Raw genomic sequence first — 55,492 nt, 5'->3', positions numbered from 1 at the left:
TTATTGCCGGCGGTAGCCACTGGCGGTTGCATCTGTGGGTGATGTGCAGCACCTTTGTCGTCTTCCCAGTGCTGGGCGTGTTGTTTGCCTGGTGGGCACCGGTTAACGTCGATCCGATGCTGTACACGGGTTTCCTGTATCTGTGCATTTTGCCTGCCACGGTGCAGTCGGCGATTGCCTTTACCTCGCTGGCCGGTGGTAACGTGGCCGCCGCCGTGTGCTCTGCCTCCGCCTCCAGCCTGTTGGGTATTTTTCTCTCACCGTTGTTGGTCGGTCTGGTGATGAATATGCATGGCGCAGAAGGCAGCCTTGAGCAGGTGGGTAAAATTATGCTGCAACTGCTGCTGCCGTTCGTGCTGGGGCATCTTTCACGCCCGTGGATTGGTAACTGGGTGTCACAACATAAAAAATGGATCGCTAAAACGGACCAGTCTTCGATTCTGCTGGTGGTTTATTCTGCCTTCAGCGAAGCCGTGGTGAATGGGATCTGGCACAAAGTCGGGGTAGGTTCACTGTTGTTTATCGTGGTAGTCAGCGTCGTACTGCTGGCTATTGTGATCGGGATAAATGTCTTTGTGGCGCGTAAATGCGGTTTCAATAAGGCCGATGAAATCACCATTGTATTCTGCGGGTCGAAAAAGAGCCTGGCGAACGGGATCCCCATGGCAAACATTCTGTTCCCGACGTCGGTGATCGGCATGATGGTGCTGCCGTTGATGATATTCCATCAAATCCAGCTGATGGTCTGCGCGGTGCTGGCTCGTCGCTATAAGCGACAAACTGACGCCTTGCAGGCGCAGCAGGAAGGCCGCGCCGCAAAGGCTTAAAGCGGACGTTTTAGGGGCTGTACCAGCTGCGTCAGCCCCTCAGTTTTAATCAGCAACGTAATTTGCATCAGCTCGCCCAGTTTGCCCGGTGGAAATTCATCCTTACGGGCAAACCACAGCAGATACTCTTCCGGCACATCAATCAACCGACGCCCTTTGTATTTGCCAAAGGGCATGACGGTATTAGCGATGTCAATCAGTTGCTCTTTTTCCATCTCAGGCGCCCAGTAAGCGGATCATCTCCGCTTCATCAATCACAGCGATACCCAGCTCCTGTGCTTTGGCAAGCTTGGAGCCTGCGGCTTCACCGGCAATCACCAGATCGGTTTTCTTCGACACGCTGCCCGCCACTTTCGCCCCCAGTTCGGTCAACCGGGCTTTGGCGTCATCGCGCGACATCTGGCTCAGGCTTCCCGTCAGTACCACCGTTTTCCCGGCAAACGGGCTGTCGATCTCTTCGGCGTTGATGACCACCGGCGCAGGCCAGTGAATGCCCTGTGCCAGTAGCTGGCCAATGACCTCACGGTTGCTCTCTTCGGCAAAGAAGTTAAACACGTGAGTGGCCACCACAATGCCGACGTCAGGGACTTTTTGTAGCTCCTCAATAGACGCCGCTTCCAGCGCATCCAACGTACCGAAATAGCTTGCCAGACCTGCGGCCGTGGCTTCGCCCACTTCACGGATACCCAACGCATAGAGAAAGCGGGCAAACGTGGTTTGTTTGGCTTTTTCCAGCGCGTTGACCACGTTTTGTGCCGACTTCGGCCCCATGCGATCCAGCCCCGTCAACTTACCGGCCGTTAACTGGAACAGATCGGCTGGCGTATGGACATACTCTTTCTCGACCAGCTGATCGATAATCTTATCGCCCATGCCGTCCACATCCAGCGCCCGACGCGAAACAAAATGCTTGAGGGATTCTTTACGCTGTGCACCGCAAATGAGACCACCGGTGCAGCGGGTAACGACTTCACCTTCCACACGCTCAACGTCAGAACCACACACCGGGCAATGGGTTGGGAAGACGATTTCACGCGTCTCTTCGGGGCGCTCGGAAAGCACCACGTTCACCACCTGCGGGATCACATCACCCGCGCGGCGAATCACCACCTTGTCACCAATGCGTAAACCCAGACGATCGATTTCATCGGCGTTGTGCAGCGTGGCGTTACTGACCAGCACCCCCGCTACCTGTACCGGCTCCAGGCGAGCGACGGGCGTAATCGCCCCGGTACGCCCGACCTGAAACTCAACGTCGCGCACAAAGGTCATCTGTTCCTGCGCCGGGAACTTAAACGCCACCGCCCAGCGCGGCGCACGGGCCACAAAGCCCAATTGCTCCTGCAGCGCCAGCGAGTTGACCTTAATCACCACGCCATCAATGTCGAAGCCGAGCGTTGGTCGGTCTGCTTCAACCTGATGATAGTAAGCAAGTACTTCCTCCGGAGAGTCGCACAACGTGACTCTGTCGCTGACCGGAAGTCCCCACGCTTTGAATTGCAGCAAACGGCCCAAATGGGTATCCGGCAGTTCACCCCCTTCCAGCACGCCGACGCCATAGCAGAAGAAGGTCAGCGGTCGCTTCGCCGTGATACGCGGATCGAGCTGGCGTAATGAACCGGCTGCCGCGTTACGTGGGTTAGCAAACACTTTATTGCCAGTACGACGCGCGTCTTCATTGATTTTTTCAAAACCCGCCTGCGGCAAAAAAACTTCGCCACGTACTTCCAGACGCGTTGGAATATTGTCGCCACGCAGCTTGAGCGGGATCGCGCGAATGGTACGCACATTCGAGGTAATGTCTTCACCGGTCGTGCCATCACCGCGCGTTGCCGCGCTGACCAGCACGCCGTTTTCATACAGAATGCTTACCGCCAGACCGTCCAGCTTCAGTTCACAGCACCAGGTCAGCTTATCCGTACTCTTCAGTCGGTCCTGTACGCGTTTATTGAACGCGAGAAAACTCTCTTCATCAAATACGTTGTCCAGCGACAACATCGGCACTTCATGACGTATCTGACTGAAGGACGCCAGCGGAGCCGCACCGACGCGTTGCGTCGGCGAGTCGGGCGTAATCAAATCCGGGTGCTGAGCTTCCAGTTCACGCAGTTCGCGCATCAGGCGATCATATTCCGCATCGGGAATGTCCGGTGCGTCCATCACATGGTAAAGATACTCATGATGGCGAAGCGTGGTTCGCAGTTCTGTCAGTTGTTGTTCGATTGATTCCATATCGCACCATCAATGATAAAAAACCCCCGACAGGCGGGGGTTCAGAAAGGAGATGTCACGCCAGAGGGCAATCAGGCGTGAGATTCTATAACGTCGCGGATGCGGTCCTGATACTCGCGCAGTTTCTGCGGCGTCATCATGCGACGTTGATCGTCGAGCACCACACCACCCACTTCATCGGCGATGTGCTGCGCTGACTGCAGCATCAGCTTAAAGTTTTGCAGCTCGTCCCCGTAGGACGGCACCTGCATAAAGATAGTCACGCCAGGCGTAGTGAAATCGCCGGTCATCTCAGGGTCGAATGTCCCCGGATTCACCATATTGGCCAGACTGAACAGTGACGGGCCGCTGCCATCGGGGCTCAGATGACGATGGAAAATATTCATATCGCCAAATTTAAAGCCTGCCTGCTGAATGCTGTTGAGCAGCACTTCGCCATTGAGTTCGCTGCCATGATGTGCCGCCACGTTCATAATAATGACCGTTTCTTTAGGCTGCGGTTTTTCCACAACGGGCGCTGGCTCAACGACCGGCTCTGGCTGCGGTTGCTCAACGACAGGCTCGGCTGGCTGGAAGGCCTGCGGTGCAGGCTGTGGCGCATGCTGCACCGGCTGCTGAACTTGCGGCGCGACCGGCTGGTGCTGCATCGGCTGCTGTGGTACAGGCTGATGCGACACCGGTTGTACAGGCTGCTGCACAGGCTGAACATGCGGCGGCGGTACCGGCGCTTCAGCGGGCTGCTGCGCGGGTTGACGCGGCTGAGCAGACGCATAAGGCGGCTGGTACTGGTGTTGCGGCGACTGAGGAGGAACACCATGTTCCTGACCGCTGCCGGGAGCATGATTCACACGATGTACGCGGACTTCGCCCACGCCTTCGTCTTCCTCGACGTTATCGTCGATAGAATCCTCGTCATCACGTTTAGACTTCATGCGTTTCAGTGGGCGATCGCGGAATATAGAAGACCGTTCTTTACGGCTAGTCCAGAAACCATGTACCAGTAAAGCGATTATGGCGATCGCGCCAACAATGATTAATATCAGACGCAAATCCTGCATCATTATATTCTCTGTTGTTCTAACACCTTGCCACCACGGCAAACATTTACTCACTAAGAGTATTTGCCGATTACGTCTAGTGCAAGTGTACTCTTGGCTTTCACAGCATAAAGATGAATAAAATCGTGCTTTTTGCTGTTTTTTCGAACATTTCTGAACAGCCTAACGCTCAACAACCCGGTAATATACGCGAAGTTGACCTGGACTTAGACCACAAGGAGCATGTCCCGACTATGGTTTCATCATCTGCAAGTGTACCACGCAGCGGTTTTTATTATTTTTCTCAGGGATGGAAGCTCATCAGCCAACCGGGGATCCGTCGCTTTGTTCTCCTGCCGTTGCTGGTGAACATTTTGCTGATGGGGGGCGCGTTCTGGTGGTTATTTAGCCAACTGGATAGCTGGATACCCGCTCTAATGAGTCATGTTCCGGACTGGCTACAGTGGCTCAGTTATTTGCTGTGGCCCATTGTGACATTCTCCGTGCTGCTGGTATTTGGCTATTTTTTCTCCACGCTTGCCAACTGGATCGCGGCACCGTTTAACGGCTTACTGGCTGAACAACTGGAAGCGCGACTGACCGGCGCAACGCCACCCGACACCGGCGTGCTCGGTATTATGAAAGATGTTCCGCGTATTATGAAACGTGAATGGCAAAAACTGGCCTGGTACCTTCCGCGCGCAGTCGTACTGCTGCTGCTCTATTTTATCCCCGGCATTGGACAGACCGTTGCGCCAGTACTGTGGTTCCTGTTTAGCGCGTGGATGCTGGCTATCCAATATTGTGATTACCCGTTTGATAACCACAAAGTGCCGTTCAAAGAGATGCGTACCGCCCTGCGCACGCGCAAAGTCACCAATATGCAGTTTGGCGCGCTGACCAGCCTGTTCACCCTGATCCCTGTGCTCAACATGTTCATCATGCCGGTTGCCGTTTGCGGTGCCACCGCAATGTGGGTAGATTGCTATCGTGCTAAGCACGCGTTATGGAAGTAATGCAAAAATGTGTAAATGCGGGCCGTCTTATGCCCGTTCTTATTCCATACTGCAAGGCATTATTTCTCATCAGCATATAGATATGCGATTTCCTTACTTCCCCATACTTTCTCAACAGGTATGCTGATGCGGTATCCCAATTTCATACAGTTAAGGACAGGCCATGAGTAAGATTTTTGAAGACAACTCGCTGACTATCGGTCATACGCCGCTGGTTCGACTGAACCGTATCGGTAACGGACGCATTCTGGCGAAGGTAGAATCACGCAACCCGAGCTTTAGCGTCAAATGCCGTATCGGTGCCAATATGATTTGGGATGCCGAAAAACGTGGTGTGCTGAAACCGGGTATTGAACTGGTTGAACCGACCAGCGGTAACACCGGTATTGCCCTTGCCTACGTTGCTGCCGCGCGCGGTTACAAGCTGACCCTGACGATGCCGGAAACGATGAGTATTGAGCGTCGTAAGCTGCTGAAAGCGCTGGGTGCAAATCTGGTGCTGACTGAAGGCGCAAAAGGCATGAAGGGCGCGATTCAGAAAGCAGAAGAAATTGTTGCCAGCAATCCGGAAAAATTCCTGCTGCTTCAGCAATTCAGTAACCCGGCTAACCCGGAAATTCACGAAAAAACCACCGGCCCGGAAATCTGGGAAGACACCGATGGTCAGGTGGATGTGTTTATCTCCGGCGTTGGCACCGGCGGTACGCTGACCGGCGTTTCCCGTTATATCAAAGGAACCAAAGGCAAAGCGGATTTGATCACCGTTGCCGTAGAACCGACAGATTCTCCGGTCATCGCTCAGGCGTTGGCGGGTGAAGAACTCAAGCCTGGCCCACATAAAATTCAGGGCATTGGCGCTGGTTTCATTCCGGGCAACCTCGATCTGAAACTGATTGATAAAGTGGTCGCCATCACTAACGACGAGGCTATCTCTACCGCGCGTCGCTTGATGGAAGAAGAAGGTATTCTGGCAGGTATCTCTTCAGGAGCCGCGGTTGCTGCCGCGCTTAAACTCCAGGAAGATGAAACCTTTACCAATAAGAATATAGTGGTTATTCTACCGTCATCGGGTGAGCGTTATCTGAGCACTGCACTGTTTGCCGATCTCTTTACTGAGAAAGAACTGCAACAGTAATGCCAGCATGTTAAAAACGCGTAAAAAAGCACCCTTTTGGGTGCTTTTTTGTGGCCTGCTTCAAAGTTTCGCCCCACCTGGCATTGATTCAACCCGCCGGAACTGGTATTTAACCAAACTAATTATTTTGATGCGCGAAATTAATCGTTACAGGAAAAGCGCGAGCTGAATCGATTTAATGATTTGGTTCAATTCTTCCTTTCGCGGCATAATGTTTAATGACGAAAGAAACGTCAGTGGCAAGAAGTTGCCCGCAACGGATTGCACCGAACTCCTTTTGTGTCGCGACCTGTTTAGGTCGACGCTAACAATACAGGCTAAAGTTGAGCCGCCAGGCTAGACTTTAGTTCCACAACACTAAACCTATAAGTTGGGGAAATATAATGTTCCAGCAAGAAGTTACCATTACCGCTCCGAACGGTCTGCATACTCGCCCTGCTGCTCAGTTCGTTAAAGAAGCAAAAGGCTTTACGTCTGAAATTACTGTGACTTCCAACGGCAAAAGCGCTAGCGCCAAAAGCCTGTTTAAACTGCAGACTCTGGGCCTGACTCAGGGCACCGTTGTTACCCTTTCCGCAGAAGGCGAAGACGAGCAGAAAGCAGTTGAGCATCTGGTTAAACTGATGGCTGAACTCGAGTAAGTTCAACGAGTTCTTTTCAATATCAGTCACAAGTAAGGTAGGGTTATGATTTCAGGCATTTTAGCATCCCCGGGTATCGCTTTCGGCAAAGCACTGCTGCTGAAAGAAGACGAAATCGTCATTGACCGGAAAAAAATTTCTGCCGACAAGGTTGATCAGGAAGTTGAACGTTTTCTGAGCGGTCGTGCCAAGGCATCTGCGCAACTGGAAGCGATCAAAACCAAAGCTGGTGAAACGTTCGGTGAAGAAAAAGAAGCCATCTTTGAAGGGCATATCATGCTGCTCGAAGATGAGGAGCTGGAGCAGGAAATCATAGCCCTGATTAAAGATAAGCACATGACGGCTGACGCAGCTGCGCATGAAATTATCGAAGGTCAGGCCACCGCTCTGGAAGAGCTGGATGATGAATACCTGAAAGAACGTGCGGCTGACGTACGTGACATCGGTAAACGCCTGCTGCGTAACATCCTGGGTCTGGCAATTATTGATCTGAGCGCTATTCAGGACGAAGTTATCCTGGTTGCCGCCGATCTGACACCGTCAGAAACCGCACAGCTGAACCTGAATAAGGTGCTGGGTTTCATCACTGACGCGGGTGGACGTACTTCCCATACCTCAATCATGGCGCGTTCTCTGGAACTGCCTGCCATCGTGGGTACCGGCAGCGTCACCTCTCAGGTGAAAAACGACGACTATCTGATTCTGGATGCCGTAAACAATCTGGTTTACGTCAATCCAACCAACGACGTTATTGAGCAACTGCGTGCCGTTCAGGAGCAAGTTGCTACCGAGAAAGCGGAACTCGCTAAGCTGAAAGATCTGCCAGCTATCACGCTGGACGGTCATCAGGTTGAAGTGTGCGCCAACATCGGTACCGTGCGTGACGTTGAAGGCGCTGAGCGTAATGGCGCTGAAGGCGTGGGTCTGTATCGTACCGAATTCCTGTTTATGGACCGTGACTCGCTGCCAACTGAAGAAGAACAGTTTGCTGCGTATAAAGCCGTTGCTGAAGCCTGTGGCTCGCAGGCGGTCATCGTGCGTACCATGGACATTGGCGGCGATAAAGAGCTGCCGTACATGAATTTCCCGAAAGAAGAAAACCCGTTCCTGGGCTGGCGTGCTATTCGTATCGCGCTGGATCGTAAAGAAATCCTGCGTGACCAGGTTCGCGCCATCCTGCGTGCCTCTGCTTTCGGCAAACTGCGCATCATGTTCCCGATGATCATCTCTGTTGAAGAAGTACGCGCACTGCGCAAAGAGATCGAAATCTACAAACAGGAACTGCGTGACGAAGGCAAAGCATTTGACGAAACCATTGAGATTGGCGTGATGGTGGAAACACCGGCTGCGGCAACCATTGCACGTCATTTAGCCAAAGAAGTTGACTTCTTTAGTATCGGCACCAATGATTTAACGCAGTACACCCTGGCAGTTGACCGTGGTAATGATATGATTTCCCACCTTTACCAACCGATGTCGCCATCTGTTCTGACGCTGATCAAGCAAGTTATTGATGCTTCTCATGCTGAAGGCAAATGGACCGGCATGTGTGGTGAGCTTGCAGGCGACGAACGTGCTACACTTCTGTTGCTGGGGATGGGTCTGGACGAATTCTCTATGAGCGCCATTTCTATCCCGCGCATTAAGAAGATTATCCGTAACACGAACTTCGAAGATGCGAAGGTGTTAGCAGAGCAGGCTCTTGCTCAACCGACAACGGACGAGTTAATGACGCTGGTTAACAAGTTCATTGAAGAAAAAACAATCTGCTAATCCACGAGATGCGGCCCAATTTACTGCTTAGGAGAAGATCATGGGTTTGTTCGATAAACTGAAATCTCTGGTTTCTGATGATAAGAAAGACACCGGAACTATTGAGATTATAGCTCCGCTCTCTGGCGAGATCGTCAACATCGAAGACGTGCCGGATGTAGTTTTTGCTGAAAAAATCGTTGGTGATGGCATCGCTATCAAACCAACCGGTAACAAAATGGTTGCCCCTGTAGACGGCACCATCGGCAAAATCTTTGAAACCAACCATGCGTTCTCTATCGAATCTGATAGCGGCATTGAGCTGTTCGTTCACTTCGGTATTGATACCGTTGAACTGAAAGGCGAAGGCTTCAAGCGTATTGCTGAAGAAGGTCAACGCGTTAAAGTGGGCGACCCGGTTATTGAATTCGATCTGGCACTGCTGGAAGAAAAAGCCAAGTCTACCCTGACGCCGGTTGTTATCTCCAACATGGACGAAATCAAAGAACTGATCAAACTGTCCGGTAGCGTGACCGTGGGCGAAACCCCGGTTATCCGCATCAAGAAGTAATTCTGCGTAGGCCGGATGAGGCGTTTACGCTGCCATCCGGCAATCAGGCAGCACTTTACCGGATGGCGCTGCGCTTATCCGGCCTACAAAGAAATTCGCACCGTAGGCCGGATAAGACGTTCACGCCACCATCCGGCATTAAATCTGCGAGGTCATCGGGCGGTAACACGCTTCACGCATCAAAATTTTCATCCCTTCAGGCCCGCTTTCCAGCATCCGTCTTTCTGAATCCGCCACCAGCAGTTCACAGTCATATCCGCCGGCAATACCAAACATCGCGCGCGCCACGCAGATATCTTCCAGCGCCTCGGTGCCGCTGGTTTCGAAATGCCCCACTAAACGTCCATGCTGGCGAACCACCAACCGATAACTCTTCATCGCGCCTCCCCTGCCGGTGGCAGAATTAATTCATCACACCCGCACAGGTGGGTCCAGGTCATCACTTCCAGCACACGCTGCGCAGCATCATGTGTGGCGGCGGTAAGCGCTTTTCCTGCAACGATACCGCTTATCAGTTCAGCGCAAAACAGATCGCCGGTTCCCTTGAGGTCCGTTTTCACCCGCGGGTGGGCTAACACCTCAACCGTTTCAGCCGTCACCACCGCCACGTTGATCACCTCCTCGACATCACCCGGCGCACTGGTTATTACCACCCATTTCAGCGTGTCGGTAAGCAGAGATTTTGCCGCAAAAATCGCCTCATCGAGCGTGCGACACGGTTTTCCACTCAGCATTTGCAGTTCAAACACGTTCGGCGTCACGCCCTGCGCCAGCGGGAGCAGGTGCGTGCGGTACGCCTCCGGAATCTCGGCCTTCACGTACATCCCGCTGTCGATATCACCCATCACCGGATCGACCAGAATACACAGCTCTGGATGCGCGGCGCGAACGGTTTCCAGCCACCGTGCGAGCAGCGCTATCTGCTCTGCGCTTCCCATATAGCCGGTCGTTACCGCCTTGAGTTCACGTAAGGCATCGCGCTCATGTAAAGCAGTGAGATAACCATTAAACCAGTCGCCGGGGATAATCCCGCCATAAAAGGTTTCATAATGTGGGGTGTTACTGAACAGCACCGTCGGTACCGCCGTCACCCGTAACCCATGCGCTTTAATGGCCGGCACGGCAATACTGTTGCCTACGCTGCCATACACCACCTGTGACTGGACGGCGACGATATCGGTTTGTAACGCCCGATGCTTGTCATCGAAGAGCACTGACTGTATTTCACTCTCCTGCTCCATAAACCTCTCCTCTCGCTGGACAGCGGGCTGATGCCTCACTATTATCGTCATATGCTAAAATTCATTTTGTCATAGGTCAATAATGATCGACGGAAAAACCGCTAACGAAATTTTTGACAGTATTCGTCAACATATCACTACAGGCGCACTTGTCGCAGGAGACACGCTGCCGCCGGTCAGGGATCTGGCAACGGTATTAAACGTTAATCGCAATACTGTCGCAGCGGCCTATAAACGCCTGGTCACTACCGGACTGGCACTTAGCCAGGGACGTAACGGCACGGTAATCAAGGGCGTATCCTCGCCCGTTGCGCTGGAAGGGGGGAATCCGGATACACCGCTAACCGACCTTTCCGGCGGCAATCCTGCGCCTTCACGCCTCCCCGACCTGAGTCACTATTTCGCGAAAATAAATAAACACCCCCGCTTGTATGGCGACGAGGTCGTCTCCCCTGGGCTTAAGACGTGGGCGACGCAATGGATGCAGGATGTCCTGCCCGGCCCAGGTGAAATTGATATTACCAGCGGCGCCATTGATGCCATCGAACGGCTACTGTGCGCCCATTTGCTGCCGGGTGATAGCGTCGCCGTCGAAGATCCCTGCTTTTTAAGCAGCATCAATATGCTGCGTTATGCCGGGTACTCAGCAAGCCCGGTCAGCGTGGACAGCGAAGGCATGCAGCCAGACATGCTGGAGCTGGCGCTACAGAAAGGAGCGCGGGCGGTGATCATCACCCCGCGCGCGCACAATCCAACCGGCTGTAGCCTCAGTGCTATCCGCGCCGCCCGGTTGCAGGATATCCTGTCACGCTACCCGCAAACGCTGGTGATTATCGACGATCACTTTGCCCTGCTGTCCGCATCCCCGTTGTATCCGGTGATTGCGCCGCAGACAAAACACTGGGCAGTCATCCGTTCGATGTCAAAAACATTAGGCCCGGATCTACGCCTCGCCATCGTTGCCAGCGATCCCGATACCTCGGCAAAACTGCGTCTGCGGCTCAACGCCGGCAGTCAGTGGGTCAGCCACCTGTTGCAGGATTTGGCCTGCGCCTGTCTGAGTGATGAGAACTATCAGCGCACGTTGGTGCAGACTCAGCAGTTTTACGCCTCTCAGCAACAAAAGCTAAGCCAGACCCTTCAGCAACAGGGCATTGAACTTGCCGCTGGCGATGGTCTGAATCTGTGGCTGCCGCTACAGACCCACAGCCAGTCGCTCGCTTTCGCGCTGGCGAAAGCCGGCTGGCTGGTACGAGAAGGCGAAGTATTTGGCATCAATGCGCCGTCACACGGCCTGCGCATTACGCTGTCAACATTAGACGACCACGACATTACCAGGCTGGCGGCTGATATTCATCAGGCGCTGAAGCGCTAACCGGAGAGAATACATGCGAGTTCATTTTGTTATTCATGAGTCATTTGAATCTGCTGGCGCATATCTGCCATGGGCCGAAGAACGCGGTTACGCCATCAGTTGGTCGCGCGTTTACGCCGGAGAGTCCGTTCCCGCCAGTACCGACGGTTTCGATATGCTGGTGGTCTTCGGTGGCCCGCAATCACCGCGTACCACGCTGGCAGAGTGCCCATATTTTGATGCTCAGGCTGAACAGCACCTGATCAACCAGGCGATTGCGGCGCGTAAGATTGTGGTCGGTATTTGTCTCGGTTCGCAGCTGATCGGTGAGGCTCTGGGGGCGAGAGTGTGTCAAAGCCCGGAAAAAGAGATTGGTCATTACCCCATTACGTTGACCGAGGCAGGTAAAACGCATCCGCTGATCGCCCACTTCGGTTCACCGCTGATGGTCGGGCACTGGCATAACGATATGCCGGGGTTAACCGATCAGGCCACGGTTCTTGCCACCAGCGAGGGTTGCCCACGACAAATTGTGCAGTACGGTAATTTTGTCTATGGTTTCCAGTGCCATATGGAATTCACTGCCGAAGCGGTTGAAGGACTGATCCAGCACTCAGAGCAGGAACTGGCGGATGCCAAAGGTAAACCGTTTATTCGATCCGTTACAGAAATGCGTGAATGGAACTACCAGCAGATGAACGAGAAGTTGTGGCAGTTCCTTGATTTGCTGGTAGAAAAACGTAACGATTGAACATTGCAGGCCGGATAACACGCTTTACGTCATCATCCGGCGATCGTGTCGTATGTTTGCCTGATGGCGCTACGCTTATCAGGCCTACAAATTAGATCCCTAATCCCTGGTTGAAGTGCTCTTCACCGAACACGCCGGTCGAGAGATAGCGATCGCCGCGATCGCAAACGATCGCCACCACAACCGCACCAGGATTTTGCTCTGCTATACGGCGCGCACCGGCTACCGCGCCGCCGGAACTCACACCACAAAAAATACCCTCGCGAACCGCCAGCTCACGCATGGTTTTCTCAGCGTCGTCCTGATGAATATCCAGTACTTCATCCACCAGCGAAGCGTTAAAAATCCCCGGCATATATTCCGCGGGCCAGCGACGTATCCCCGGAATACTGCTGCCCTCTTCCGGTTGTAATCCGACGATGGTCACGGGTTTATCCTGCTCGCGTAGAAAACGTGACACGCCGGTAATGGTGCCGGTGGTGCCCATACTGGAAACGAAATGAGTGATACGGCCTGACGTTTGCTGCCAGATCTCCGGCCCGGTGGTGGTGTAATGCGCATACGGATTATCGGGGTTGTTAAACTGATCGAGTAGCGTGCCCTCACCGCGCTGAGCCATCTCCAGGGCTAAGTCGCGCGCCCCTTCCATGCCCTGCTCTTTGCTAACCAGAATCAGCTCAGCACCGTAGGCGCGCATCGCGGCACGACGCTCCTGACTCATGTTGTCCGGCATCAACAGCTTCATACGATAGCCTTTCAGCGCAGCAATCATCGCCAGCGCGATCCCGGTATTGCCGCTGGTCGCCTCGATCAGCACATCACCAGGCTTAATTTCTCCACGTTTTTCCGCTTCGACAATCATCGACAACGCGGCGCGATCTTTCACCGACCCTGCCGGGTTATTGCCTTCCAGCTTGACCCAAATTTCACTGCCGTTATCCGGCGCCAGACGTTGCAGTTTTACCAGAGGCGTATTGCCAATTGTTTGTTCTAATGTGTTCACGTTTTCTGCTCAATAAAATGCCGGGTGGCGCTGCGCTTGCCCGGCCTACAGGTCATGATTTAGCCCGTAGGCCCGGTAAGCATAGCGCCACCGGGCGATAACTATGCGAATTAACCTATCAGGCGGATTGTGCCAGAGCAAGTTCGGTTTCACGCGTTTCAATCCGCTGTTCACCGTTATACAGACGCGCATTTTGCAGTCCCACAAACAGACGTTCACCGCGGCTTGGGGGGTTATCGCCCTGCATCACCACCGTCAGCGGCTCGTTATACCACCCCAGTGGCTGGACAACTAATTGGGTGTAGTGACCTTTCGGACTGGCTTCCAGCACCTGTACCGGCAGCGGCGAATCGAGGCTGGTACGGCGGCTCACATCGACTTCCCACGGACGCAGGAACAAATCGACCGGTCCCTGATACGCGGGCGTATATCCCAGCGGCCAGCGATGCGCGCCAACGTGGAACTGCCCACCGCGTACGGTGCCCTGTAGGCGGTTTACTTCGCCCATAAACTCCAGCACAAAGCGGGTGGCCGGTTCACGCCATACCTGATCCGGCGCATCGGCCTGCTCGATATGACCCTGACTCATCACCACCACGCGATCCGCCACTTCCGTCGCTTCTTCCTGATCGTGGGTAACGAACACGCTGGTGAATTTCAGTTCTTCATGCAACTGACGCAGCCAACGACGCAATTCTTTACGCACCTGGGCATCAAGCGCGCCAAATGGTTCGTCGAGCAGCAGGATCTGCGGCTCTACCGCCAGCGCACGCGCCAGCGCCACGCGCTGCTTTTGACCGCCGGAAAGCTGCGCCGGGAAGCGTTCTGCCAGATGGGCCAACTGTACCATTTCCAACAGTTTGGTGACTTTTACTTTGATCGCCGCCGCATTCGGACGCTCGCGACGCGGCAGGACCGTCAGACCAAAGGCGATATTGTCGAAGACGGTCATATGCCGGAACAGCGCGTAGTGCTGGAATACAAACCCCACCTTACGCTCGCGGGCGTGCAGACGACTGACGTCCGTACCGTGAAAGCGAATATGCCCGCTGGACTGATGCTCCAGCCCGGCAATAATGCGCAGCAGCGTAGTTTTGCCTGAGCCGGACGGCCCCAGCAGCGCGACCATCTGACCTGAAGGAATATCCAGTGAGATATCATTCAGCACCTGGGTGCGACCAAAAGACTTCTTAATATTGGCAATCTCAATGCTCATGATTTTCCTCCTGCTGCGCGCGTTTTTCCTGGTTCTCCAGACGCCATTGCAACATGCTCTTCAAAAACAGGGTAACAATCGCCATCAGCGTTAATAACGCCGCAGCGGTAAAGGAGCCGACGGTGTTGTAGTCCTGCTCCAGTAATTCAATCTGCAAAGGCAGAGACAGGGTTTCGCCGCGAATAGAGCCGGACACCACCGATACCGCGCCAAACTCGCCAATCGCGCGGGCGTTGGTCAGCACCACGCCGTACAGCAGCGCCCAGCGAATGTTTGGCAAGGTCACGCGGCGGAACATCTGCCAGCCGGATGCGCCAAGTAGAATAGCCGCCTCGTCCTCATTGCTGCCCTGGCTCAACATCACCGGTACCAGCTCACGCACCACAAACGGACAGGTGACGAAGACCGTGACCAGCACCATTCCCGGCCAGGCGAACATCACCTGCAGGTTGTGCTCATCCAGCCAGCCGCCGAGCGGGCCGTTGGAACCATAAAACAGCAGATAGACCAGACCGGCGACCACTGGCGACACGGCAAACGGGATATCCAGCAACGTCAGCAGCAACTGGCGACCGGGGAAGTTAAAGCGCGTGACCAGCCACGCCAGCAGCACGCCAAACACCAGGTTCACCGGTACCGCGATCAGCGCAATCAGCACCGTTAGCCAAATGGCGTGCAGCATGTCCGGGTCGGCCAGGTTCTGTAATACCGGCATTAATCCCTTGCTGAACGCCTGCACGAAGATATAAATCATCGGCGCCAGCAAAATGAACGCGGAGACCAGCATACCGGTGCCGATCAGAAACCATTTCCCCCAGTTGATGCGGGGCGCGCCATAGCGTTTCAATTGGGTAATCTCTGCCATCAGTGACCTACCACGCGTCGACCAAAGCGACTCTGCAGGGTGTTAATCGAAAACAGCAGCAACAGCGATGCCCCGAGGATCACCGACGCAATCGCGCTGGCGGCGGGATAGTCAAACTCCTGCAAGCGGACAAAAATCATCAGCGAAGTGACTTCCGTTTTCCAGGCGATGTTCCCGGCGATGAAGATAACCGCACCAAATTCCCCCAGGCTGCGGGTGAACGAAAGTGCGATCCCGGCAACCAGCGCCGGAGATAATTCCGGCAGCACCACTTTACGAAAGCTCTGCAAGCGCGTGGCGCCGAGCGTTTCCGCAGCTTCTTCATACTCCGGGCCTAACTCTTCCAGCACCGGCTGTACGGTACGCACTACGAACGGAATGCTGGTAAACGCCATGGCGACCGCAATACCGAGCCAGGTGTAGGTTACTTTAATATCCAGTTTCGCCAGCCACTCGCCGTAAAAACCGTTAACCGAAAACAGCGAGGCCAGCGTCAGGCCCGCCACTGCCGTAGGCAGCGCAAACGGCAGGTCCATTAACGCATCCAGCAGCGTGCGACCTGGAAAGCGATAGCGGGTTAAGATCCACGCCATCAGCAGGCCGAACACGCCGTTAAAGATCGAGGCCACAAACGCGGACAGCAGCGTTACCTTATAGGCTGCCACCACCTGCGGATTGGTAATCACTTCCCAGTATTGCGCCCAGCTCATTTGCGCCAGTTGCATCACCAGCGCACTGAGCGGCAGCAGCAATATCAGGCAGACAAACAGTAAGCTGGTGCCCAGGCTTAAGGTAAAGCCGGGCAGCACGCGTCGGGAGGAAACAGCAAACATTTACTTACGCCCCGCCGCCAACAGTTTGTCCAGCTCACCGCCGCTGACAAAGTGCGTTTTCATCACCTCAGGCCATGCGCCAAACTGATCTTCCACGCGGAACAACTCGGTCTGCGGGAATTTATCTTTCAGCTTGTCCATCACCTGCGGGTTATTCACACGGTAGTAGTAATCCGTGATGATGGTCTGCGCCTGCGGGCTGTACAGCCAGTTCAGGTAGGCTTTCGCCGCTTTCTCAGTGCCATTGGCCTGCACGTTTTTATCGATCCACGCCACCGGGAACTCGGCGAGGATATTGGTCTTAGGAATAACGACCTCGAAACCCTGCGCTTCATACTGCTTACGAATGTTGTTCACTTCTGATTCGAAGCTGATCAGCACGTCGCCCAGCCCACGTTCCGCAAAGGTGGTGGTGGCACCGCGACCGCCGGTATCAAAGACTTCAACATTTTTCAGGAACTGGGTCATGAACTGTTCGGTTTTAGCTTTATCGCCGCCGTCCGCTTTTGCCGCCGCACCCCACGCCGCTAGATAGGTATAGCGCGCGTTACCGGAGGTTTTCGGGTTTGGGAAGATCAGTTTGACGTCAGAACGCACCAGGTCATTCCAGTCATGGATATTTTTCGGGTTACCTTTGCGCACCAGGAAGCCCATTGTGGAATAGAACGGCGAGCTGTTATTTGGCAGACGGCTTTGCCAGTCGGCCGGAATCAGCTTTCCTTTGTCATGCAGAATCTGCACATCAGTGACCTGGTTATAGGTGACGACGTCGGCTTTCAGCCCCTGCAGAATCGCCAGCGCCTGTTTTGATGACCCGGCATGAGATTGTTTAATCGTCAGCTTGTCACCGCCGTTATCCTGCGCCCATTGCTGTTCAAACGACGGGTTAAGGGCGGCAAACAGCTCACGAGACACATCATAGGAACTGTTCAGCAGTTCCGTTGCCTGCGCCTGACCGACCAGCAGCAGCGCCGCCAGCGTCAGAGTTCTTTTTTTCAGTAAGTTAACGGCCATTGCGCACCCTTATAAATTTAATGACTTTCTTATGGCCATCATATTTATAACGGGAGTAAAAGGAGTAACGGTTTTATATACCGTTTGATGATTTGAAAGTTGAAAAGAGAATAAGAGGTAACTCCTCCCCTGTTCGCGGGGAGGAGACAAGCATCACTCAGACGCCGACGCTAACGCTTTCTGGCAGGGTACTGCCGCCATCGATCACGTTCTGCGTGCCGGTTAAGTAGCTGGACTCATCAGACGCCAGGAACGCCGCCAGTTCACCGACTTCAAGCGGACACGCCAGGCGACGCAGCGGAATGGCTTTTGCCATTTCAGTCAACACTGATTCCGGATCGTCCGGGTTAGACTGACGCGCGATGTTTTCCGCCATTGGCGTGCGGACATAGCCGGGGCAAATCGCATTAACGCGGATGCCGGATTGCGCGTATTCCACCGCCAGCGATTTGGTTAAGCCGATAATCGCGGCTTTTGACAGTGCATAGGCCGTTTCGCCCGGATCGGCGACCATATCGCCGGTGACGGATGACATCATCACGATGCGCCCATCCTTGCGAGCAACCATCTCCGGCAGAACGGCTTTCGTCACGTTCCAGACACCTTTGATGTTGATATCAATATGGAAGTCGCGATCTTCATCGCTCATTTCAAGGAAGCTGCCGAGACGGCATACGCCTGCGTTGTTGACCAGAATATCGATTTTGCCCTCAATGTTCTTCGCGCGTTTTACCGCCGCCGTAACAGAAGCAAAATCTCTGACGTCCGCATGAACTGCTGTACAACGGTGACCGCGTCCAACAAGCTCATCCGCCAGTTTTTTAATCTCATCGGAGATATCCAGCAAGATCAGGTTCGCACCGTGGCGGGCAAATGTTCTGGCGATCCCTTCGCCAATACCCTGAGATGCGCCCGTAATCAATGCTGTTTTGCCCGTGAGTTTTCCCATTTCAATATTCTCCTTTTGAATATGAAGCATCCGCTTCATTCACGCAGAAGATACAGCATTAACAAATCAGTGCTGCGAAATGGCTCACTAAATCAGGTTAATTTCAGGTAAAAAAAATCCCCGACGGTGCGGGGAGATGTATTTTACGCCAGCGTGTAGGCCGGAGAAGGCGTTATGCCACCATCCGGCAACGCACTCTCACAGCGCCATTAAGCGGTCCAGCGATGGCGCAAAATAATAGCCGCCGGTCACCGGCTTGGTGAAGCGCAGCATGGCGTCACGTTTACCGTCGGTGTCGCCGAACATGCTCAGCAGTTGCTGCTCAATATTGTGCAGGCGCGCGCAGTAAGCGCAGAAGTACAGACCGTGCGTACCGCTGGCGGTACCGTATGGCAGGCTCTGGCGGACAATTTTCAGCCCTTTACCATCTTCTTTCAAATCTACGCGGCTCAGGTGAGAGGTGGCCGGGCGATCGTCGCCGTCGATCTCTTCGTTGGCTTCTTTGGTGCGACCAATCATCATTTCCTGATCGTGGATGCTCATGCGGTTCAGCTGCTTCAGGTTGTGCTCCCAGCGCTGCACGAACACATAGCTACCACCCGCATCCACGCCATCTTTGATAACCGCAACGTCACGACGCGTCTCTTCCCCGGCCGGGTTTTCCGTACCATCAACGAAGCCGCTCAGATCACGCTCTTCGACCCAACGGAAACCGTGGATCTCTTCTTTCACGTCGATGCAATCACCAAAGGCGTCCATGGCCGCCTGCGCAACAGAGAAATTCACGTCATGACGCAGAGAAAGAATGTGGATCAGCACGTCATACTGCGTTGCCGGGGCCAGACCTTTACCGTAAGGGATAAAGTCCTTTAACTCTTCAGCCCCTACGCCACCGCTCAGCGTGCGCCAGGTTTTGTTACCGAAAGCCACAACCGCGCCCAGATGTGCATCCGGGAATTTTGCTTCAAAGGTCGCCAACTTATCAGCAAATGTTTTGCTGGCAGCGCGCAAAGCCTCAACGTCGCCTTTTACATTGGCTTCAATCCAAATCGCCGCACGGCAATGTTCTGGCAAAATGCCACTCTGAACCTGAGACATTGTTCCTCCTGAAAAAAAGATGCCACGACCTCGTGGCATTGATGGGCGTTATTCTACCTGTTTTTTTAGTCTGTCGATTTGTTCAGACGCAAATTAACGCCGCCAGATAATTTTGCTTACTTTCCAGTCTTTCAGCGTATCGTCAGACGGCATTATGCCTTCAGGACCGCTCCACTCACCGGAAAAAATGTAGCTAATATGCTGACTTCCCTCAGCTTTACACTCAACACCTGCACTATCATCGCCGGTCGCTTTCTGGCAATTACCGAACGCTTTGGTGTAAAGGTCACTAAACGGTGTACCGATTTCTGCACCGGACGCTGACGAAATATCGCCGTCCAATACATCAATACGGCTGATGGTCCCCCCATCGCCATTGATCACCATCGCCAACTTATCTTCTTTCATTGCTTCAAAAAAGCGCACCACATTGCCGTTGTCGGTTTTCATCCCGCTGCGCAGGCGATAATCTCCGTCCAGCGCATCGGCAATGGCTTTCTCATCCAGCGGCGTCGCAGCAGTGAGTTGTCCCACCCCCTGCTCGGTGACTTCCGTCGAAGAACCAAACCAGTTCCACGGATTTGCGGCGGACCAGTTCACCGACGAGAGCGTCGAGCAGCCAGTCAGTACCAGCGGCATCGCGCATAACATCAAACGCAGCGATTTCATCTCACATCCTTTCTTTATTAATTAACGTTGCTTGGAGTCCGGCTTCATAAAAAAGTGCCGTTATTCTTTTTCGATGGCAAAACAGGCACGTAAACGCGGGTTAGTCAGTAGCCAGACCAGGGCGACAACATCGGCTACCAGCAGCGCCAGCCCAACGCCATTGACCGGATCGCCCCCCAACCACAGCAGTGGCTGCCAGCAAAGCAACGCCAACTGGGCCAAAATCAGTAATCCGCGCAGCCAGCGCCACAGCGCAGGAAATGCAAAACGCCGCCCGCTGAGTAAAAATGCCAGCACTGCCGGAACACCTGGGAGCAATCCCAGCCAGAACGCATCGTGATCGGGGTAAAACAAATTCAGTAAGGTGTTGCCCTGCTCGCGAGAAGATCCCGCAATCACAAACAGCACCCACGTACGCGCCTGAAGCAGCAGCACGCACCAGAACAAAACAGGGAGGCGCAGACGCCCGTGACCGTCATAGTCGGCGGGATGAAACTCAGTACTCTTCATCTTCAATCAAGCGCTTGCCCAGATTGAGTACGTCAGCATGTTCATATCCCAGACGTTCATACATGCCCAGCACGATGTCATTGTCGTCACGCACCATAATTTGAATCTTCGGACATCCGCGGGCAATGAGCTTTTTCTCCAGCCGACTGAGCAGTGCATTCGCAATGCCACGAGCACGAAATTCAGGGTGTACGCCAAGATAGTACGCTGAGCCGCGATGACCGTCGTAACCCCCCATCACCGTGCCAACGACTTCACCGTTCACCTCAGCGACCAGGAACAAGCTGACGTCGTGATTCACCTTGCGCTCAATATCCATTTCCGGATCGTTCCATGGACGCAGCAGGTCGCAGCGCTCCCAGAGGGTGATAACCTCTTCGAAATCTTCCTGGCGAAATACGCGTATCTCCATGGTATTGAGACCCTTTTTAGCCCTAAAAATAGTGATTATGGCGTGAACAACTGATTAAGCCAATATCTGACGCGAAGCGGCGTAAAAAATGGCATAATAGGCAACTGTCACGTATTGAAATGAAAAGTAAAACAATTATTATCCCGATCCGTCGCAACGGACTACGCGATACGATATAACATCTGGAACTTATTTATTACAACTCAGGCCGTATGAGCACTTTTAAACCACTAAAAACTCTCACATCGCGCCGCCAGGTGCTGAAAGCCGGGCTGGCTGCCCTGACGCTGTCAGGTATGTCGCCAGCTATCGCTAAAGAAGAAGCGCTAAAAACCAGCAATGGTCACAGTAAACCGAAAGCGAAAAAATCAGGCGCAAAGCGCGTTGTGGTTCTCGATCCGGGTCACGGTGGCATTGATACCGGGGCAATTGGTCGCAACGGTTCGAAGGAAAAACACGTGGTGCTGGCGATTGCCAAAAACGTGCGTTCCATCCTGCGTAGCCAGGGGATCGATGCCCGGCTGACCCGCTCCGGCGATACCTTTATTCCGCTTTACGACCGCGTCGAGATCGCCCACAAGCACGGTGCCGACCTGTTTATGTCCATCCACGCTGACGGTTTTACTAACCCCAGCGCGGCGGGGGCGTCGGTCTTTGCTCTGTCTAACCGCGGCGCCAGTAGCGCCATGGCAAAGTATCTGTCCGATCGTGAAAACCGCGCGGATGAAGTCGCCGGGAAAAAAGCCACCGACAAAGATCATTTGTTGCAGCAAGTGCTGTTCGATCTGGTTCAGACCGACACCATTAAAAACAGCCTGACCTTAGGGTCGCACATTCTGAAGAAGATCAAGCCAGTACACCGTCTGCACAGCCGCAGTACAGAACAGGCCGCCTTCGTGGTGCTAAAATCGCCGTCCATTCCTTCGGTGCTGGTAGAAACCTCATTTATTACCAACCCGGAAGAAGAACGCCTGCTGGGCACCACGGCATTTCGGCAGAAAATTGCCACAGCCATCGCCAATGGCGTTATCAGCTATTTCCACTGGTTTGATAACCAGAAAGCCCACTCGAAGAAACGTTAATCATGAAGCCCGATGCCCAGCGCGTTAAACAGTTCCTGCTCAGCCTGCAGGATGATATTTGTCAGCAACTGTCTGCCGTAGACGGCGCTGAATTTGTTGAAGATAGCTGGCAGCGCGAAGCGGGTGGCGGCGGACGCAGCCGGGTGCTGCGTAACGGTGGGATTTTTGAACAAGCGGGCGTGAATTTCTCCCATGTCCATGGTGACGCGATGCCAGCCTCGGCGACAGCACATCGGCCAGAACTGGCCGGGCGCAGTTTTGAAGCGATGGGCGTGTCACTGGTGGTGCACCCGCTCAACCCGTACATTCCCACCAGTCATGCTAACGTGCGGTTTTTTATCGCCGAAAAACCCGGTGCCGATCCGGTCTGGTGGTTTGGCGGTGGCTTTGATTTAACGCCCTACTACGGCTTTGAAGAGGACGCCGTTCACTGGCACCGTACGGCGCTTGAGCTGTGCCAGCCGTTTGGCGATGACGTTTACCCGCGTTACAAAAAGTGGTGCGATGACTACTTTTTCCTTAAGCATAGGAACGAACAGCGCGGCATCGGCGGACTGTTTTTCGATGATTTAAATACCCCGGACTTCGACCACTGTTTCGATTTTATGCGAGCAGTTGGCACAGGCTATACCGACGCGTATCTGCCGATCGTTGAGCGGCGCAAAGCGATGAGTTGGGGTGAGCGCGAGCGCAACTTCCAGCTTTATCGTCGTGGACGCTACGTGGAATTTAACCTGGTGTGGGATCGCGGCACGCTGTTTGGTCTACAGACTGGCGGGCGTACGGAATCCATTTTGATGTCGATGCCGCCGCTGGTGCGCTGGGAGTATGACTGGCAGCCGGAAGCGAACAGCCCGGAAGCCGCCCTTAGCGAGTTTATTCAGGTGCGCGACTGGGTGTCATTGCCTGATGGCGACTAACGCCTTATCCGGCCTACAACTTCAATAATGGCACCGTCCCGTAGGTCGGATAAAACGCGAAGCGTCGCATCCGACTCAATAATCTCATCACGCCCACTGACGCATACGCTGATGCAGCGTGAGCGACGGTTTCTCGGCAAACAGCTGCTGGTAATCGGTGGCAAACTGCCCTAAATGCCAGAATCCCCACTGCATCGCGGCATCTTTTACCGTCGTACTCTGCGACCACGGGCTGATAAGCTCACGGCGGACTGCGTTCAAACGAATGCGTTTTAACCAGGCATTCGGCCCGATCCCCAGGATCGCATGGAAGGCATTTTGCAAGGTTCTTCGGCTGACATGCAGCTGATTGCACAGGTCGAGCACGGTCAGCGGCTCCGACATATTTTCCAGCACATATTCGCGCGCACGCGACAGCAACCGACGGTAACTCTGATGGCTGATACTCTCGGCGGTGATGATCGGCTGGGCTTCATCCAACATGGTACCCATCGCCAACAGCAGATTATCCCCTAACACTTTGCGCACCGCAGGCTGGCGAAGATTTTCAGGATTCTCGCTAAACGTCGCCAGCGCTTGTTGCACAAAGCCCCACAATGCGGCTTTGTGTTGTTCTTTTACTTCCAGCGCCGACTGGTTGCGCAGCATATGCAGCACCCTTTCCGGGTTGTGCAGGAAGTTAGCCTGACGAGCGATCGCCTCTTCAGAGATCACGACGCCAAGAATGGTGTAGTCATCCGGCGTACTCAGCTCAAATTCCGTCCCGCCCGGACGGGTGGCAATTTCAGCGCTACCCAGACATTGGGTGCCAATAAACCCCTGTTCGCCGCGCGTAGCCGGAATGCCAAACCAGAATGAATTTGGCCAGACGAGACAGGACTGACGCAGCGCCAGACCGGTGTATTCACGGAACACCTGAATATCATCAAGCAGGATTTCAGTGAACTCGCCATGAAATTTACCTGGATGCAGCTGGTCGTAGATCTGCTGCCAGGCGGTAATGGTCAGCGCGTGCTCATACACATCCGTTGTTCGCCGCTGATGAACATTGTCCACTTCCACTTTCGGCGTAAGTTTAACGTCTTCGGGTAATACTTCATGATAAAGATGGTGCAGGTTTGCAGTACGTTTCTTTTTCATGACCTTTGAAGCCGGAAGCTTCACTGAAGCCCCCGGCCCTCCGACAGGTTAATTTTTTAAGCGATAGCGACTACTGCGTTTACGCAACGCTCCGGCAGAAAAGAGCTGTTCCAGCGCAATTCTGGCTTTATCAAGTGACCAACCAAAGTGCGCGGCCACTTCCCCTGCCGTCATTCCTTGACGGACCGATGTTAACAGCGCCAGTAATTCGTCAGAGGATTCAGAGGACACCGGTGCTTCCTGCGTCTTCTCTGTTTTCACGTCTGATGTCACTTCCGGCTTCGGTTCTGATTTCTTCGGTTCTGGTTTTTTCGGCTGGCGCGTAAAACCGCCGATCAGCCACTGGGTGTCATCATCCGGCCGTCCTATCTCCTTGCGGCTGATAACACGTCCTGTACGCGCAGCAGCAGCACAACCGGCATCCAGCGCTGCACGACACGCCGCCAGATCGCCTTCCACCACCAGCGTTAGCCTGCCAGGATCGAGCACCTGGTGGCTAAGCAGACGCACGTTCGCGGCTTTCAGCATGGCATCCGCCGCGTCTACAGCAGCCACCATGCCATCCACTTCCAGTAATCCCAGTGAATTGATCATTGCAACCTCTCTTACGCGCGCTGGACAGGATTACGGGCAATATCCAGAACAGCATCAGCGAAGGCGTTACAGGCTGCTTTACAGGCTGCCTGGCTACCGGTTAAAAACGCCGCCGAGTAGTTGGTTTCTGACGGTGGCGGCACGTAGGTAACAATCTGTACATCGGCAGATTTCAGCGCAGCATCAATCCCGTAGGTTGCTTCTAATGGCGGAGCCACCAGATAAGCCATCGGATCGCCCAGTACGCATCCCGCCGTAGCAGAAAGGTATGAACCGGTACGCGATACCACGTGTGCCAGGAAAGCCGTATTTTCTGCATCATTGGCCCACTGGAACGCGGCGCCATTTTCAATATTGGCCACCATCGCATCCAGACCCGCGCGAACTTCCGCCGGGTTAGGTCCACCGAGCATAATCAACACTTCACCTGCCGTTGGAGAAGGTCCGTGCGCCGCACCGGCATACAGCGAGCGGCCATAAACCACTTCGACCATTGCCTGTTTTGTCGCTTCGTCTGCGGCAATATACGCCACGTCATCAGAGTCTGCTGTGATGAGTCCGAGGCTACGTATATGTGGCGGTAATTTAAGTTCGCGGGCAAAACCGTCATTTACCGAGGCAATCACGCGCATGGCGGTAACTGAAGGTCTAATCAAATCTAATGCTGGCATGATGCCTCCTTAACGGGTCATGTTGATGCCGGACGCTTTTTGCTCCAGCATGCGTTTGGCCAAATCCACGATTACCGCAGCCGCTTCGACCGGTGGCGTACCGCCCTGGTGAATGTTGGAAATACAGGTTCTGTCGGCCTCAACGGTAGTCGCCACGCGCGGTGAATAGACCGCGTAGCAGGAAAGACTTTCCGACTGGCCTAAGCCCGGACGTTCACCGACCAGCAGGATCACCGCTTTCGCACCCAGCAGCTCGCCAATCTGATCTTCGATTTTCACGCGGCCATAGCGGACAAAGAACGGCGTGCCAACCTTCAGCCCAGCCTGTTTTAATCCAGACAACAATGGCGGCAGAATCTCTTCGTAGTTGGCGGTGATGGCATCCGTAGACAGCCCATCAGAGACAATCACCTGGACATCCGGGTTCGCCACGCACTGGGATTTCAGCGCTTCAATCGCTTCCGCACTCAGACGACGGCCCATGTCCGGGCGGGTCAGGTACAGATTTTTGTCACTGATTTCCGAGCGCACTTCCAGCAAGCCTTGTGCTTTCACCCACTCTTCCGGCACCTCTTTCAGCACGGTATCTTTCGAGCGTGAGTGGTCAGCCAGGAAGCGCAGCAGCGCCTGGGTACGCGGACGCGGGCCAGCACGACCGGTACAGACACGTGCAGCGGTGCTGCGACGCAGCTCCGTCAACACTTCTGCGCGGTGCGGGTTTTCAACGCCAATCCACGCTTTCGCTTCCGGCGATCCTAAATCCATGGCACAGCTTTCGCCCGTTGGTGCGGCGCACTGCGTGGTGCTGCATTTCACTTCCGCTGACGGCGCTTGAGCCTGCGGTTGTGACTCACCCATTGACGCCATTACGCTGCGTACAATTTCTTCAATCTGTTTTTGATCCATCGTGTGTCATCCCCGCGTCATCAGAAGAACAGTGACGGATCGCCCGCCCGTTTGGTCAGGCGACCGTTTGCCATAATGCCCATGTTTTCCAGCCAGCGTTCAAACTCCGGCGACGGACGCAGGTTCAGCAACTGGCGCACCGTCGCGGTGTCGTGGAACGCGGTGGTCTGATAGTTGAGCATGATGTCGTCACCGAGCGGCATGCCCATGATGTAGTTGCAGCCTGCAGTGGCGAGCAGAATCATCAGGTTTTCATTGAGGTTCTGGTCAGCATCGGCATGGTTGGTGTAACAACAGTCACAGCCCATCGAAATGCCGCTCAGCTTGCCCATGAAGTGATCTTCTAAACCGGCGCGAATAATCTGGCGGTCATTGTAGAGATACTCTGGCCCGATAAAGCCGACAACGGTATTCACCAGGAACGGATCGTAGTGGCGTGCCAGCCCGTAGTTACGCGCTTCCATCGTCACCTGATCGGCACCGAAGTTAGCGCCAGCAGAAAGCGCAGACCCCTGCCCGGTCTCAAAGTACAGGCAGTTTTCCCCGGCGATACGGTTGAATTCAGCGCCCACTGCACGCGCCTCGTCCAGCATCGCCAGCTCAACGCCGAACTCTTTCAAGCCTTTCTCGCTACCGCAGATACTCTGGAAAATCAGCCCGCCCGGCGCGCCGCGACGAATCGCTTCGATCTGGGTAGTAACGTGCGCCAGCACGCAGCCCTGAGTAGGAATGTTATATTTGTCGATCACGCCATACACGGTGTCGAGTACGCGACTTAAGTTCTCCACGTCATCGGTTACCGGGTTAACGCCGATCACCGCATCGCCCGCACCGAAAGAAAGCCCTTCGTAGATTTGCGCGGCAATACTCTGCACATCGTCACGGGTGTCGTTCGGCTGCAAACGGCAGCTGAAGGTGCCCGGCAAGCCGATCGTGGTGTTGGCTTTTTTGATCACCGGCATTTTTTTGCCGCCGTAGATCAGGTCCGCGTTGGAGCAAATTTTTGCCACCCCAGCGACCACTTCTGACGTTAACCCTTTGCGCATAAACGCAATGTCATCGACAGAGGTTTCATCACTCAACACGTACTCGCGCAGCTCACTGATGCTCCAGTTTTTGATGCGGTTATAGGCTGTTTCGTTGACGTCATCCTGAATCAGACGCGTGACGCAGTCCTCTTCATAGGAAATCACCGGGTTGTTGCGAATATCCGCCACCGTCATTTCCGACAACACCTGTTTGGCCGCCACGCGCTCCTGTGAGCTTGTCGCGGCGACACCTGCCAGCACATCCCCCGAACGCAGTTCGTTGGCTTTGGCCAGCACCTCTTTTACATCCTTAAACTGATAAACATTGCCGAACAATGTGGTCTTTAGTTTCATAAGTCGTTCCCTCAGGAAGGAAATGCGAGTGATTTCACCGTCACCGGCACAACCGATCCGCCAAAAAGAGGCGTACCAATGTCGATATAGTCCCCCGCCCGGACAATCACCTCATCGATGACCGCCAGCGGGTGTTGCTGTAACTGTGGGCGTAACAGCATGCCCAGGGCTTTACCAAAATCCTGCTCGGCTACCACCAGCAGGGGATGCGGATTCGGATAACGCGCGACAAAGGCCAGCAGCGCGTCGATGACCGTTAATAGCGCGGCGTAGCGCACCGGCAGCGACCCGGGCAGCGCCAGCACATAGGCGTCTGTTTTCGGATCAAGATCGAGCTGCACCAGCGCCAGCTGCCAGGCCGCCACCAAATCAGCGTCGTCAACCGGGATCGCCACCGGCAGATTGCGCAGCGGAAGTGCCACGCCTTCCAGCCAGATGGTGCTGCCCGACAGCGACAGCGTATGCGCCCCGGCGCCAATCACCGTGGCGCGCACGGTTTGCGCCGGGAACTGCACGTTCATCTCACGCAAGCGCGGATGTTCATGCAGCGCCGTCGCCAGCAGCGGTCCAATGTCAGAAAAACAGAACGGATCGGCAGGCTGGTTGCGGTAGCACTCGCCCACTCCTCCGGAAAGCGTAATCACATCCGGTTTCACGCCCGCAGGCAGTAAACCGGTTTGCATCAGCGCCTGCGCCAGGGCAGAAGGCGTGCCGTCAATCACTTCCACGATCAGATTCGCCATTCGCCGCGCGACCTGGACAAGCTGTGCGGCATTGAGCGTTCGGGCGTCGGTACCGGCACCAAACACCTCGTCGACGATCATCTGTCCCGGCTGGTGCGCATGGACCACGCGCCCCTGACCGTCAGTTTCCAGCAGTCGTCCCCCGACGTTCAGGCACGCAGAGCCGCTGACCTTTCCGGCATCAAACAGTACGTAGTTTGACGTCCCGCCGCCGATGTCGATATTCAGCACGCTGCACAGACGCTGCTCAGACAGAGTTTGTGCACCGGCACCGTGACCGGCAATCACCGATTCCAGGTGCGGACCGGCACTGGCCACCACGAAGTCACCCAGCGACTGGGAGAGCGTCATCACCGCCGGACGGGCGTTGCGAGTTTTCGCGCTTTCTCCGGTAATGATGATCGCGCCGGAATCAACCGTTTCCGGCGCAATACCCGCCGCCTGATACTGGGCCAGGATCAGCGCTTTAAGTTCAGCCTCTTTCAACCCGCCCTGCTTATCGACGGGTGTGAAGAAGACCGGGCTTTGCCAGCTAATTTCGCGTTTGATAAATTCGTAGCGCGGCACCTGCGACACTGCCGCACGGTTAACCAGCTCAAGGCGGGAGAAGATCACCTGAGTGGTGGTGGTGCCGATATCGATACCGACGCTCAGTAGCTGGCGAGTATTCACGATTGCGCCTCCGCTTTTGCTTCTGCAGTTTCCGCGTCAACAACGGCCGGAACATTTTCGTCTTTTGGCACCAGCATCATCGCTACGCCAATCGCCGTCACACCACCAATCAACTTGCCGACAATCATCGGGAATATCATGGCGTTCATGTTCGCGGCGGCAAAACCTAAGTGGTCACCCAGAGCGAAGGCTGCAGAGACCGCGAACGCGCAGTTGATCACTTTGCCGCGGGTATCCATATTTTTCATCATGCCGAACATCGGGATGTTGTTCGCCAGCGTTGCCACCATACCCGCAGCGGCTATATTGTTGATTTTCAGCAGGTTGCCGACACTCATTAGCGGTTTTTCAAACCAGCGGGTCAGCAGCAGTACCATCGGGTAGGCACCCAGCAGCACGCAGGAGATAGAACCGATCACTTCGATGGCGCGCATCACTTCGCCGGGCTTATCACCCGCAGACATGAAGATAGGATCGAGACCCGGGATCAGCTCCCAGCCAAGCAGGAACTTAATGACCGCCGCCGCCAGGCCGATAGTGATCAGCGCCACCAGGAACTTGGCGAAGATCTGGAAGCCGTTAATCATTTTTTCCGGGATAAATTTCAGCCCCAGCGCCACCAGGATGGCGACGATCAGCACCGGAATCATGTTCATCAGAATCAGCGCGAAGGTGAACTCCACCGGTTGCCCGTTGATTTCAACCCCGGAGTACATTGCCACCAGGCCGCCTGCGATACAGCCAACCGGAATGGTCACGATACCGGCCAGTACACCCAGAGCCAGATAACGACGGTCTGACGGTTCAATAATTCCCAGCGCAACCGGGATGGAGAAGACCAGCGTCGGCCCCATCATTGCCCCAAGGATCAGGCCAGAGTACAGCCATGCGGCCACATCGCCACCCGCCAGTTCTTTCGCCAGGAAGAAGCCGCCCATATCACACGCCAGCAGCGTTCCGGCAAACATTGACGGGTTCGCGCCCAGCATTTCATACAGCGGAATAATTACCGGTCCGAGCACATGCGCCAGTACCGGTGCCAGCGCAGTCATACCGACCATCGCCAGACCCAGTGCGCCCATCGCCATAAAACCTTCTTCAAACTGACCGCCCGATCCCTCGATGCTCTTACCAAACTTACCGAGGTAACGCGCTGAACCACCGAACTGCGACAGGATCCTGTCCACGGCGGCAATCAGCATAAAGAACATCATGATGTACATGATGATTTCGTTAATTCCCATAGCCCTATCTCCATTTGCCAGGTGCTTAGTAGGCCTGATAAGCGCAGCGCCATCAGGCAATGATGTCGCGTTGTTGCCGGATGGCGGCGCGAACGCCTTATCCGGCCTACGTCCTGGTATGCCTTATTGTGCCGCCGCGTACAGGTCGATAATCTGTTCCTGCGTGGCGGTTCGTGGGTTGCTACGTATACAAATATCGTTCAATGCGGCTTGCGCCCAGGTACTGTAATGCTCAGGTTTCGCGCCCACGTCAGCGAGCCGTTTGGTCTGGCCCACTTCAGCGATCAGCTCAATTACCGCGCCGATAGCGTCACGATCGTCTGATTTCTTATTGGTTAACGCTCTGCCGATATGGCTGAAGCGTTCACGGCACACCATGCGGTTAAAGCCCATTACCGTAGGAAGCAGCATGGCGTTAGCCTGCCCGTGCGGGATGTGCAGCGCAGCACCTGGCTGGTGAGCCATCGCATGACACAAGCCCAAACCTGCGCTGGAAAAAGCCATCCCCGCCATACAGGAAGCCAGTAACATGCTTTCGCGCGCCGCCAGGTCATGGCCGTAACCCACCGCTTTAGGCAGCGACTTGCCGATCATCGCAATCGCGCCAATTGCCAGGCTGTCGGTAAACGGTGTCGCGTTCAGCGCGCTGTAGGCTTCAACAGCGTGGGTGAGTGCATCGATGCCAGTCATTGCCGTCACGTGCGGCGGTACGCCTTCCGTTACCGCCGCATCGAGAATGGCGACGTCCGGCATCAGCGTGGCGTGGGCCAGCACTTTTTTCAGTCCGGTAGCGGCATCGATAATCACCGTGACGTTGGTGGTTTCTGACCCGGTCCCGGCGGTGGTTGGCACGGCAATCAGCGGTAAACGAGGACGCAGCACGCTGTTTTCCGTCATATCAGCCAGTGTCTGCGTTGGGTTGGTTACCAGCAACGCGACGGCTTTGGCGGCATCCAGTACCGAGCCGCCGCCGAAGGCCACAACGCCGTCACATTTTGACTCGCGCAACTGTGCGACCGCCGCGCAAACGTCAGTGATGCACGGCTCACCGACCGGGCACGGCCACAGCGTCATCGCCACGCCTTTCATCGCCAGGCTGCGTTCCAGTGAGGCGGTCATTCCCGCTTCATGCAGGAAGCTATCTACCATAACGAACATGTGCGTCAGCCCGCGCGTTTGCGCTTCCTGTCCGCAGGTGCTGAGCGCTCCCAGTCCGCATAGCGTGACCGGTGGAACGCTGAACGTTTTTACGCGTTGTAGATTCAGGGCATCGAATGCCTGAAAGAGCGCGGTCTGCAATTCAGCTTGCATAGATTCCTTCCGCTTTTACTTTTCCGCTATTGGCAATCGCCAGCGGGGTCATAAACAGACTGTGCTGCGGTAAATGCACCTGCAGCTCCGGGAAACGCTTACGGAACAGCTCATCAACCCCCGGCTGCATACAGGACCCACCGGCCAGCCATAAATCCATGACGCCCTGCCCGGCAATATGGTGGGCGACAATTTCCGCCATCTTTTCGTAAACCGGCTTCACTACCGGCCAGATTTCCTTGCCGTTGCTGCGCTTGTACTGCTCGGCTTCTTCCAGTTGAATACGACGATTCCCAGCCAGCGTCAGAGAAATGTGATGCCCACCGGTCGCTTCGTCGGCGGAATAGGTCACTTTGCCCTGCTTCACGATGGCAATACCGGTCGTCCCACCGCCGATATCCACCACGCCTGCGTTATCCAGCTGAAGTAGATCCGCCACGGCGGTGGGCTCATCCAGCACATGGCTAACCTCAAGTCCGGCAGACTCCAGCACGTTAATGGAGATACGCGGGTCCGTTCCTGGCGGGAACGAGGTTGCCGCGTGGGTAAAGCGGCAACCCAGTTGTTGTTCGAGCGTATCGAGATGGCGACGAACAATGGTCACTGCACCGAAAAAATCCCAGACGATGCCGTCACGCACGACGTCGGCCCAGTCCAGACAAACCGCAACCGGCTGTCCTTCACTGTCGACAACCATCGACACCACATCACAGGTCCCCAAATCAACGCCGAGCCACAGCGGTGAATCACTCGCGGCCGGCGTCTGGTTACACAGCGTTGCTGCTTTTTGCAGTCTGGGTGTGAGCCACAGTTGTTCGTCATGCGCCATCTCTTTCACTCCTTATACGATGCGAAACGCATCCACCAATACACAGCGACGCAGGCGGACAAACGTGCGCGCACTGGTCACCCCTTCCCCGGTTGGCGTAGTAATGGTCATGGTGGTCCAGCCTTCACCGCCAAGCCCAAGACCGGCAATGCACGGTCCGTTCTTGACGAAAATGCTGGTATCGATGGCGTTAGCCATACGGTTCATGTTATCGATGTTGCGTGAGTGCATCGCCGCCGTATGGTGGCAACCACCTTCAAGCGTGACCGCCAGCGCAATGGCTTCGTCAACGTTAGCCACCCGCACCACCGGCAGCACCGGCATCATCAGTTCAGTTACCGCAAACGGATGTGTGGCTGAGGTTTCGACGAACAACAAGCGGGTTTGCTCCGGGACATTCAGGCCGATCGCCGCGGCGATTTTGGCCGCATCGCGCCCGACCCAGTCACGGCTAACCGTGCCTTTACCGCGTTCATCGACGTTTTTCATCAACACCGGCTGCAATTGCTCAGCCTGAGCTGCGGTGAGCTTGACCGCGTGCTGACCTTCCATCAGACGCATCAGCTCGTCGGCAACGCTATCCACGACGATCAGGACTTTTTCATCGGCGCAGATGATGTTGTTATCAAACGACGCACCTTTAACGATGGACTGCGCGGCGCGCGCCAGATCGGCGGTTTCATCCACCACCACCGGTGGGTTACCCGCACCTGCGGCAATCAGACGTTTGTTGGTGTGCTTACGCGCAGATTCCACCACCGCTTCGCCGCCGGTCACCACCAGCAAGCCGATGCCTGGGTACTTGAACAGACGCTGAGCGGTTTCGATATCCGGATTGGCAACGGTCACCAGCAGGTTTGCCGGACCACCCGCAGCGACTACCGCCTGGTTAAGCAGACCGATCGCACGCTGAGAAACGCCTTTTGCAGCAGGATGCGGCGCAAAGACCACGCTGTTACCCGCCGCAATCAGGCTGATGGCGTTATTAATGACGGTCGCGGCCGGGTTGGTGGACGGCGTTACCGATGCCACCACGCCCCACGGCGCATTTTCAATCAGCGTCAGGCCGTTATCGCCGGTCAGTACCTGTGGAGACAGGCATTCCACGCCCGGCGTGCCGCGTGCCTGCGCCACGTTTTTGGCAAATTTATCTTCAACGCGTCCCATGCCGGTTTCACTGACGGCAAATTCCGCTAATTCTCTGGCGTGTTTTTCGCCTGCTTCACGTAGAGCCGCGATGGCCAACTGGCGCATAGCGACGCTTTTCAGCTCCTGCTGTGCCAGTTTTGCTGCCGCCACTGCGTCATCCAGGGAGGCAAATACGCCCATTTCTTGAACGGCACTGACGGGTTGGCTGCTGTCTTTCATTTTCAGCAGCACCGCTTTCACGACCTGTTCAATATCCTGTTGATTCATGATTTTCTGCCTTATTTATGGAAGATCACCTGACCACCTGCCACCACTTCATCGACAATGCCAATCACGCACAGATCGACAGGCGATGAGTCACTACTGTGCGCCTGGCGGGCAGAGCTTCCACTGACCAGCAGCACCCACTCTCCGGTTCCCGCCCCGATGCTGTCGGTAGCAACAGCACACTGCCCGTCGGGATTTCCCTGAGCATCAATCATTTCCACCATCAGCAACTTGTCGTGCGCGAGCCCCTGATGGCGTACGGTACAAACAATTTGTCCTGTGACGATTGCCAGTTTCATACCCGCCTCCGTGGCATATTTCAGGTAAAACCTCCCCCTACCCTCCGCAGAAGGTAATGTGAAAAGGAGAGAGGGTGACGCCAGCTTTCTCTTAACAATCCAGTGGCGTCACATGGACGACTTACATATCGTTGCTGTCGCCTTTGAAGCTGATCGGGAATACTTCTTCCAGATCGCCATGCGGACGCGGGATAACGTGTACAGAAACCAGTTCGCCAATACGCTGCGCAGCAGCAGCTCCGGCATCCGTAGCTGCTTTGCAAGCGGCCACATCACCACGAACCATGGCAGTACACAGGCCGCCACCGATCTGCTTCACGCCAACCAGTTTCACGCGTGCCGCTTTAACCATTGCGTCAGAAGCCTCAATCAGTGCAACCAGGCCCCGGGTTTCGATCATTCCTAATGCTTCCATTGTGTTTTCCTCTTAGTAGAAGGGGTCCAGAACGGGACCTAAACAACCAGTGTTTGCGAGGCGCTTTCACGACTCATTTCAGTCTGGCGCGGCACAGCTGCCACCAACGCCAGTTCGATAATTTCCTGCACGCTACAGCCGCGAGAGAGGTCGTGAAGCGGTGCGGCAAGTCCCTGAATTAAGGGGCCGACTGCACGATACCCTCCCAGGCGCTGGGCGATTTTATAACCAATATTGCCTGCCTCCAGCGACGGGAAAACCATCACATTGGCATTGCCCTGTAGCGGACTGGCGGGCGCTTTTTGCGCGGCGACATCCGGTACAAAAGCGGCATCAAACTGCAGTTCACCGTCGACGGTAAGCTGCGGCGCGCGTTCACGAACAATGTCCGTCGCCTGCTGCACGTTAGCGACGTTGGGATGACGGGCACTGCCATTACTTGAAAACGACAGCATGGCCACTCGCGGCTCTTCACCGGTAATCGCCTGCCAGGTTTCCGCGCTGGCGATGGCAATATCCGCCAGCTGTGCGGCGGTCGGCTGCGGCACAACGCTACAGTCGGCAAATCCTAATGACGGTCCGAGATACTGCGGCAGCATCAGGAAAATCGACGACAGCGTTTTGCAACCCGGCTGTAAGCCAATGATGCGCAACCCTGCGCGCAGCACGTTTGCCGTTGACGACAAGTTGCCGGCAATACAGACATCGGCTTTACCGGCACTGACCATCGCGGCGGCAAACATCAGCGGATCGTTGAGTTTTTCCCGCGCATCCGGCGGCGTTTTTTCGCCCGCACGGGCCAGCCAGCGCAGGGCAAATTCTTCACGCATTTGCACATTGCTTTGCGGATCGACAACCTGAATACCGTCCATTGCCACGCGGTGACTGAGGGCAAACTGGCGCAATGCAAATGGGCTGGCGACGAGAATAGGGCGAGCCAGACCGTGCTGATGCAGGTAGTTCGCCGCTTTCAGCACTCGGACATCCAGCGCATCCGGGAACACCACCCGAGCAGGTGAACGTTTGGCGAGTTGGCGAGCGCGTTCAATAATCATGACTTCTCCCCTAATCGCTGTTGGATTTGGCTGATGCTCAGTGGATGCTTCGCCACGCTCAAAATCATCATTACGTAAACCGTACTCGAAAGACGGTTTAGCGCCTGCAGGATGTCTGGTCGCAACACATCAAAACCACGGGTGATAAACACCTGCGCCGCCACCGTTTCCGTTTCACGGACTTTGGTGCGCAGCAAATTAAGCAGTGCAGCATCACGACCGTGGCTGGCTTCCGGCACCAGATGGTCGTGGTCCAGGTAGCGCAGCGGTTGATGCGAGAGCCGGTGTAAATCTCCGTCGCTTAAGCCAACAATGGCCTGCGCATCCAGAGGTTCGTCCATGGCGTCGGCGCGCATAATGTTGCCTAAGCGCGAGCGGATATCCGCCAGCCACGGCTGCCACGGTTCGGCCAGCTCAATCTGTAACCACACGGCCAGCGCAATGGTGCTGTCCAGCGCCGCGCGAAATCCCAGGCGCGGGTCACTTTTGGCGACCATTTTGTCCGCTGTCAGATGCGTCAGCGTGTCAGGTTTCTTCGCCACCGGTTGATGACACAGCTCGCAGCTTGCCTGCGGGTGTGCATCGCTGCTGGTTAAACCATGCACCGGCTGCGGTTGCTGCTGCTCGTCGTCGATAAACAGGCTTCCCTGCTCATCGATAAACTTAATGCGCAGTCGACGACTGTCCAGCAACTCCCGGGCAGACGGCGTCAGGCGAGCATCAGCGGGGAGATGAATTTCAGCCCCTTCGCTAAGCGTATGATTCGCTCTGAGCCATGCTTCGGTAATGAAATCCTTCATACATCCGCCTTAGCAGGACTGCCAGTTCGCAGGCCAGGCCACATACAGGAACTTCACCGTCGTCGGCGTACCAAACTCAATGCTGGAACCTTTCGGGATAAACATCACATCCCCGGCCTTCGCAATCATGGTTTCGCCTTCATGACGAACGTGCAGCTCGCCTTCCAGAATCATGTCAATTTCGTCGTAGTTCAGCGTCCATGGGAAAAATGCGTTATCCCACTGCATAAACCCGGCGGCCATGCTGCTCCCGTCCTGGTCAGTAACTAAGTCGGTCAAGCCGACACAGTGCGGCTGGGCGCCATCAAAACGGCCAAACTTGACGCTGCTGCCGTCAATGACTTTGACGCCACCTTTGCCGGTCACCGAGGCAAAGCTGGGCTGCATTCCGCCCTGCTCCAGCGACTGTTTCTCCTTCATCACTTTGTCCATCAGCTGCGCGACCAGGCTTTCGGTAAACTGTCCTTCCGGTAACTGCGCAATGATGGTTTCGCGAATACGCTGGCTTTCCGTTTTGCCGTCATCCGCAGCAGCAGGTGCTGCCGTAGACGTTGATACGACTGCCGGCGCAGATTCATCGCATTCAGTGATAGTGACGCCCAGCAGCGCCGCAACTTCGCGTGCTTCCGGGGTGATGATGCTGGCGCGCAGAACAACCGATACGTCCTGTTCACCGCGTGCGTGGGCCGCACGAATATCGTTAGCTGTGATGAGTTTTTTCACCTGCCCTTTCCTCCTTTTGGCTGAGCTCAGTCAGATAATCCACCAGGTGCTGCACACTGCTTGGGTCATGGCTATTGAGCTCAAAAATCGGCTCCTGAAACCCTATCCCGCGAAGTAATTGTCGCGTTGCGGCGACATTGGCATCCGGCACATCCGTTTTGCTGATAACGGCGATTTGTCGTTTACTGGCGCCGATATCCAACAGCCCGGCAGGTAAGCGACTTTCTAAATCATTTGCCGCGTGTATATAAATCAACGTATCAACATCCTGCAGCGTGGTAATTAAGGCGTGATACCAGCGCGGATGGCTAAAATATTCTCCCGGAGTGTCGATATCGCCGTTTTCATTAAACTCGACAGCCTGTGTTTTTCTGGCGAGGGAATAATTCCCCTGGAGCGCATTAAAGAGCGTGGTTTTTCCCGCCCCCACCGTACCGACAAACGCAATACGTTTCATCGCCGCCTCTGATTAACTTTTTGTCAGGTTGCACAAAGTGAAATTTAATAACCGGCCCAGACCGCTCACCGTCTGGAGCAACGCCTCTTCCACTGCACCTACAGAGCCGTAGATCACCAGCGCGCCGCTGAATCTATCGAGAAAGCCGATATGTACATCCGCCGCTTTCATGGCTAAGTCACCGGCAATCATCGCCGTTTCACCCGGCGTTAAGGTCATGATGCCGATCGCGCCAGACTCGGGAACGCCGATCTTTTTCGCCAACTCTTCGCCGGGGTGCGCTATCAGATGCGCCAGCGTGACCTGTTTCCCCGGCACAAATTCCTGGATGATGCGTTCTTTTTCCATTGCTCACCGCCTCTGCTAAAACTGACCCCATCGTGGCAATTTTTCGTCAGAGTAAATAACAAAATTCGGCAACCAGGTTTAAAAGGTGAGGGAGATCACTAAGAAAGGGAAAATAAAAAGGCGCGGGAGAAACCCGCGCCAGAATTAATTAAAGTGAAATTACAGCGGTTGTGTTTGCGCTTCTACAACCGCCAGCGCCACCATATTCACGATACGACGAACAGAGGCGATCGGCGTTAATACATGAACCGGTTTCGCCACACCCATCAGCACCGGGCCGACCGTTACGCCTTCAGAGCTGGACACGCGTAGTAAGTTGTAACTAATACGCGCCGCTTCCATATTCGGCATCACCAGAATATTGGCGGAGCCTTTCAGCGGACTGTCCGGCATCCGATCGTTACGAATGCTTTCTACCAGCGCGGCATCACCGTGCATCTCACCGTCGATCATCAGTTCTGGCGCACGCGCCTTGATAAGCTCCAGCGCTGCGCGCATTTTGCTGGCCGACGGACAGTTGGAAGAGCCAAAGTTGGAGTGCGACAGCAATGCCACCTTCGGTTCGATACCAAAACGCCGTACGGTTTCGGCCGCCATCACGGCGATTTCCGCCAGCTGATCCGGCGTCGGGTCATCGTTAACGTAGGTATCGGCGATAAAGGTGTTGCCGCTTGGCAGCAACAGCGCGTTCATCGCCCCCGCCGTATGCACACCGTCGCGGTGACCAAATACCGCTTTCACCACGCTGAAATGCTCGTGATAGTCGCCAATCGTGCCGCAGATCATCGCATCCGCTTCACCGCGTTGCACCATGATCGCACCAATCACCGTGGTGTTGGCAATCACCGCACGCTGCGCCTGCTCCTGGGTGATCCCCCGGCGCTTCATGATCTGATAATACTCACTCCAGTACTCTTTGAAGCGCGGATCGGATTCGTTGTTGACGATCTCAAAATCAACACCGGCTTTGATCTGCAGCCCCAGTTTCTGGATGCGCATTTCGATCACGCTCGGACGGCCAATCAGGATCGGCTTCGCCAGACCTAAGGTGATCAATTCCTGGGTCGCATGCAGCACGCGCGCCTCTTCCCCTTCCGTCAGCACCACGCGCTTCGGCGCTTTGCGTGCCAGCGAGAAAATCGGCTTCATGAACAGGTTGGTTTTGTAGACAAACTCACTCAGCTTATCGATGTACGCATCAAAGTCGGCAATCGGGCGCGTTGCCACGCCGGAGTCCATGGCCGCTTTCGCCACCGCCGGTGCAATTTTGACAATCAGACGCGGGTCAAACGGCTTAGGAATGATGTATTCCGGGCCAAAGCTCAGGTCCTGATCGCCATAGGCGGAGGCCACCACTTCGCTCTGCTCAGCATGCGCCAGTTCCGCAATGGCGTGTACCGCCGCCAGCTTCATCTCTTCGTTGATGGCGGTGGCACCCACGTCCAGCGCACCGCGGAAGATGAACGGGAAGCACAGGACGTTGTTGACCTGGTTCGGGTAGTCGGAGCGACCGGTACAAATAATGGCATCGGAACGCACTTCTTTCGCCAGCGGCGGCAGAATTTCCGGTTCCGGGTTGGCCAGCGCCAGAATCATCGGCGCACGCGCCATTTTCTTGACCATCTCCTGGCTCAGCACTTTTGGGCCGGAACAGCCAAGGAAGATGTCAGCCCCGTCAATCACGTCATCCAGTGTACGCTTGCCGTCATCTTCCACCGCGTAGGCTGCTTTGGTTTCAGCCATATTTGGTTCGCGATCTTTGTAAATCACACCTTTGGAGTCGCAGACCACAATGTTGTGCTTCTGCATGCCCAGCGCCACCAGCAGGTTCATACAGGCAATCGCCGCCGCCCCCGCACCGGACACCACCATACGCACATCAGAGATATTCTTCTCCACCACCCGCAGACCGTTGAGGATCGCAGCGGTGCTGATGATAGCCGTGCCGTGCTGGTCGTCATGGAATACCGGAATATTCATACGCTCACGCAGTTTTTGCTCTATGTAGAAGCATTCCGGCGCTTTGATATCTTCGAGGTTGATGCCGCCAAACGTCGGCTCAAGGGCCGCCACCACGTTAATAAATTTATCCGGATCGAGTTCGTCGACTTCAATATCGAACACGTCAATCCCGGCAAATTTCTTAAACAGAACGCCTTTCCCTTCCATCACCGGTTTACCGGCCAGCGCACCAATGTTGCCCAGCCCCAGTACCGCAGTACCGTTGGAAATCACCGCCACCAAGTTGCCGCGCGCGGTGTATTTGTAGGCTGCCAGCGGGTCTTTTTCAATCTCCAGACACGGGGCTGCAACACCGGGTGAATAGGCCAGCGCCAGGTCACGTTGGGTGGCAAGGGGTTTGGTTGGCGAAACCTGAATTTTGCCGGGTACTGGAAACTCGTGGAAATCGAGGGCGCTTTGTCTTAACTGGTCATCCATCTTGTTGTTCCTTTCACGTATCGATCAATAAAGTGGCGCAGGTAACCCTTTTGCAGAGCCGCACATTATCACCTCAGTTAGCGGCGCAAACTTTGAAGGTCGCCAAACTCTCACTACTCAAAGAAAGAATTTGTTATCAATTTATAACAGCCATGTTACCTGCTTAAGCCAGCAATACCATGCCTGTCTGCTATGCTTTTTGCTGACAACGCCTGCAAATTCTCCAAAAGTGTGAATTAACACACGCTCTAACACTTTACTTTTCAAGGAGTATTTCCTATGACCCGTAAAGAGCTTGCCAATGCCATTCGTGCGCTGAGTATGGATGCGGTCCAGAAAGCCAACTCCGGACATCCCGGCGCACCGATGGGCATGGCCGATATTGCCGAAGTGCTGTGGAACGATTTTCTCCGCCATAACCCGAGCGATCCTCACTGGTACGATCGTGACCGGTTTATTTTGTCCAACGGTCACGCCTCAATGCTGCTTTACAGCCTGCTGCATCTTTCCGGTTACGACCTGCCGTTGGACGAGTTAAAGAACTTCCGCCAGCTGCATTCAAAAACGCCCGGGCACCCGGAACTGGGCTACACGCCGGGCGTGGAAACCACCACCGGGCCGTTGGGTCAGGGCCTGGCAAACGCCGTCGGGCTGGCGGTGGCCGAACGAACGCTGGCCGCGCAGTTTAATCAACCGGGCCATGAGATTGTCAGCCATTTCACCTATGTTTTTATGGGCGACGGCTGCCTGATGGAAGGGATTTCCCACGAAGTCTGTTCGCTGGCGGGGACGCTGGGACTGGGCAAGCTGATCGGCTTTTACGACCACAACGGCATCTCTATTGATGGCGAAACCAAGGGCTGGTTTACCGACGATACCGCGAAGCGCTTTGAAGCGTATCACTGGCATGTGGTACACGAGATAGACGGGCACGATCCTGAAGCGGTGAAGAAAGCCATTCTGGAAGCCCAAAGCGTGACCGATAAGCCATCACTCATTATCTGCCGGACGGTAATTGGCTTTGGCTCGCCGAATAAGGCCGGGAAAGAAGAGGCGCACGGCGCGGCACTGGGTGAAGAAGAAGTGGCGTTGACCCGCCAGAAGCTGGGCTGGCATCATCCCGCCTTTCACATCCCCAAAGAGATTTATCGGGCCTGGGACGCGCGGAAAAAAGGCGAAAAAGCCCAGCAGGACTGGAATACGACCTTCTCCGCTTACCAGCAAGCACACCCTGAACTGGCAGCAGAGTTTACCCGCCGGATGCGTGGTGGGCTGCCAAAAGAGTGGGAAAAGAGTACCGAGAAATACATTCGCGAATTGCAGGCTAATCCGGCAAAAATTGCCACCCGTAAGGCATCGCAAAACACCCTCAACGTCTATGGCCCGATGCTGCCCGAACTGCTTGGCGGCTCTGCCGATCTCGCCCCCAGCAACCTGACTATCTGGAAAGGCTCAACCTCGCTGAAAGACGACCCGGCCGGGAATTACATTCACTACGGCGTGCGTGAATTTGGCATGACCGCCATTGCCAACGGCATCGCCCATCATGGCGGTTTTGTCCCGTATACAGCCACCTTCCTGATGTTTGTCGAATACGCCCGTAACGCCGCACGCATGGCAGCATTAATGAAGGCCCGACAGATCATGGTCTATACCCACGACTCGATTGGTCTGGGGGAAGACGGTCCGACTCACCAGGCGGTAGAGCAGCTCGCCAGCCTGCGCCTGACGCCCAACTTCAGCACCTGGCGTCCGTGCGATCAGGTCGAAGCGGCAGTAGGCTGGAAACTGGCCGTTGAGCGCCATAACGGTCCCACGGCGCTGATCCTTTCCAGGCAGAACCTGGCACAGGTTGAACGCACGCCTGAGCAGGTCAAAGAGATTGCCCGCGGCGGTTACGTACTGAAAGACGGCGGCGGGAAGCCGGATATTATCCTGATTGCTACCGGGTCAGAGATGGAGATCACGCTGCTGGCGGCGGAGAAATTGACGGGTGAAGGGCGTAACGTTCGCGTGGTCTCCCTGCCCTCGACGGATATCTTCGACGCCCAGGACGAGGCATTCCGTGAATCGGTCCTGCCAGCAAACGTCAGCGCACGCGTGGCGGTCGAAGCGGGCATTGCCGATTACTGGTACAAATACGTCGGTCTGAAAGGCGCGATTGTCGGCATGACCGGCTATGGGGAATCCGCCCCGGCGGACAAATTATTCCCGTTTTTCGGCTTTACGGTGGAGAACATTGTCGAAAAAGCACATAAGGTGCTTAACGGGTGATCCACAATGTGGGCCAGGCGTCGGGGCCATGCCAGTTATCACAGCTTGGCTCCTGCGCATAACGCACCAGACGAAAACGCTGGCCGTCAAAACGCCAGCGCGTCTGGATACCGCAGTCCGACAACCCTCGGCCCTTGGCGAGCGTAATTAGCTCGCGCGATTTTTCATCGAACGCAGCATTGGTCAACTCCATATCATTGCTTTCTGCATCCGTTTTAAACGGCAGACTCAACCGCACGGAGCGGGAGGTCAGCGGTTTGCTGCGGGACACAATCCATGCCAAATCGATGGTGTTATATGCCCCGGCCTCACAGCCGATCATCAGCAGCGCTTTGTCGTCCGTTAACGCAGACACCCGCACCTCACGACGCATCGGGTCGAGCGAACAACGCAACCCGTTTATCCGCCAGTTCCCGTAATCCAGTAGGTCGTTGCGTTCTTGTTCAGACAGCGGCGTTGGCGTGGGATTCACGATGGCCACACCTTTCAGGGCGGGTGCCGGCGGCACGCTGAGCGGCGGCTCGTCGCCTTTTTGTATCCAGGCGGTTTCACTGCCTACACGTTTTTGCTGTGCGTCAATAAACAACAGCGCGGCTTTCAGTCCTGCCAGCGACAGGGTTTGCCCCCTTTTTGCAGGGTAATAGCCTGCGCGTTTTGCACGGTCTGTAAAAAGGCGCTAATGGTGACAGGATCGTCAGTCATCAGATGCCAGGGCGTTATATTCCAGTGTTCACCGGTCAACGGCAGCGGTGCGCCGTCGAGCAGCAAACGCGGCGCAATATCTGCCTCTTTGGCATCGGGGGAGTCCAGTCCCCCCAGTTCGATGCGCAACACTGCGTCGGTATGCGCCCCGGCGCTGCGGCTTAGGGTCATCACCAGGCCGTGATGTTCACCGGTATTGCGCGCCACGCAAAAATTCTGGTTATTGCAGGTCACCTGCCAGTCGGAAAATGCCTGCTGCGCAGGAGCCGCCCACAAAAAGCGGACCGGCAGCAAACCGAGCAGAAAGATGAAAATAACGCGATAGCGCATGGACGGTACAACCCCGAAGTCAAAACCAACAACCTGAGCCGTATCTTCCTTGCGCGATTGATGAGGCTCAATCAGAATCGTCGGATTGGCCGTTATTTTGTAAAGAAATATAAATCCCGATCATGAGCCCATGAGATGTGACGACTGCAAATAGTTCAGCAATAGCACCGTTTTACCATCTCGGATCTCGCCAGTTTTGATCATCTCCAGCGCCTGCATGAAGGGGAGTTCCAGAACCTCAATATCTTCATCTTCAACGCCGCCACCGGCATTCGCCCGCTGGCTGTCACTGTATTGCGCGATAAAAAAGTGGATTAATTCGGTCACGCCGCCCGGCGACATGTACAACTCAAACAGTTTGCGCACCTCACCCACTTCATAGCCGGTCTCTTCTATCGCCTCTTTGCGAATGCAGGCTTCCGGCTCGTTGTTGTCCAGCAGTCCGGCGCAGGTTTCTATTAGCTGTCCGCTTTCGTTACCGTTGACCCAGGTCGCGACGCGAAACTGGCGGATCAACACCACGGTCTTTTTCTCCGGGTTATACAGCAGGATGGTGGCCCCGTTACCGCGATCGTAAACCTCGCGTTTGTGGCGGATGACCTCGCCGTTGCTACGGGTCAGTTCATAGGTGATATTGCGCAGGATGAAGTAGTTATCGGAAAGGACTTTGTCTTTGATGAGGGTAATTTTTTGCGACATACCGGCTCCACGGAGAGAAGTGAGCAATAATACTACGCCGTGAAACCGGGTTTGTCTTAGAACAATGTAGGCCTGATAAGCGAAGCGCCATCAGACCTATATACTGCACATTGCCGGATGGCAACGCTAACGCGTTTTATCCGGCCTACCCGCTGATTAGTGAGATTTAACTGATTTTATACCCAGCCAGTCGACGATCCCCTGTGCGGCATGACGCCCTTCCGCCATGGCCGTCACCACCAGATCGGCTCCGCGCACCGCATCCCCCCCGGCAAAAATCTTCGGGTTCGTGGTTTGATAACGGTAAGCGCTCTCAACGTCCGCAGCGATCCGCCCCCAGCTATCAACCTTCACGCCGTGCGCCTCCAGCCATGGCATGCCGTGCGGATGAAAACCAAACGCCATGATCACCGCATCTGCAGGCATCACAAATTCACTCCCGGCGATGGGAACCGGACGCTGCCGCCCCTGCGCATCAGGTTCACCGAGTTGGGTGCGTAAGAAACGCACGCCGCTGACGCGCCCTTCAGCATTCAGCACCAGCTCAACCGGCTGGACGTTAAATTCAAAGTTAGCCCCCTCTTCGCGGGCATTTTTGACCTCTTTTTTCGAGCCGGGCATGTTGGCTTCATCCCGACGGTAAGCGCAGGTGACCTGGCTTGCCCCGTGGCGCAGCGCGGTACGCACGCAGTCCATGGCCGTATCGCCGCCGCCGAGGACAACGACGTTAAGTCCGGCGGTGTCAATAAACGGCTCCTCTGGCAGTTCATCCAGTCCCATCACCTGCTTGGTATTGGCAATCAGGAACGGTAGCGCGTCATACACACCGGGGGCGTCTTCATTCGGCAGATCCGCTTTCATCGAACGATAGGTCCCGACGCCCACGAACACCGCATCGTAGTCTTCCAGCAACGCAGCCAGCGTCACGTCCTTGCCGACTTCGCAGTTCAGCTCGAAATGAATACCCATGGCACTGAAGATTTCACGACGGCGCGCCAGCAATGATTTATCCAGTTTGAAGGCCGGAATACCAAACGTCAGTAAGCCGCCAATTTCAGGATGGCGATCGAAGACGGTAGTGCTAACGCCGTTGCGTGCTAACACATCCGCACAAGCCAGCCCCGCCGGACCCGCACCGATAATGGCGACGCGTTTATCGACTTTCTGTACATGACTTAGGTCCGGTCTCCACCCTTTGCTCAACGCGCGGTCGGAGATGTAACGTTCAATATTGCCAATGGTGACCGCACCGTGTTCATCACGTACCGTACAAGCCCCTTCGCAGAGCCGGTCCTGCGGACAGACGCGTCCGGTAATTTCCGGCAGGCAGTTGGTCTGGTGCGAAAGCTCAACCGCTGCGTCAATGTTTCCGGCTTTCACCAGTTCGATCCACTGTGGAATATGGTTGTGCAGCGGGCACGTCCACTCGCAAATACTGTGCTCGCCACACTTCAGGCAGCGGGAGGCTTCCCGTTCAGCCTGCGCCGTGCGGAACGGCAAATAAATCTCATCAAAGCTGGTTTTACGGGCATCAATCGGCAGTTTATCGGGCTCACCGCGCGGGGGCGTGGCCCGCATTTGTTCAACTTTACTGGTGACATGCTGCGTCACTCCGCTGGCAATCGCATGCCAGGGTTGACACTCCTGACTGGCTGCGCGCAGCCTGCGTGCTTTTGAAAGACCGGCAAGTGAGCTTTCAGTCACCTGCTGTAGCGCCTGCGCCGGACAGTTCTCAACGCAGGCCGGTCCTTCTTCCCGCCCCTGACACAAATCGCACTTATGCGCGGTCGCTTTCACCTTTCCTTTCGCCACGGGAGTCAGTACGATCTGCATCGTGCCAAAAGGACAGGCAACAACGCAGGATTTACAGCCAATACACTTTTTCGCGTTCACCTGCACGCTGTCATTGTCATGACTGATTGCGCCATTCGGACAGCTTCTGGCACAGGGCGCGTCTTCACAGTGGCGGCAAGTCACCGCACTGCGCTGGTGTTGATGTTTGATGACGGTAATGCGCGGCTGAAAATGCCGTTGGCTCAGGACATGCCGCTCATCGTTATGCGCCATGACACAGGCGACCTCACAGGCGTGGCATCCCAGGCACTGTTGGCTGTTGACCATAATAAAACGATTCATGGCTTCCTTCTTTTTTGGTTGCAAAAACCTTATTCTTTATATGACTGTTATTAACCGACCCTGAAGTGAGCGGCAATGTCCATTTGCCCAGAAAGTACAACTATTTATCCAGAACCTGTGGCAGATCAATTTATTTCATCGCATATGAAATTGTGTTTCAGTTACCATCCTGTTTCATGGCGATTTTATTAACATTTAACAAATACACTGAGTCGTTCGGGCTGCAACCAGGCGCGAGGCGCATTGTGTGAGGATGTGCGAGTGACGGTAAAGCGTCCTGTCTCGGCCAGTTTAGCCAAGGCTTTTTTCTACATCGTGCTGCTGTCAATTCTCTCTACGGGCATTGCGCTGCTTACGCTCACCAGCAGTTTGCGCGACGCGGAGGCAATTAATATTGCCGGTTCCCTGCGTATGCAAAGTTATCGGCTGGGGTATGATCTGCAAAGCCAAAGCCCACAACTCAACGCCCACCGCCAGCTTTTCCAGCAGGCGTTAAACGCGCCGGCATTACAAAATCTGAACGCCTGGTATGTTCCAGAGGCAGTAAAAAGTCGCTATGGACGTCTGCATGCGAACTGGCTGGAAATGAACACCCGACTGATAAGCGGCGATTTGCCCTGGTATCAGGCCAATATCAACAACTATGTCAATCAAATCGACCTCTTCGTGCTGGCGTTGCAGCATTATGCTGAGCGCAAAGTGATGCTGGTGTTTGGCATATCGCTGGCGGGCGGGATCGGCATATTCACCCTGGTGTTCTTTACTTTGCGGCGTATTCGCCAGCAGGTAGTACGTCCACTCAATAACCTGGTGATGGCCAGCCAGCAGATTGAACACGGTCAGTTTGATATCCCCCAACTGGATACCGGCTTGCCCAACGAACTGGGGCTGCTGGCGAAGACGTTTAGCCAGATGTCGAGTGAACTGCATAAACTGTACCGCTCGCTGGAAGCCTCCGTGGCGGAGAAAACACATGACCTTCACGAAGCCAATCGCCGCCTGGAAGTGCTGTATCAGTGCTCTCAGGCGCTGAATACCAGCCAAATTGACGTGCACTGCTTCCGCCATATTTTACAGATCGTTCGCGAGCACGACGCTGCATATTTCCTGGAACTCACCGTCGGTGATAACTGGCGGATCAGCGAAGGGACTAAAAGCCCCGACCTGCCGATGCAGATCCTGCCGGTCACCATGCAGGAGACCGTCTATGGAGAACTACACTGGCAAAGCCCTAACGTGAGTGCGTCCACACCGCTGCTTAATAGCGTGTCAACCATGCTGGGACGCGGGCTGTACTTCAATCAGGCGCAAAAACATTTTCAGCAGCTGTTGTTAATGGAAGAGCGAGCGACCATCGCGCGTGAACTCCACGACTCGCTGGCGCAGGTACTGTCTTATTTGCGCATTCAGTTAACGCTACTGAAGCGTTCGATTCCGGAAGATAATGCCCCGGCGCAGGGCATCATGGCCGATTTCTCCCAGGCGTTGAATGATGCGTATCGCCAGTTGCGCGAGCTGCTCACCACCTTCCGCCTGACCTTACAGCAGGCCGATCTGCCTTCTGCCCTGCACGAAATGCTGGAAACGCTGCAAAACCAAACTTCGGCTAAACTGACGCTCGATTGCCGGTTACCGACGCTGGCACTGGATGCGCAAATGCAGGTGCACCTGTTGCAGATCGTTCGTGAAGCAGTGTTGAACGCCATTAAACACGCCAGTGCGAGCGAAATTGCCGTCAGCTGCGTGACCGCGCCGGATGGGAATCATACCGTGTATATCCGCGATAACGGCGTCGGTATCGGTGACCCGCAAGAACCCGCGGGACACTATGGTTTGAATATTATGCGTGAGCGAGCAGAAAGACTCAGCGGTACACTGACCTTCTCGCAACCCTCCGGGGGCGGAACGCTGGTCAGCATTAGTTTTCGATCGGCAGAGACAGAAAGTCAGCTAACGTAAAGAACAGCAATGCACCGTCTGGTCTGCACCCAGTCCAGACGGCGTTGGCACGAAAGGTACGCTGTAAACGCGTATGATAATTTACATTATCTTCTTTTTTTCTCCACGTTTGGCTCGTACCTTGCCGCTACAGTGAAGCAGGTCATACCCACAAATATACGCAGAAACACGAGGTCCCCTTTTAATGGCGAATTTTTTTATCGATCGCCCCATTTTTGCCTGGGTGTTAGCTATCCTGTTGTGTCTCACAGGAACCCTGGCTATTTTTTCGCTGCCCGTTGAGCAATATCCCGATCTGGCGCCGCCGAACGTGCGCGTCACCGCGAACTATCCAGGCGCGTCGGCACAAACGCTGGAAAACACCGTGACCCAGGTTATCGAACAGAACATGACCGGTCTCGATAACCTGATGTATATGTCGTCGCAAAGCAGCGGGACCGGCCAGGCGTCGGTGACGCTTAGTTTTGTGGCAGGGACCGATCCTGACGAAGCCGTACAGCAGGTACAAAACCAACTGCAGTCGGCGATGCGTAAGCTGCCGCAGGCGGTACAGGATCAGGGGGTGACGGTACGTAAAACCGGGGATACCAATATCCTGACTATCGCCTTTGTCTCCACCGACGGCTCAATGGACAAGCAGGATATTGCCGACTACGTGGCGAGTAATATTCAGGACCCGCTCAGCCGTATTAACGGCGTGGGGGATATTGACGCCTACGGCTCTCAATACTCCATGCGTATCTGGCTCGACCCGGCCAAGCTGAACAGCTTCCAGATGACCGCCAAAGACGTCACCGACGCTATCGAGTCGCAAAATGCGCAAATTGCAGTCGGCCAACTTGGCGGTACGCCTTCGGTGGACAAACAGGCGCTGAATGCGACGATCAATGCTCAGTCATTGCTACAAACGCCGGACGATTTCCGCGCGATTACGCTGCGCGTGAACCAGGACGGTTCCGACGTCAAACTGGGCGACGTCGCCACAGTCGAAATGGGCGCAGAGAAATACGATTACCTCAGCCGCTTTAACGGCAATCCGGCCTCCGGCCTGGGGGTTAAATTAGCCTCTGGCGCCAATGAAATGGCGACAGCGAATCTGGTTATCAATCGCCTGAATGAGCTGTCGCAATATTTCCCGCACGGACTGGAATACAAGGTGGCGTATGAAACCACCTCCTTCGTCAAAGCATCGATTATCGACGTGGTAAAAACGCTGCTGGAAGCCATCGCGCTGGTCTTCCTCGTCATGTATCTGTTCCTGCAAAACTTCCGTGCGACGCTTATCCCAACCATCGCCGTCCCGGTGGTGTTAATGGGCACCTTCTCCGTGCTCTACGCCTTTGGCTACAGCGTCAACACGCTAACGATGTTTGCGATGGTGCTGGCCATCGGCTTGCTGGTCGATGACGCCATTGTGGTGGTGGAGAACGTCGAGCGCATCATGAGCGAGGAAGGCCTCTCGCCGCGTGAAGCCACGCGGAAATCGATGGGGCAGATCCAGGGTGCGCTGGTGGGTATCGCCATGGTGCTGTCCGCGGTATTTATCCCGATGGCCTTCTTCGGTGGCACCACCGGGGCGATTTACCGCCAATTCTCGATAACCATCGTCTCGGCAATGGTGCTGTCGGTGCTGGTGGCGATGATCCTGACCCCGGCCCTGTGCGCCACATTGCTCAAGCCGCTGCACAAGGGCGAACATCACGGTCAGACCGGGTTCTTCGGCTGGTTTAACCGCATGTTTAACCGCAATGCTGAACGCTATGAAAAAGGCGTTGCCCGAATTTTACATCGCAGCCTGCGCTGGATCCTGATCTACGGCTTGCTGCTCGGCGGCATGGTATTCCTGTTCCTGCGCCTGCCAACCTCGTTCCTGCCGCTGGAAGACCGCGGCATGTTTACCACCTCGGTGCAGCTGCCCAGCGGTTCCACGCAGCAGCAGACGTTAAAAGTGGTGGAAGAAGTCGAGAAGTATTATTTCACTCATGAAAAAGACAACATCATGTCGGTCTTCTCAACCGTCGGCTCTGGCCCTGGTGGGAACGGGCAGAACGTAGCGCGCATGTTTGTCCGCTTAAAAGACTGGGACGATCGTGACGCCACCACCGGCACCTCATTTGCCATTATCGAACGCGCCACCAAAGCGTTTAACCAGATTAAAGAGGCGCGCGTATTTGCCAGCAGCCCTCCGGCCATCAGCGGCCTGGGTAGCTCTGCCGGTTTTGATATGGAGTTGCAGGATCACGCCGGTGCGGGTCATGACGCATTAATGGCCGCACGGGACAAATTGATAGAACTTGCCGGGAAGGACACCTCTCTCACCCGCGTACGTCATAATGGCCTCGACGACAGCCCGCAGCTGCAAATTGATATCGATCAGCGCAAAGCACAGGCGTTGGGGGTTTCTATCGATGATATTAACGACACGCTGCAAACGGCCTGGGGCTCCAGTTACGTCAATGACTTTATGGACCGCGGCCGTGTGAAAAAAGTCTACGTGCAGGCGGCGGCGGAATATCGCATGCTCCCTGACGACATCAACCTGTGGTACGTGCGCAACAATAGCGGTGGTATGGTGCCGTTCTCGGCGTTTGCCACCTCGCGCTGGGAAACCGGTTCACCGCGTCTGGAACGCTACAACGGCTACTCTGCCGTCGAGATCGTCGGCGAAGCCGCGCCCGGCGTCAGTACCGGGACGGCAATGGACGTGATGGAATCGCTGGTGCATCAGCTTCCGACCGGATTTGGCCTCGAATGGACGGCGATGTCTTATCAGGAACGGCTCTCGGGCTCTCAGGCCCCTGCCCTGTACGCTATTTCGCTGCTGGTGGTGTTCCTGTGTCTGGCGGCACTGTACGAAAGCTGGTCGGTACCGTTCTCCGTCATGCTGGTAGTGCCGTTGGGGGTGATTGGCGCGCTGCTGGCGACCTGGATGCGCGGTCTGGAAAACGACGTTTATTTCCAGGTCGGGCTATTAACGGTTATCGGGCTGTCGGCGAAAAACGCGATATTAATTGTTGAGTTCGCCAATGAAATGAATGAAAAAGGACACGATTTGCTCGACGCCACACTGCACGCCTGTCGTCAGCGTTTACGTCCAATTTTAATGACCTCACTGGCGTTTATCTTCGGGGTGCTGCCGATGACCATCAGCAGCGGCGCAGGCTCCGGCGGTCAGCATGCGGTAGGGACCGGCGTGATGGGCGGGATGATATCCGCCACTATTTTGGCCATTTACTTCGTGCCGCTGTTTTTTGTGCTGGTACGCAGGCGCTTCCCGTTGAAGCCACGCCCGGAATAATCAGGGCACAAAAAAGGCGACTTATTATGAGTCGCCTTTTTTTATCCCTTGCGGGATCAGGATGTCTGCCAGAAATTTATTTACGAAGCATGACTTCGATAAAATCTTTCCAGTTCCCCAGTTCACGTTCAATCATAACAACCTCTCTTATTATTATGGGCATTCTACGAAATCATCATCATTAAAAGAAGACAATTTAACCAATGGTTGTGATTGCATCCTCCCGTGTGTGGGGTGTATGTCATCACTATGCGCTATACCCATAAATTTTATGTGACTTACGGCAATATTTTGAAATATTCATACATAATCTACGACTTTGATAATTCTGATGGAAAAACAGTCAGATGCAAAGCAGTAAATTCTGAATTTTACGCCATCCCTGATTCTGGAACTTTCAGGAATCATTATTCACTGTTGTTCAACAATGTTATATTTTTCTATAACGATTGAGTGACACTATGTATTATCTGCAATAACACAGATTAAGAATAAATATTCAAATTACGTCAATAAGGATTCAAATGGTCACCCTTTACGGCATTAAAAACTGCGATACGATTAAAAAAGCCCGACGCTGGCTGGAGGAACGCGGTATTGAGTACCGCTTCCATGATTATCGCGTTGACGGTCTGGACCACGCACTCATGCAGTCTTTTATCAACGAGTTAGGTTGGGAGGCGCTGCTCAATACGCGCGGAACCACCTGGCGCAAACTGGATGAAACCACGCGGAGCCACATCACCACTGCGGACGCCGCCGCCGCGTTGATGATTGAAATGCCTGCAATGATCAAACGCCCATTGCTCTGCGCACCGGGTAAGCCTATGCTGCTGGGTTTTAGTGAATCCAGTTATATGCAGTTTTTTAATGATTGTAATGAGGTGTAGTCTATGTCGTGCCCAGTTATTGAGCTGACACAGCAGCTTATTCGCCGTCCTTCCCTAAGCCCGGATGATGCCGGGTGCCAGGCGTTAATGATTGAGCGCCTGCGCGCGGTAGGTTTTACCGTTGAGCGAATGGATTTTGGTGACACACAGAATTTTTGGGCATGGCGCGGACACGGTGAGACGCTGGCGTTTGCCGGTCACACCGACGTCGTGCCTGCCGGTGATGTTGATCGTTGGATCAATCCGCCATTTGAGCCGACAATCCGCGACGGCCTGCTGTTCGGACGCGGCGCTGCGGATATGAAAGGATCGCTGGCGGCAATGGTTGTCGCGGCAGAGCGTTTCGTCGCTCAGCACCCTAACCATAAAGGCCGTCTGGCATTTTTAATCACCTCTGATGAAGAAGCCAGCGCGAAAAATGGCACCGTGAAGGTGGTTGAAGCGCTGATGGCCCGCAACGAACGACTGGACTATTGCCTGGTCGGCGAGCCATCCAGTACCGAAATCGTCGGTGATGTGGTCAAGAACGGGCGTCGGGGTTCACTGACCTGCAACCTGACGATTCACGGGGTTCAGGGACACGTGGCCTATCCGCATCTGGCTGATAACCCTGTGCACCGCGCTGCGCCAATGCTGAATGAACTGGTAGGCATTGAATGGGATCAGGGTAATGAATTTTTCCCCGCGACCAGCATGCAGATTGCCAATATTCAGGCAGGAACCGGCAGCAATAACGTCATCCCCGGCGAGCTTTTTGTTCAGTTCAACTTCCGGTTCAGCACCGAACTCAACGATGAGATGATCAAATCGCGGGTGCTGGCGTTGCTGGATAAGCATCAGCTGCGTTATACCGTCGACTGGTGGCTTTCCGGTCAGCCGTTCCTGACGGATCGCGGTAAACTGGTGGATGCAGTGGTCAACGCCATTGAGCACTATAATGAAATTAAACCGCAGTTACTGACTACAGGCGGGACATCCGACGGGCGCTTTATTGCCCGCATGGGGGCGCAGGTAGTAGAACTTGGGCCGGTCAATGCCACCATTCATAAAATTAATGAATGTGTTAATGCCGCCGACCTGCAGCTGCTTGCCCGTATGTATCAACGTATCATGGAGCAGCTCGTCGCCTGATGAGCGTTCCTGCAAGAGGAAATGAGCATGGACTTGCTGGCAAAGTATTGGTGGATTTTAGTACTGGTTTTTCTGGTAGGCGTACTGCTGAACGTAATCAAAGATCTCAAGCGCGTTGACCATAAAAAATTTCTCGCCAATAAACCGGAGCTTCCCCCGCATCGTGACTTTAACGATAAATGGGATGATGACGATGACTGGCCGAACAAGGATCAGCCGAAGAAATAACCGCAGTCCCATAGGCCCGGTAAGCGTTAGCGCCACCGGGCATTAAGTGCAGGATGGCGGCCTCGCCTTATCCGGCCTACGGGCTAGATCATCTCAATCACATCATCATCGTGGGGCTTACCGCCACTCAGTGCTTCATCGAAGTAGTGCTTCGGTACGGTAAAGCGCAAATGATCGAGTGCATATTGCATGCTGCGATCGTCAATGGCATGGCCGAGATCTTCGACGATATCCAGCGTCACATCCCCTCCGGCACGAATTAATGCTTCCTGCGCGGCAACGGCGTGAGACAGTTCGATCACCCGGTCTTCCCCGCCGTGAATCAAATGCACCGTTGTGGCGGTCGTCGCCACCTCCGGCACGCTGGCGTAGCGGCCATTGAAGGCGATGACCCGCGATGCCAGCCCCGGTTCGGCCTTGATGCTCTCAAGCGACATAATCGCCCCCTGCGAAAAACCAATCAGCGCGGTTGCCTGAGGGGAAACGCCGCTCTGTTGCTGCCAGTAGCGTACGATGTCGATAAACACCGGCATGATGGCATCAACCCGCTCCTGACGGTTCTGTTCCGTCACGCCCTGCACTGAAAACCACTGCCGGCCGCCGGTGGAACCGTAAGGCTGTGCCCCACCGATACTGACAATCAGCGCATCGGGGAACAGCGGTGCAAACCAGGAACCAATTTCGCCCATGGCAACCGGGTTATCGCCGACACCATGAAACAGCAGCAACAGCTGTTGCGCAGGTTTATCGGGACTTTGAACAACAAAATGGTCATGTTTCATGGCGATCTCCTTAACTGATAAGAGTAATTCTACGCCGCTTAATCGCAATGACCATGCCAGGAAATTGAAGAAGTCAGTGAAAAAATTGCCATTGCATAATGCGATTCTGTAGCTGTTGCGTCCGGGCCGCATCGATCTGGGCCAACGCCTGCGCCGCTTCAGCCCGCTGAACCAACAACAGCGCTTTACGCCCGGGCACCTTCAGTCGTAGGCACAGTTCAGCGTCGCCGCATCTCTCGTCGACACGTCCGCGCAATGCCGGAAGAGGTAGCTCGCTGCCCTGGAGCAGGCGACTCAGACAGCCTAACGACGTGAGCAGCGGCCGATGCGCAAAAGCAAATCCAGCCAACGCCTGCCAGTCATCTTCATTAAGCGTAGTCTCTTTCAGCGGCACGACCGGGATCGCCTCATCGTTCCACTGTGCCAGAACGTCAGCATCCCGACGCAGGCGCAGGTGTTCGGTTGCGGCCAGGCGTTTTCCCGCCTCGCTT

Annotated in this window: 54 protein-coding genes and 1 pseudogene; 16 read left to right on the top strand and 39 right to left on the bottom strand. The window is 55.0% G+C overall.

Going from position 1 to position 55,492, the window contains the following annotated elements; genetic code table 11:
• On the top strand, positions 1-827 hold an 827-nt coding region (locus FDX01_RS11080), incomplete at its 5' end, for a bile acid:sodium symporter family protein (protein ID WP_249360948.1).
• On the opposite strand, the gene FDX01_RS11075 is transcribed toward FDX01_RS11080, so the two are convergent.
• The 3 genes from FDX01_RS11075 to zipA form a co-directional block, all read right to left on the bottom strand.
• Positions 824-1,042 (bottom strand): DUF3820 family protein, encoded by a 219-nt coding sequence (locus FDX01_RS11075; RefSeq protein WP_045445890.1) that lies wholly within the window; start codon positions 1,040-1,042, stop codon positions 824-826. The two genes, FDX01_RS11080 and FDX01_RS11075, sit on opposite strands and share 4 nt — an antisense overlap.
• A 1-nt stretch (position 1,043) precedes the next feature.
• Positions 1,044-3,059 carry an NAD-dependent DNA ligase LigA gene (gene ligA / locus FDX01_RS11070; protein ID WP_115257836.1) on the bottom strand — a complete coding sequence of 672 codons (2,016 nt, stop codon included), beginning with the start codon at positions 3,057-3,059 and terminating at the stop codon, positions 1,044-1,046.
• Between the two features lie 71 nt (positions 3,060-3,130).
• Positions 3,131-4,120 (bottom strand): cell division protein ZipA, encoded by a 990-nt coding sequence (gene zipA / locus FDX01_RS11065; protein WP_115257835.1) that lies wholly within the window; start codon positions 4,118-4,120, stop codon positions 3,131-3,133.
• A gap of 230 nt (positions 4,121-4,350) precedes the next feature.
• On the opposite strand from zipA, the gene cysZ reads away from it, so the two are divergent.
• The 5 genes from cysZ to crr all read left to right on the top strand — a co-directional run bounded on the left by cysZ (position 4,351) and on the right by crr (position 9,211).
• Positions 4,351-5,112 (top strand): sulfate transporter CysZ, encoded by a 762-nt coding sequence (cysZ, locus tag FDX01_RS11060; RefSeq protein ID WP_115257834.1) that lies wholly within the window; start codon positions 4,351-4,353, stop codon positions 5,110-5,112.
• Positions 5,113-5,275: 163 nt separating this feature from the next.
• Entirely contained in the window at positions 5,276-6,247 is a 972-nt protein-coding gene (gene cysK / locus FDX01_RS11055) for a cysteine synthase A (protein ID WP_115257833.1), read from the top strand.
• 383 nt (positions 6,248-6,630) lie between these two features.
• A complete protein-coding gene (gene ptsH, locus FDX01_RS11050) occupies positions 6,631-6,888 on the top strand; it encodes a phosphocarrier protein Hpr (protein ID WP_002913505.1) in 258 nt (85 codons plus the stop codon).
• Positions 6,889-6,933: 45 nt separating this feature from the next.
• On the top strand, positions 6,934-8,661 hold the full coding sequence (ptsI, locus tag FDX01_RS11045; protein ID WP_096756254.1) for a phosphoenolpyruvate-protein phosphotransferase PtsI: 1,728 nt from the start codon (positions 6,934-6,936) through the stop codon (positions 8,659-8,661).
• Positions 8,662-8,701: 40 nt separating this feature from the next.
• Positions 8,702-9,211: a PTS glucose transporter subunit IIA gene (gene crr, locus FDX01_RS11040; protein WP_049841435.1), complete on the top strand. Its 510-nt coding sequence runs from the start codon at positions 8,702-8,704 to the stop codon at positions 9,209-9,211.
• Positions 9,212-9,349: 138 nt separating this feature from the next.
• On the opposite strand, the gene FDX01_RS11030 is transcribed toward crr, so the two are convergent.
• Both FDX01_RS11030 and pdxK read right to left on the bottom strand, forming a co-directional pair.
• Positions 9,350-9,589, bottom strand: coding sequence for a cytoplasmic protein (locus FDX01_RS11030; protein WP_137399776.1), 240 nt, complete (start codon positions 9,587-9,589; stop codon positions 9,350-9,352).
• Positions 9,586-10,452, bottom strand: a complete 867-nt coding sequence (pdxK, locus tag FDX01_RS11025) for a pyridoxine/pyridoxal/pyridoxamine kinase (protein ID WP_137399775.1) — start codon at positions 10,450-10,452, stop codon at positions 9,586-9,588. Before pdxK ends, FDX01_RS11030 begins: the two co-directional genes overlap by 4 nt.
• 82 nt (positions 10,453-10,534) lie before the next feature.
• On the opposite strand from pdxK, the gene ptsJ reads away from it, so the two are divergent.
• Both ptsJ and FDX01_RS11015 read left to right on the top strand, forming a co-directional pair.
• On the top strand, positions 10,535-11,827 hold the full coding sequence (ptsJ, locus tag FDX01_RS11020) for a transcriptional regulator PtsJ (RefSeq protein ID WP_137399774.1): 1,293 nt from the start codon (positions 10,535-10,537) through the stop codon (positions 11,825-11,827).
• 13 nt (positions 11,828-11,840) lie between these two features.
• A complete protein-coding gene (locus FDX01_RS11015) occupies positions 11,841-12,557 on the top strand; it encodes a type 1 glutamine amidotransferase (protein ID WP_137399773.1) in 717 nt (238 codons plus the stop codon).
• A gap of 91 nt (positions 12,558-12,648) precedes the next feature.
• Here the strand turns inward: FDX01_RS11015 and cysM are convergent, their stop codons facing one another.
• The 10 genes from cysM to FDX01_RS10965 form a co-directional block, all read right to left on the bottom strand.
• On the bottom strand, positions 12,649-13,560 hold the full coding sequence (cysM, locus tag FDX01_RS11010) for a cysteine synthase CysM (protein ID WP_115257828.1): 912 nt from the start codon (positions 13,558-13,560) through the stop codon (positions 12,649-12,651).
• Between the two features lie 118 nt (positions 13,561-13,678).
• Positions 13,679-14,776 carry a sulfate/thiosulfate ABC transporter ATP-binding protein CysA gene (gene cysA / locus FDX01_RS11005; protein ID WP_137399772.1) on the bottom strand — a complete coding sequence of 366 codons (1,098 nt, stop codon included), beginning with the start codon at positions 14,774-14,776 and terminating at the stop codon, positions 13,679-13,681.
• Positions 14,766-15,641, bottom strand: coding sequence for a sulfate/thiosulfate ABC transporter permease CysW (cysW, locus tag FDX01_RS11000; protein WP_137399771.1), 876 nt, complete (start codon positions 15,639-15,641; stop codon positions 14,766-14,768). Before cysW ends, cysA begins: the two co-directional genes overlap by 11 nt.
• Positions 15,641-16,474 carry a sulfate/thiosulfate ABC transporter permease CysT gene (gene cysT, locus FDX01_RS10995; RefSeq protein WP_096756246.1) on the bottom strand — a complete coding sequence of 278 codons (834 nt, stop codon included), beginning with the start codon at positions 16,472-16,474 and terminating at the stop codon, positions 15,641-15,643. Before cysT ends, cysW begins: the two co-directional genes overlap by 1 nt.
• A complete protein-coding gene (gene cysP / locus FDX01_RS10990; RefSeq protein ID WP_135911640.1) occupies positions 16,475-17,488 on the bottom strand; it encodes a thiosulfate/sulfate ABC transporter substrate-binding protein CysP in 1,014 nt (337 codons plus the stop codon).
• Between the two features lie 157 nt (positions 17,489-17,645).
• Positions 17,646-18,437: an SDR family oxidoreductase UcpA gene (gene ucpA / locus FDX01_RS10985; RefSeq protein ID WP_137399770.1), complete on the bottom strand. Its 792-nt coding sequence runs from the start codon at positions 18,435-18,437 to the stop codon at positions 17,646-17,648.
• A gap of 198 nt (positions 18,438-18,635) precedes the next feature.
• A complete protein-coding gene (gene yfeX, locus FDX01_RS10980; RefSeq protein WP_096756243.1) occupies positions 18,636-19,535 on the bottom strand; it encodes a porphyrinogen peroxidase in 900 nt (299 codons plus the stop codon).
• 93 nt (positions 19,536-19,628) lie between these two features.
• Complete coding sequence (locus FDX01_RS10975; RefSeq protein ID WP_096756242.1) at positions 19,629-20,204, bottom strand: RpoE-regulated lipoprotein; 576 nt, start codon at positions 20,202-20,204, stop codon at positions 19,629-19,631.
• A gap of 60 nt (positions 20,205-20,264) precedes the next feature.
• Complete coding sequence (locus FDX01_RS10970; RefSeq protein WP_115257824.1) at positions 20,265-20,714, bottom strand: DUF2919 domain-containing protein; 450 nt, start codon at positions 20,712-20,714, stop codon at positions 20,265-20,267.
• Positions 20,701-21,126 (bottom strand): GNAT family acetyltransferase, encoded by a 426-nt coding sequence (locus tag FDX01_RS10965; protein WP_096756240.1) that lies wholly within the window; start codon positions 21,124-21,126, stop codon positions 20,701-20,703. The genes FDX01_RS10970 and FDX01_RS10965 overlap by 14 nt, the downstream gene beginning before the upstream one ends.
• Before the next feature lie 212 nt (positions 21,127-21,338).
• On the opposite strand from FDX01_RS10965, the gene amiA reads away from it, so the two are divergent.
• Positions 21,339-22,208 carry an N-acetylmuramoyl-L-alanine amidase AmiA gene (amiA, locus tag FDX01_RS10960; protein WP_117343548.1) on the top strand — a complete coding sequence of 290 codons (870 nt, stop codon included), beginning with the start codon at positions 21,339-21,341 and terminating at the stop codon, positions 22,206-22,208.
• Positions 22,209-22,210: 2 nt separating this feature from the next.
• Complete coding sequence (hemF, locus tag FDX01_RS10955) at positions 22,211-23,128, top strand: oxygen-dependent coproporphyrinogen oxidase (protein ID WP_137399769.1); 918 nt, start codon at positions 22,211-22,213, stop codon at positions 23,126-23,128.
• Between the two features lie 87 nt (positions 23,129-23,215).
• On the opposite strand, the gene eutR is transcribed toward hemF, so the two are convergent.
• The 18 genes from eutR to maeB form a co-directional block, all read right to left on the bottom strand.
• Positions 23,216-24,268 carry an HTH-type transcriptional regulator EutR gene (eutR, locus tag FDX01_RS10950; protein ID WP_115257821.1) on the bottom strand — a complete coding sequence of 351 codons (1,053 nt, stop codon included), beginning with the start codon at positions 24,266-24,268 and terminating at the stop codon, positions 23,216-23,218.
• A 48-nt stretch (positions 24,269-24,316) separates the two neighbouring features.
• Positions 24,317-24,862 carry an ethanolamine utilization microcompartment protein EutK gene (eutK, locus tag FDX01_RS10945; RefSeq protein WP_096756236.1) on the bottom strand — a complete coding sequence of 182 codons (546 nt, stop codon included), beginning with the start codon at positions 24,860-24,862 and terminating at the stop codon, positions 24,317-24,319.
• An 11-nt stretch (positions 24,863-24,873) separates the two neighbouring features.
• Positions 24,874-25,533, bottom strand: a complete 660-nt coding sequence (eutL, locus tag FDX01_RS10940) for an ethanolamine utilization microcompartment protein EutL (RefSeq protein ID WP_096756235.1) — start codon at positions 25,531-25,533, stop codon at positions 24,874-24,876.
• A gap of 9 nt (positions 25,534-25,542) precedes the next feature.
• Positions 25,543-26,439, bottom strand: a complete 897-nt coding sequence (gene eutC / locus FDX01_RS10935) for an ethanolamine ammonia-lyase subunit EutC (RefSeq protein WP_096756234.1) — start codon at positions 26,437-26,439, stop codon at positions 25,543-25,545.
• Positions 26,440-26,459: 20 nt separating this feature from the next.
• A complete protein-coding gene (eutB, locus tag FDX01_RS10930; RefSeq protein WP_096756233.1) occupies positions 26,460-27,821 on the bottom strand; it encodes an ethanolamine ammonia-lyase subunit alpha in 1,362 nt (453 codons plus the stop codon).
• An 11-nt stretch (positions 27,822-27,832) separates the two neighbouring features.
• Positions 27,833-29,236, bottom strand: a complete 1,404-nt coding sequence (eutA, locus tag FDX01_RS10925) for an ethanolamine ammonia-lyase reactivating factor EutA (RefSeq protein WP_115257819.1) — start codon at positions 29,234-29,236, stop codon at positions 27,833-27,835.
• A complete protein-coding gene (eutH, locus tag FDX01_RS10920) occupies positions 29,233-30,480 on the bottom strand; it encodes an ethanolamine utilization protein EutH (RefSeq protein WP_096756231.1) in 1,248 nt (415 codons plus the stop codon). Before eutH ends, eutA begins: the two co-directional genes overlap by 4 nt.
• A gap of 123 nt (positions 30,481-30,603) precedes the next feature.
• On the bottom strand, positions 30,604-31,791 hold the full coding sequence (eutG, locus tag FDX01_RS10915) for an ethanolamine utilization ethanol dehydrogenase EutG (protein ID WP_137399768.1): 1,188 nt from the start codon (positions 31,789-31,791) through the stop codon (positions 30,604-30,606).
• Positions 31,781-32,620, bottom strand: coding sequence for an ethanolamine utilization protein EutJ (gene eutJ, locus FDX01_RS10910; protein WP_096756229.1), 840 nt, complete (start codon positions 32,618-32,620; stop codon positions 31,781-31,783). Before eutJ ends, eutG begins: the two co-directional genes overlap by 11 nt.
• Before the next feature lie 12 nt (positions 32,621-32,632).
• Positions 32,633-34,036 (bottom strand): aldehyde dehydrogenase family protein, encoded by a 1,404-nt coding sequence (locus tag FDX01_RS10905; RefSeq protein WP_137399767.1) that lies wholly within the window; start codon positions 34,034-34,036, stop codon positions 32,633-32,635.
• A gap of 11 nt (positions 34,037-34,047) precedes the next feature.
• On the bottom strand, positions 34,048-34,335 hold the full coding sequence (eutN, locus tag FDX01_RS10900) for an ethanolamine utilization microcompartment protein EutN (protein WP_096756227.1): 288 nt from the start codon (positions 34,333-34,335) through the stop codon (positions 34,048-34,050).
• Positions 34,336-34,456: 121 nt separating this feature from the next.
• Positions 34,457-34,750 (bottom strand): ethanolamine utilization microcompartment protein EutM, encoded by a 294-nt coding sequence (eutM, locus tag FDX01_RS10895; protein WP_005121908.1) that lies wholly within the window; start codon positions 34,748-34,750, stop codon positions 34,457-34,459.
• A 38-nt stretch (positions 34,751-34,788) separates the two neighbouring features.
• Positions 34,789-35,805: a phosphate acetyltransferase gene (gene pta, locus FDX01_RS10890; protein ID WP_096756226.1), complete on the bottom strand. Its 1,017-nt coding sequence runs from the start codon at positions 35,803-35,805 to the stop codon at positions 34,789-34,791.
• Positions 35,802-36,605, bottom strand: coding sequence for an ethanolamine utilization cob(I)yrinic acid a,c-diamide adenosyltransferase EutT (gene eutT / locus FDX01_RS10885; protein WP_115257815.1), 804 nt, complete (start codon positions 36,603-36,605; stop codon positions 35,802-35,804). The genes pta and eutT overlap by 4 nt, the downstream gene beginning before the upstream one ends.
• A gap of 9 nt (positions 36,606-36,614) precedes the next feature.
• Positions 36,615-37,328: an ethanolamine utilization acetate kinase EutQ gene (gene eutQ, locus FDX01_RS10880; RefSeq protein WP_115257814.1), complete on the bottom strand. Its 714-nt coding sequence runs from the start codon at positions 37,326-37,328 to the stop codon at positions 36,615-36,617.
• Positions 37,306-37,785, bottom strand: a complete 480-nt coding sequence (eutP, locus tag FDX01_RS10875) for an ethanolamine utilization acetate kinase EutP (protein ID WP_096756223.1) — start codon at positions 37,783-37,785, stop codon at positions 37,306-37,308. The genes eutQ and eutP overlap by 23 nt, the downstream gene beginning before the upstream one ends.
• A gap of 12 nt (positions 37,786-37,797) precedes the next feature.
• Positions 37,798-38,133, bottom strand: coding sequence for an ethanolamine utilization microcompartment protein EutS (eutS, locus tag FDX01_RS10870; protein ID WP_096756222.1), 336 nt, complete (start codon positions 38,131-38,133; stop codon positions 37,798-37,800).
• A 159-nt stretch (positions 38,134-38,292) separates the two neighbouring features.
• Complete coding sequence (gene maeB / locus FDX01_RS10865; RefSeq protein WP_096756215.1) at positions 38,293-40,572, bottom strand: NADP-dependent oxaloacetate-decarboxylating malate dehydrogenase; 2,280 nt, start codon at positions 40,570-40,572, stop codon at positions 38,293-38,295.
• Positions 40,573-40,851: 279 nt separating this feature from the next.
• Between maeB and tkt the strand changes: the two genes are divergently transcribed.
• The gene (gene tkt / locus FDX01_RS10860) at positions 40,852-42,846 is read left to right on the top strand and encodes a transketolase (RefSeq protein WP_137399766.1); all 1,995 of its coding nucleotides are present in this window, start codon (positions 40,852-40,854) and stop codon (positions 42,844-42,846) included.
• On the opposite strand, the pseudogene FDX01_RS10855 reads toward tkt, so the two are convergent.
• The 3 genes and pseudogenes from FDX01_RS10855 to aegA form a co-directional block, all read right to left on the bottom strand.
• Positions 42,836-43,878: pseudogene (locus tag FDX01_RS10855) on the bottom strand (DUF1176 domain-containing protein). The gene tkt and the pseudogene FDX01_RS10855 overlap by 11 nt on opposite strands.
• Positions 43,879-43,998: 120 nt before the next feature.
• The gene (gene nudK / locus FDX01_RS10850; protein ID WP_115257810.1) at positions 43,999-44,577 is read right to left on the bottom strand and encodes a GDP-mannose pyrophosphatase NudK; all 579 of its coding nucleotides are present in this window, start codon (positions 44,575-44,577) and stop codon (positions 43,999-44,001) included.
• A gap of 156 nt (positions 44,578-44,733) precedes the next feature.
• Complete coding sequence (aegA, locus tag FDX01_RS10845; RefSeq protein ID WP_137399765.1) at positions 44,734-46,713, bottom strand: formate-dependent uric acid utilization protein AegA; 1,980 nt, start codon at positions 46,711-46,713, stop codon at positions 44,734-44,736.
• A gap of 261 nt (positions 46,714-46,974) precedes the next feature.
• Between aegA and narQ the strand changes: the two genes are divergently transcribed.
• Entirely contained in the window at positions 46,975-48,672 is a 1,698-nt protein-coding gene (gene narQ, locus FDX01_RS10840) for a nitrate/nitrite two-component system sensor histidine kinase NarQ (protein WP_115257808.1), read from the top strand.
• A 184-nt stretch (positions 48,673-48,856) separates the two neighbouring features.
• Positions 48,857-51,970 (top strand): multidrug efflux RND transporter permease AcrD, encoded by a 3,114-nt coding sequence (acrD, locus tag FDX01_RS10835; RefSeq protein ID WP_137399764.1) that lies wholly within the window; start codon positions 48,857-48,859, stop codon positions 51,968-51,970.
• Positions 51,971-52,046: 76 nt separating this feature from the next.
• Here the strand turns inward: acrD and ypfM are convergent, their stop codons facing one another.
• On the bottom strand, positions 52,047-52,106 hold the full coding sequence (gene ypfM, locus FDX01_RS10830; protein ID WP_001386977.1) for a protein YpfM: 60 nt from the start codon (positions 52,104-52,106) through the stop codon (positions 52,047-52,049).
• 388 nt (positions 52,107-52,494) lie between these two features.
• Between ypfM and FDX01_RS10825 the strand changes: the two genes are divergently transcribed.
• From FDX01_RS10825 to FDX01_RS10815, 3 genes are read left to right on the top strand one after another with little or no spacing between them, the layout of a single operon-like run.
• A complete protein-coding gene (locus tag FDX01_RS10825; protein WP_137399763.1) occupies positions 52,495-52,860 on the top strand; it encodes an ArsC family reductase in 366 nt (121 codons plus the stop codon).
• 3 nt (positions 52,861-52,863) lie between these two features.
• The gene (gene dapE, locus FDX01_RS10820) at positions 52,864-53,991 is read left to right on the top strand and encodes a succinyl-diaminopimelate desuccinylase (RefSeq protein ID WP_096756207.1); all 1,128 of its coding nucleotides are present in this window, start codon (positions 52,864-52,866) and stop codon (positions 53,989-53,991) included.
• A gap of 27 nt (positions 53,992-54,018) precedes the next feature.
• Positions 54,019-54,219, top strand: coding sequence for a hypothetical protein (locus FDX01_RS10815; protein WP_096756206.1), 201 nt, complete (start codon positions 54,019-54,021; stop codon positions 54,217-54,219).
• 83 nt (positions 54,220-54,302) lie between these two features.
• Here FDX01_RS10815 and ypfH read toward each other — a convergent pair whose 3' ends face one another.
• Both ypfH and FDX01_RS23745 read right to left on the bottom strand, forming a co-directional pair.
• Positions 54,303-55,001: an esterase gene (gene ypfH, locus FDX01_RS10810; RefSeq protein WP_096756205.1), complete on the bottom strand. Its 699-nt coding sequence runs from the start codon at positions 54,999-55,001 to the stop codon at positions 54,303-54,305.
• 73 nt (positions 55,002-55,074) lie between these two features.
• Positions 55,075-55,492 (bottom strand): tRNA-binding protein (locus tag FDX01_RS23745; RefSeq protein ID WP_283205040.1); only part of this gene is annotated, 418 nt, incomplete at its 5' end.

Source organism: Citrobacter sp. wls613, assembly GCF_005281195.1.
GTDB classification, from domain to species: domain Bacteria; phylum Pseudomonadota; class Gammaproteobacteria; order Enterobacterales; family Enterobacteriaceae; genus Citrobacter; species Citrobacter gillenii.
This window is presented reverse-complemented; position numbering and strand designations above follow the sequence as displayed.

Coding starts and splice junctions, on each gene's coding strand:
- FDX01_RS11075 (WP_045445890.1), bottom strand. CDS start 1,042: ATGGAAAAAGAGCAACTGATTGACATCGCTAATACCGTCATGCCCTTT.
- ligA (WP_115257836.1), bottom strand. CDS start 3,059: ATGGAATCAATCGAACAACAACTGACAGAACTGCGAACCACGCTTCGC.
- zipA (WP_115257835.1), bottom strand. CDS start 4,120: ATGATGCAGGATTTGCGTCTGATATTAATCATTGTTGGCGCGATCGCC.
- cysZ (WP_115257834.1), top strand. CDS start 4,351: ATGGTTTCATCATCTGCAAGTGTACCACGCAGCGGTTTTTATTATTTT.
- cysK (WP_115257833.1), top strand. CDS start 5,276: ATGAGTAAGATTTTTGAAGACAACTCGCTGACTATCGGTCATACGCCG.
- ptsH (WP_002913505.1), top strand. CDS start 6,631: ATGTTCCAGCAAGAAGTTACCATTACCGCTCCGAACGGTCTGCATACT.
- ptsI (WP_096756254.1), top strand. CDS start 6,934: ATGATTTCAGGCATTTTAGCATCCCCGGGTATCGCTTTCGGCAAAGCA.
- crr (WP_049841435.1), top strand. CDS start 8,702: ATGGGTTTGTTCGATAAACTGAAATCTCTGGTTTCTGATGATAAGAAA.
- FDX01_RS11030 (WP_137399776.1), bottom strand. CDS start 9,589: ATGAAGAGTTATCGGTTGGTGGTTCGCCAGCATGGACGTTTAGTGGGG.
- pdxK (WP_137399775.1), bottom strand. CDS start 10,452: ATGGAGCAGGAGAGTGAAATACAGTCAGTGCTCTTCGATGACAAGCAT.
- ptsJ (WP_137399774.1), top strand. CDS start 10,535: ATGATCGACGGAAAAACCGCTAACGAAATTTTTGACAGTATTCGTCAA.
- FDX01_RS11015 (WP_137399773.1), top strand. CDS start 11,841: ATGCGAGTTCATTTTGTTATTCATGAGTCATTTGAATCTGCTGGCGCA.
- cysA (WP_137399772.1), bottom strand. CDS start 14,776: ATGAGCATTGAGATTGCCAATATTAAGAAGTCTTTTGGTCGCACCCAG.
- cysW (WP_137399771.1), bottom strand. CDS start 15,641: ATGGCAGAGATTACCCAATTGAAACGCTATGGCGCGCCCCGCATCAAC.
- cysT (WP_096756246.1), bottom strand. CDS start 16,474: ATGTTTGCTGTTTCCTCCCGACGCGTGCTGCCCGGCTTTACCTTAAGC.
- cysP (WP_135911640.1), bottom strand. CDS start 17,488: ATGGCCGTTAACTTACTGAAAAAAAGAACTCTGACGCTGGCGGCGCTG.
- ucpA (WP_137399770.1), bottom strand. CDS start 18,437: ATGGGAAAACTCACGGGCAAAACAGCATTGATTACGGGCGCATCTCAG.
- yfeX (WP_096756243.1), bottom strand. CDS start 19,535: ATGTCTCAGGTTCAGAGTGGCATTTTGCCAGAACATTGCCGTGCGGCG.
- FDX01_RS10975 (WP_096756242.1), bottom strand. CDS start 20,204: ATGAAATCGCTGCGTTTGATGTTATGCGCGATGCCGCTGGTACTGACT.
- FDX01_RS10970 (WP_115257824.1), bottom strand. CDS start 20,714: ATGAAGAGTACTGAGTTTCATCCCGCCGACTATGACGGTCACGGGCGT.
- FDX01_RS10965 (WP_096756240.1), bottom strand. CDS start 21,126: ATGGAGATACGCGTATTTCGCCAGGAAGATTTCGAAGAGGTTATCACC.
- amiA (WP_117343548.1), top strand. CDS start 21,339: ATGAGCACTTTTAAACCACTAAAAACTCTCACATCGCGCCGCCAGGTG.
- hemF (WP_137399769.1), top strand. CDS start 22,211: ATGAAGCCCGATGCCCAGCGCGTTAAACAGTTCCTGCTCAGCCTGCAG.
- eutR (WP_115257821.1), bottom strand. CDS start 24,268: ATGAAAAAGAAACGTACTGCAAACCTGCACCATCTTTATCATGAAGTA.
- eutK (WP_096756236.1), bottom strand. CDS start 24,862: ATGATCAATTCACTGGGATTACTGGAAGTGGATGGCATGGTGGCTGCT.
- eutL (WP_096756235.1), bottom strand. CDS start 25,533: ATGCCAGCATTAGATTTGATTAGACCTTCAGTTACCGCCATGCGCGTG.
- eutC (WP_096756234.1), bottom strand. CDS start 26,439: ATGGATCAAAAACAGATTGAAGAAATTGTACGCAGCGTAATGGCGTCA.
- eutB (WP_096756233.1), bottom strand. CDS start 27,821: ATGAAACTAAAGACCACATTGTTCGGCAATGTTTATCAGTTTAAGGAT.
- eutH (WP_096756231.1), bottom strand. CDS start 30,480: ATGGGAATTAACGAAATCATCATGTACATCATGATGTTCTTTATGCTG.
- eutG (WP_137399768.1), bottom strand. CDS start 31,791: ATGCAAGCTGAATTGCAGACCGCGCTCTTTCAGGCATTCGATGCCCTG.
- eutJ (WP_096756229.1), bottom strand. CDS start 32,620: ATGGCGCATGACGAACAACTGTGGCTCACACCCAGACTGCAAAAAGCA.
- FDX01_RS10905 (WP_137399767.1), bottom strand. CDS start 34,036: ATGAATCAACAGGATATTGAACAGGTCGTGAAAGCGGTGCTGCTGAAA.
- eutN (WP_096756227.1), bottom strand. CDS start 34,335: ATGAAACTGGCAATCGTCACAGGACAAATTGTTTGTACCGTACGCCAT.
- eutM (WP_005121908.1), bottom strand. CDS start 34,750: ATGGAAGCATTAGGAATGATCGAAACCCGGGGCCTGGTTGCACTGATT.
- pta (WP_096756226.1), bottom strand. CDS start 35,805: ATGATTATTGAACGCGCTCGCCAACTCGCCAAACGTTCACCTGCTCGG.
- eutT (WP_115257815.1), bottom strand. CDS start 36,605: ATGAAGGATTTCATTACCGAAGCATGGCTCAGAGCGAATCATACGCTT.
- eutP (WP_096756223.1), bottom strand. CDS start 37,785: ATGAAACGTATTGCGTTTGTCGGTACGGTGGGGGCGGGAAAAACCACG.
- eutS (WP_096756222.1), bottom strand. CDS start 38,133: ATGGAAAAAGAACGCATCATCCAGGAATTTGTGCCGGGGAAACAGGTC.
- maeB (WP_096756215.1), bottom strand. CDS start 40,572: ATGGATGACCAGTTAAGACAAAGCGCCCTCGATTTCCACGAGTTTCCA.
- tkt (WP_137399766.1), top strand. CDS start 40,852: ATGACCCGTAAAGAGCTTGCCAATGCCATTCGTGCGCTGAGTATGGAT.
- nudK (WP_115257810.1), bottom strand. CDS start 44,577: ATGTCGCAAAAAATTACCCTCATCAAAGACAAAGTCCTTTCCGATAAC.
- aegA (WP_137399765.1), bottom strand. CDS start 46,713: ATGAATCGTTTTATTATGGTCAACAGCCAACAGTGCCTGGGATGCCAC.
- acrD (WP_137399764.1), top strand. CDS start 48,857: ATGGCGAATTTTTTTATCGATCGCCCCATTTTTGCCTGGGTGTTAGCT.
- FDX01_RS10825 (WP_137399763.1), top strand. CDS start 52,495: ATGGTCACCCTTTACGGCATTAAAAACTGCGATACGATTAAAAAAGCC.
- dapE (WP_096756207.1), top strand. CDS start 52,864: ATGTCGTGCCCAGTTATTGAGCTGACACAGCAGCTTATTCGCCGTCCT.
- FDX01_RS10815 (WP_096756206.1), top strand. CDS start 54,019: ATGGACTTGCTGGCAAAGTATTGGTGGATTTTAGTACTGGTTTTTCTG.
- ypfH (WP_096756205.1), bottom strand. CDS start 55,001: ATGAAACATGACCATTTTGTTGTTCAAAGTCCCGATAAACCTGCGCAA.